Source organism: Photobacterium sp. GB-210 (assembly GCF_003026075.1).
Classification (GTDB): Bacteria; Pseudomonadota; Gammaproteobacteria; order Enterobacterales; family Vibrionaceae; genus Photobacterium.
Window position 1 is genome coordinate 1 of record NZ_PYNU01000018.1, and the last position, 57,671, is coordinate 57,671.

Below are 57,671 nucleotides of genomic sequence, written 5' to 3' on the forward strand. Positions count from 1 at the left end.
GAATTGACTGTGCCAAATAATCCTTCTCTATAAAGAGATGAGTTATTTGTATTGGTCACTAGTATCATTGATAAATCTTTCGACTTAACTTTTCAACGAGTGCCCACACAGATTGCATGGTCAAATTGTTAAAGAACAATACTGAACTCGGTAACCGCTTGCGCCGTTGTCTGTCTCAGTGGGGTCGTAGTATAGAGAGTTCGATCACATTAGCAAGGGCTAAAGTGAAATAATTCTGACATATTTAATCACTCGAACAAATAATACTCAGAGTGCTATTGATTGACTACAATTCACGCGTCTATTTAGTTACTCTTGGTTAAAAATCCGTCCCCTATACAGGTATTACTATGACTTCCTCATTACGTAGCTATAAAAATATTCATCCAACACTGGAAAATAATGTCTATGTTGATCCATCTTGTGTTTTAGTGGGGGATATTCGCTGTGATGATGACAGTAGTATTTGGCCTTTAGTCGCTGCGCGTGGCGATGTGAACTACATCACTATCGGTAAACGTACGAATATTCAAGATGGTAGCGTGCTACACGTTAGCCGTGTCAGTGATGATCACCCTGATGGCTTTCCGCTGATTATTGGTGATGATGTAACGGTGGGACATAAAGCGATGTTACATGGTTGCCAAATAGGTCATCGTGTTTTAGTGGGGATGGGCGCAATTATTTTAGATGGGGCTATTATCGAAGATGATGTCATCATTGGCGCAGGCAGTTTGGTTCCACCCAATAAACGCCTAGCATCTGGTTTTCTTTATGTTGGCAGTCCCGCCAAACAAGCCCGCCCTTTAACGGACAAAGAGAAAACCTTTTTATCACAATCAGCAGATAACTATGTGCGACTCAAAAATGAGTACCTTTGCGAAGAACTTCCGCTGTAAATAAAAAGAAGCCTTATCTAACGATAAGGCTTCTCGATAATTATTTGAGTGACTTAGCCAATAACGATATCACCATTATCGTCAAAACATTCATCTTCAATCATTTCTTCAGCCAACTCTTCAAGATCAAAACGCAATGAAGAAAACTCAGCGAGGATATCAGCTTCGTTATTTAAGGCTTTACCACTGTGCTGTTGTAGCCAGTTTAAGGTTACCCAACAGATGATCAGTGCGCCGCCTTGCTGAGCAGGGAAGTTAACGGCTTGGCGAACAGCATCCCATGATTGAATATCTGAAAATAGAATATCTTGGTTCATTACTTTTACTCTTGTAAAGTTCGGCGCAACTCACGTTGTACTTGTTTAGCTCCCGGACGAAGCCCGCGCCATAACATAAAGCTTTCAGCAGCTTGTCCAACGAGCATTCCTAACCCATCTAACACCTTTACTGCGCCATGCTCTTTCGCCCAACCATTAAAAGAGGTTATTGCTGAGCCATACACCATGTCATAGCACGTGGTATTCGTACCAATCACCGTTGGAGATATCGCTGGCACATCTCCAGATAGGCTGGCTGACGTTGAGTTGATGATCACATCAAAGGTTTGGTTTTCGAGTTCGGCGTGCTCTAGTGCAATAACATTACCGTAAGAAGAAAACAGCTCTGCCAATTGTTTTGCTTTGCTTACTGTGCGGTTGGCTATAACCAATTGTTTAGGTTGCTGTGCTAATAATGGTAAAAGCACACCACGAGCAGCACCACCGGCACCTAACAATAAGATGCGTTGATCTTTTAATTCGACCTGTTGATTGATCAGATCTTGAACAAGGCCTTCACCATCAGTGTTATCACCTAATACACCGCCGTCATCCAATTTCTTAAGTGTATTTACGGCACCAGCCAAGCGAGCACGTTCAGTTAGCTTGGTCGCATATTGATAAGCTTGCTCTTTAAATGGCACCGTAATGTTACAACCTTTACCACCATCATTAAAAAACATATCTGCCGCTTGCACAAAACCATCAATGGCAACAAGTTGACTGGTATATGTCATCTGTTGACTTGTTTGACGGGCAAATAAGGTATGAATGAATGGAGATTTACTTTGTCCGATTGGGTTACCAAATACGACGTACTTATCCATATACGAATTCTCTCTTTATATTAAGAAGGCTCTATCACTCCGTGATCTGAGCTCAATAATTGATTACCACTCTCGTGGTTTTAAATAATCTTGATACAGTCGCGCTTCTGCTGAATTGGGCTCTGGTTCATAGCAGTACTCCCAACGTGCTAATGGTGGCATCGACATTAAAATAGATTCCGTTCTTCCGCCACTCTGTAAACCAAACAAAGTGCCACGATCATAAACCAAATTAAATTCGACATAACGTCCACGACGGTATAACTGAAACTCCCGTTCACGTTCACCATAGGGTAGATAATAACGCTGTTGTACTATCGGCATGTAGGCATTGATAAAGCCATTACCTACCGCTTGCATATAAGCAAAACTCTTATCAAATCCCCATTGATTGAGATCATCAAAGAATAGACCGCCTATACCGCGGGTTTCATTACGGTGCGGTAAGAAGAAGTATTTATCACACCATGCTTTGTGCTGTTGATAAACATCATCACCAAACGGCGCACACAACTGTTTAGCTGTATCATGCCAGTGTTGGCAATCTTCTTCGAAAGGATAGAACGGGGTAAGATCAAAGCCACCACCAAACCACCAAACCGGAGCTTCACCGTCTTTTTCTGCGATAAAGAAGCGAACATTGGCATGAGAGGTTGGCACATAAGGGTTGCGAGGGTGAATAACCAATGACACGCCCATCGCTTCAAAACGACGACCTGCTAATTCTGGGCGATGTGCTGTTGCAGAAGCTGGCATTTCAGCACCATAAACATGAGAAAAATTCACACCTGCTTGCTCGAAGATTTCGCCATCACGTAATACACGACTACGACCACCGCCACCTTCTTCACGCTGCCATTGGTCTTGTTCAAACGCGACGGTTGTTTCTTGTTGCTCTAATGCTTGGCAAATACGATCTTGTAAATCCAACAAAAAGGCTTTAACTGCACTTTTATCTACTTGGCTATCCATACTCTTTATCCCTTACCCTTGACGGAAGATATTGCCATTAAGCGCATCACGTATCTCGGAAGGATTGGTACGTCCGCCTGTTTCACCTTGCAAGATTGCAGCTAAACAATGCCCTAACTGTTGTTCAACCTCTTGCGCTGTTCGACCTGGCTCTTGGCCTGTTAAATTTGCGCTGGTTGAGGTAATAGGTTTACCAAACTCCAAACATAAGCGTTGCACGAGTGGATGATCACTCACACGTACCGCAATCGTAGTAAATTGCCCCGTTAAAAACGAGGGAACATTAGGCTTAGTCGGCATTACCCAAGTCACAGGCCCTGGCCATGTTGCCATCACGGTTTGCTTTTGTTGTTCGGTCAATTGGTTTTCATCAATATATGACAGCAGCTGATCGTAATTCGCCGCGATCAAAATTAAGCCCTTTTCCACTGGGCGTTGTTTGATCGCTAATAGTTTTTCAACCGCTTCTTGATTATCCGGATCACAGCCGACACCAAACACCGCTTCGGTTGGGTACCCGATCACTTCACCTTGCTTTAAAGCTGCGACGACTTGAGCAAAATTCTCCACAGTATCCTCATTATTTGTTCAGCAAATATTGTTGTTTTACTTTCTCAATTTCATTCTACCTACTCCTTAGTCACAACTCCATGCTCGGTTATAAGACAGTCAATATTCATGACGCAAACGTTTTCCTTTGAGCTAAATCACCGTATAATGCAGCCATCAACACGATGTTAAGTTATGACCTGAAGGAGAATGAGATGAAAGTTGGAATTATCATGGGTTCAAAATCTGATTGGCCAACCATGCAACATGCGGCTGAGATGCTTGATCGTTTCAATGTTCCTTATGAGACAAAGGTCGTTTCGGCTCACCGCACGCCACATTTATTAACCGAATACGCTGAAAGTGCACAAGAGCGTGGCATTAAAGTGATCATCGCTGGTGCTGGCGGTGCAGCTCACTTACCGGGGATGACAGCGGCTTTCACTAGCGTGCCTGTATTAGGCGTACCAGTGCAATCACGTGCACTAAAAGGAATGGATTCATTGCTTTCTATCGTTCAAATGCCCAAAGGTATTGCTGTTGGTACCTTAGCAATTGGTGATGCAGGGGCTGCCAATGCAGGTCTCTTAGCCGCACAAATTATCGGCACTCAAGATGAGCAAGTACTGGCCGCTATTGATGCTTTCCGCAAAGAGCAAACAGAAACGGTATTAAGCAACCCAAATCCAGCAGAGGATGCATAATGAATAATGTGCTAGTCCTTGGTGCTGGCCAACTTGCCCGTATGATGGCACTGGCTGGCGCTCCTCTTAACATCAATGTGATCGCTTATGATGTAGAGAGTGATAAAGTGGTTCATCCTCTTACCCAACAAGCAATGTCGAACTCGCTCGTTGAAGCGATTAATGACGTTGATGCGATTACTGCCGAGTTTGAACATATTCCTCACGATATTTTAGATATTTGTGCTGCCAGCGAGAAGTTCTTCCCAACGCCAGAAGCAATCAAAGCCGGTGGCGATCGTCGTCTAGAAAAAGCGTTATTAGATAATGCTGGCGTGCGCAATGCTAAATACCATGAAATCACTGAACGTGCAGATCTTCTTACTGCAATTGAAAAAATCGGGTTACCGCTGGTGTTAAAAAGTGCATTAGGTGGCTACGACGGTAAAGGGCAGTGGCGCTTAAAAGAAAGCGCACAGATTGATGATATTTGGCCTGAAATGGCGCAATGTATTGCTGATTCTCCTAATCAGGCTATTGTTGCTGAGCAATTTATTCCTTTTCAACGCGAAGTATCATTGATTGGTGCCCGTAATCGCAGTGGTGATATTCAGGTATTTAACTTAACTGAGAATGTCCATACTGATGGCGTACTGAGTTTATCAACTGCGATTGTGGGTGATTCACCACTGCAAGCGCAAGCCGATAACATGTTCCGTGCCGTCGCTAATAGCCTTGATTATGTCGGCGTGTTAGCTATCGAGTTTTTCGATCTCGATGGCGAACTACTGGTAAACGAAATCGCACCACGGGTTCATAACTCAGGCCACTGGACACAGCAAGGTGCAGAAACATGTCAGTTTGAAAACCACTTACGCGCGGTATGTGATTTTCCTCTTGGTAGTACTCAACTCATTCGTCCAAGTGCGATGATCAATATCTTAGGTTTAGATAGCATTCCTGATGCGGTTTATGCCCAAGAAGGTTGCCATGTACACTGGTACGGTAAAGAAAAACGAGCAGGGCGTAAAATGGGGCACATTAACGTGTGTGCTGATACACCAGAGCAATTGCAGTATCGTTTGATCATGTTATCAAGCTTGCTGGATGAGAAGGATTTCCCCGCACTGCCGCGTTAATATTTACTCCAATTTAAAAAGCCTGCGTCTGAGCAGGCTTTTTTTATGCTGTTTTATCAACACTATCAGGATCTTGATAAGCATGGCACTTTCTATCTGCACATTGCAGTTTCACACCACTGGCTAATTTCTTTTCAATTAGCAAACCAAAGCCACATTGTAGGCACGTACCGACAACGGGTTTGTTATTCACAGCAAAGCGACAGCTTGGATACTGATCACAGGCGTAAAACACTTTGCCATAACGGGATTTACGCTCAGTTAAATGGCCTTTATGACATTCAGGACATCCAACATCGGTATTCTCTGCTTTCTTTTCCGTTGAGGCTAAATAGTGACAAGCAGGGTATGCTGAACACCCAATAAACATTCCATAACGACCTTGGCGTAATACCAATGAGCTCTCACATTCAGGACAAGGCATATCGAGCTCTTTCACTACATGTCCATCGTTGTGATTTAATGGCTGAATATAGTCACAACTCGGATAATGATCGCAACCAAGAAAAGGACCACGCTTACCAAATCGCATCACTAATTCGCCACCACATTGTGGGCACGGTGTATGTGATAACGCCTGCTCATGGGCAGAGAATAAAGGTGGGTTATTGGTTGTCATTACTGCTCGCTTAAAAAGGAATATCGCGTTTTACACGCTATCGCGACAAATAGCATAGATACAATAACGGGCCACTTTAAGGCCCGCTAATTTTAATGCACTGCACCGTCTTCCGCACCGTATAGCAACTCTTCCATCTGGCTATACGCTGTTTCATTACCGGGGGCATTAAACAGCACCATTAAGATAATCCACTTCAAATCATCTAATGAAAATTCATTGGTATCGAGCTCCATGATCCGATCAATCACCATTTCACGGGTATCGGCATTTAGCACATGGATTTGCTCAAGATACATCAAGAAACCGCGACAAGTGACATCCATACGGATCATCTCTTGCTCGGTATACACACGCATTGATGTTGCTGCGCAGTTATTTACATAAGGAGTATGTTCAGTTTCTTGTAACGCTGCGAGTTGTTCTAACCAATTAAGCGCTTTATAAATATCATCTTGATGGAACCCAGCACGAATTAACTCTTCGGAAAGTTCATCTTGATCAAACATCAACTCAGCATCACTTTGGATGTAAGTTTCAAACAGGTACATAAGAATGTCCATCATGACTAGCTCCTCCTCGTTCTGACATAACCACCAGGTACTGCACTGACCAGGCCCAGTAATTCCAACTCTAAAAGTTGGGTTAATACTTCATGGACAGGCTGTTCACAGCGTTCAGCAACTACATCTACGGGTGTTGCTTCGGTGCCTACGTTAGCCAACAGAGCTGGAAATGGCAATTCTTCATTTTCAGGTTGTGGAAAAGGCAAGCCTATTTGGTTATTTATTGCGCACTCAGTTAAGGTTCCGACTTCATTAAAGATATCTGCGGGGCTTTCTACCAGTTTAGCACCAGATTTTATCAATGCATTACAGCCTCGACTTTGCGCATTATAGATAGAGCCTGGAAGGGCAAACACTTCTCGTCCTTGCTCTAACGCATAACGCGCAGTAATCAATGAGCCGCTTTTTTCTGCCGCTTCAACTACCAATACGCCTGTCGACAATCCACTGATCACTCGATTGCGACGCGGAAAGTTTTGTGGACGAGGTTTTTCATCAGGCCAAAACTCTGAAACCAATGCCCCTTGCTCTACAATCTCATTCGCTAACTGACGATGGCGAGCAGGATAAATCTGATCTAAACCAGAGCCTAACACCGCAACGGTAGCGCCGCCGGACTTCAATGCCCCCAGATGAGCTTGTCCATCAATTCCTAAAGCAAGTCCGCTGGTAACCACATACTCCGCTTGCCCTAGTGCATACCCGAAATTAAATGCCGCCTCTCTACCATCAATGGAAGCGGCGCGACTACCAATAATCGCCACTTGTGGTTGAGCTAGATAAGCGACCTCACCACGGACAAATAACAGTGGCGGTGGAGATGATATTTGTTTCAGTAAATAAGGGTAAGCAGGAGAATCTAGAGTCAAAATATGTTGATCCGGATGTTGCTGCCAACGCAACGCTTGATCGATACGCTGTTGGTTGGGGGAAATAATCGCTGTGGCTTGTTGGTGAGTCAAACCTAGCTGACACAACTGATCAAATGAAGAGCCAACACATTGTTGCGCCGAAACATGACGCAAGAGTTTATTAATGCGATGACCACCTAAATACGGGGTCATCGCTAATACTAACCATGGGTAGAGTGATTCACTCATGAGATCTTAACGCGTTGGTGGAACAGCAATAACACCCGGCTTGAATGGTTCTAAGCTTTGCATCACCACAGCTAAACTAAAGTGCTCATAAGGACGAAGCACCATTAATTTACCCACTGAGACTTCACCCAACTGGGTAGAGCCTGTTAATGGGTTATCTTTGTAATGGTAACTGCCTTTTTTACCTTGAACTTTGGCGCCTTGTTTGTATAAATCAAATACAAAGCCTGATTCCACACCATCTAAATGCCCACGATCTAATACCACAACATCGAAGCTAGAGATGTAACTACGCCCTTCAAGTTGCCCAATCACATTGGCAGTCATTGACTCTGGCGGTGTTGAGGGTGAAAACGATAAGTTAGGCTCTCCGCTCACTAATAATGGTAATAAAATATCGTTTTGATTGATTTCCTGACGGTAGGTATCAACCCGTAATTGACTGGTTTTATCATCGGCTGCAGTGACGGTTAAATCAGCAATCTCCTTTAATGTCATGACCTTTACATCAACTTCAGGGCTTGTCTCCGTTGCTGAATCATTACGTGTAAACGTTTCTTCAATACGGTAAACACGCCATTGTGTTGTCGGTGCCAAAGGCTGATCTGCCCATACAATATCACCGACAGACAAGTAACCACGTTCATCGCTTGAGCCTAACACTTGCGGTTGTGTTTTGGCTGATTCTTGACTGATTAATTTATTTTCAGCCACGTACTCCAACATTAAGTATCCCGGTAGGGTCGTAATAGGATCACGAATAACTCGCGCTTTTGGCGACAGTTTTACATGCTTTTTCAAACTCAGTTTTGGCTGCCCATTAACCCAGATAAGATGGAGGCGATCACCTGGGTAAATAAGGTGTGGGTTTTTAATGTAGCTATTCTTTTCCCACAATTGTGGCCATGACCATGGGTTTTCGAGAAATACCCCAGAAATATCCCATAACGTATCACCTTTCTTAACGATGTAGACTTCTGGTATATCTTTTTTAAGTAATGGAGATGGCGCAGCAAACAGAGAGGGGATAAAAAGCATAAAGCTAAGAATAATGCCCAATTGCTTCATGAGATCGCTTCCTTGGATAACACAACCGAATCGTAAGGCTCCGCCTTACAACAAATAAAATACGTTTATCGTCTCAGACTGGCATTAGCCTATTGATATGTCGACTGTTTAACGATGAGCAAAAAGCGCTTTTCGGTTCACGTCACTATTTATAGATAACTGTTGCAACTCAATAGCGTCAAGTTTGCTTACGGCTAACACTAATCACTTTGCCAATAAAATACTGACGGACGCTTTTTCATTCTTTGTCTTTCACCTATGACAAAAAATTCGGTACTGTTATTTGATCTTTAAAATGACTAGAATTAGACCAACAGCGTTTTATTTTTTAGTTTCCGTTAACGAATTCGAGTCCTTATGTCTGTATTACACGTTCTAACCTTTCCTGATGAACGCCTACGAACTGTAGCTAAACCAGTCGAAGCGATAACACCTGAAATCCAAACAATTATCGATGATATGTTGGAGACCATGTACGACGAAGAAGGCATTGGTCTTGCGGCAACCCAAGTTGATATTCACCAACGTATTGTAGTGATTGACGTATCAGAAGAACGTAACCAACCTATGGTACTAGTGAACCCTGAAATTACTGAAGAGCACGGTGAAGATGGTATCGAAGAAGGCTGTTTATCGGTTCCTACCGCGCGAGGTTTTGTACCACGCGCAGCAGGCGTAAGTGTTACTGCGCTGGATCGTGACGGTAAAGAATACAGCTTCAAAGCTGATGGCTTATTGGCGATTTGTGTACAACATGAATTAGATCACTTAGCTGGCAAGCTATTTGTTGACTATTTATCACCTTTAAAACGTCAGCGCATTAAACAGAAACTAGATAAAATTAAACGCCATAACGCAAAAAACTAATTATTTAGAGGTTACCTTGAGCAAACCATTACGCATCGTTTTTGCAGGTACTCCTGACTTCGCCGCCCGTCATTTGGCGGCGTTGTTGTCTTCACAGCACCAAGTTGTTGCTGTTTACACTCAACCTGATCGCCCAGCGGGTCGTGGTAAAAAACTAACGGCAAGCCCAGTTAAAAATATCGCGCTTGAACATGATATTCCGGTTTATCAACCAGCTTCATTACGCAATGAAGAAGCACAACAAGAATTAGCTGCCATTGACGCAGATATCATGGTTGTGGTGGCATACGGCTTATTATTACCGCAAGAAGTATTAGATACGCCACGTTTAGGTTGTATTAATGTACACGGTTCTATTCTTCCACGTTGGCGTGGTGCAGCGCCGATCCAACGCTCTATTTGGGCGGGAGATACAGAAACTGGCGTAACTATCATGCAGATGGATATCGGCCTTGATACGGGTGATATGCTAAAAGTGGCAACCTTGCCAATTGAAGCATCAGATACTAGCGCTACCATGTACGAAAAATTAGCCGATCTTGGCCCTGATGCCTTAATTGATTGCTTATCTGATATTGCTAATGGCACAGCCGTAGCCGTTAAGCAGGACGATGAGCAAGCAAACTACGCCAAGAAGCTGAGCAAAGAAGAAGCGTTAATTGATTGGACAATGGATGCCGCTGCGATTGAGCGCTGCGTTCGTGCGTTTAACCCGTGGCCAATGAGTTACTTCACCGTTGCTGAACAAAACATCAAAGTTTGGCAAGCGGCTGTTGAAGCTGACAATCAAGGTAAAGCACCGGGTACAATTTTATCTGCTGATAAGCAAGGTATCTTAGTTGCGACAGGTAATGGCGCATTGCGCTTATTATCGCTGCAACCGCCAGGTAAGAAAGCGATGACAGCAGCAGATTTGCTTAATTCTCGTCGAGAATGGTTTGAATCTGGCGCTCAGCTATAAATATCAAGGCCAGTGTGTAGTCACTGGCTTTTCTTTTTAAGTTCCACATTGTTATCGCCAGCACTAACGGCGAGTTCAGGAAACAGCTATGAATGTAAGAGCCACAGCGGCCAAAGTTATTTATCAGGTCGTCGATCAAGGGCAGTCATTAACCGCCGCGCTTCCTGCTGCGCAACAAGATATCAGAGAGCGTGACCACGCTTTATTGCAAGAGATCTGCTATGGCGTACTTCGCTGGCTTCCTCGCTTAGAATCTATTACCCAAGCGTTAATGGATAAGCCGTTAAAAGGTAAGCAACGCGTATTCCACCACTTAATTTTAGTGGGCTTATATCAACTCGGGTACATGCGAATTCCAGCACATGCCGCAGTAGCTGAAACAGTAAATGCAACGAAAACACTTAAAAAGCCACAACTTCGCGGGCTTATTAACGCTATTTTACGTAATTATCAGCGTCAACAAGAAACCTTAGATGCGCAAGCTATCAGCCATGATGCGGGTAAATATGGTCATCCAAGCTGGCTATTAAAGTTATTAAAAGAAAGCTATCCCGAGCAATTTGCTGATATCTGTGAAGCGAATAACACCAAAGCACCGATGTGGCTACGTGTTAATCGCCAACACAATACTCGCGATGCCTACCGCGCTTTATTAGATGCCGAAGACATTGCAACCGAGTTACACCCACAGGCTGCAGATGCGCTACGTTTAGTTTCGCCATGCGATGTCACTCAGCTTCCTGGCTTTAGTGATGGCTGGGTCTCGGTACAAGACGCTGCAGCTCAGTTAGCGGTGGATTATTTACAGCCTAAAGCGGGTGAGTTAATTCTTGATTGCTGCGCAGCCCCGGGTGGTAAAACAGCCCACATCATGGAGCATGTACCATCAACCAAAGTGGTTGCGATTGACTGTGATGAAAATCGCCTTAAACGTGTACACGAAAACTTGGCACGTTTGAACCTTGATGCAACCGTATTATGCGCTGATGCCCGTTACCCAGAACAATGGTGGCAAGGTGACAAATTTGATCGTATTTTGCTAGATGCACCATGTTCAGCGACGGGGGTTATTCGTCGTCACCCTGATATTAAGTGGCTACGTCGTGGCGAAGATATTGCGGCACTGGCAACACTTCAAGCAGAGATCTTTGACGCAATGTGGCTGCAATTAAAACCGGGCGGTACGTTGGTTTACGCGACATGCTCTATTACGCCACAAGAAAACTGCGATCAGGTAAAAGCGTTTTTAGCACGAACGTCAGATGCGACATTAATTGGCAGCGATCCAGCGAAACCTGGTCGTCAAATTCTGCCAGGTGAAGAGTCGATGGATGGTTTTTACTACGCTGTTCTAACAAAAGCAGAGTAATCATTGTTTAAATAAAAGCGGAACTTGCTCTCAAGATTCCGCTTTTTCATATTTTATAACGCCGATCAGAACGTTGTACTTACAGCTGATCTCTACAGGCATTTACATCAGGCATAGACTATGAAAATTATTATTCTCGGTGCCGGACAAGTTGGCGGCACCCTTGCTGAAAACTTGGTTGGTGAGAATAACGATATCACTATCGTTGATAAGGATCCCGAGCGTCTGCGTGAACTGCAAGACAAATACGACCTTCGAGTTGTACAAGGCTTTGCCAGTCACCCTCGCACGTTACGAGAAGCAGGGGCACAAGATGCTGATATGTTGGTATCTGTTACGAACTCCGATGAAACTAACATGATCGCATGTCAAATTGCGTTCTCTCTTTTCAATACGCCTAACCGTGTTGCTCGTATTCGTTCACCTGAATACTTACGAGAGAAAGAACAACTGTTTCAATCTGATGCGGTTCCTGTTGATCACTTAATCGCACCAGAAGAATTGGTGACCGATTACATTGAAAAACTGATTGAATACCCAGGCGCATTACAGGTTGTTAGCTTTGCAGAAGATAAAGTCGGCCTTGTTGCGGTAAAAGCCTACTATGGCGGTCCGCTAGTTGGTAATGCATTATCTGCATTGCGTGAACACATGCCACACATCGATACCCGCGTAGCGGCGATTTTCCGTCAAGGTAAACCGATTCGTCCACAAGGTACCACGATCATTGAAGCTGATGATGAAGTCTTCTTTGTCGCCGCAAGTAACCATATTCGTTCCGTAATGAGTGAACTTCAGCGCCTAGAGAAGCCTTATAAGCGTTTGATGATTGTTGGTGGTGGTAACGTTGGTGCTGGTTTAGCTCGTCGTTTAGAGCAAAGCTACAGCATCAAACTGATTGAACGTAATCAAGAGCGTGCTGAGAACTTGTCTGAAATGCTACAAAATACCATCGTATTTTGTGGTGATGCCTCAGATCAGGAATTGCTCAGCGAAGAGCATATCGAGCAGATCGATGTCTTTATTGCGGTTACTAACGATGATGAAGCCAATATCATGTCAGCCATGCTTGCTAAGCGTATGGGCGCAAAGAAAGTGATGGTGCTTATCCAGCGTGGTGCTTACGTTGATTTGGTGCAAGGCGGTACGATTGATATTGCGATTTCACCGCAACAAGCGACGATTTCAGCGCTATTAACCCACGTGCGAAAAGCCGATATCGTTAATGTATCATCATTGCGTCGCGGCGCTGCAGAAGCCATTGAGGCAATCGCTCATGGTGATTCCAGTACCTCTAAAGTGGTTGGTCGTGCAATCAGCGATATTAAATTACCACCGGGTACCACCATTGGTGCTGTTGTCCGTGGAGAAGAAGTATTAATCGCCCATGACCGTACCGTCATCGAGCAAAACGATCACGTGGTGATGTTCCTTGTTGATAAGAAGTACATCCCAGATGTTGAACGTCTCTTCCAACCTAGTCCTTTCTTCTTGTAACTGATCATGGTTAATTATCGTCCCATACTGTTTGTACTAGGGTTAGTGCTGTCTAAGCTAGCCCTGTTCATGTACGTGCCGACATTAGTCGCCTTTTTTACCGGTACCGAAGGGTTTATTGATTTCGCCACTGCGGTGCTGATCACCCATTCTGTTGCCTTTTTATTTTTAACTTTAGGTAAAACCCCAGAGTTTAAGCTTAGCGTGCGAGACATGTTCTTGATCACCACCTTAGTTTGGACTGTCGCCAGTGCTTTTGCGGCCTTACCTTTTGTATTTATTAATCACATTAGTTTTACCGATGCTTACTTTGAAACTATGTCAGGGATCACCACAACGGGCTCTACCGTTTTAAGTGGTTTAGATGATATGGCACCCAGTATTTTGCTGTGGCGATCAACACTGCAATGGCTCGGTGGGGTTGGCTTTATCGTGATGGCAGTAGCGATCCTCCCGATGCTGAACGTCGGTGGTATGCGTTTATTCCAAACCGAATCATCAGATTGGTCAGATAAAAGCTCACCTCGAACCAAGAGCGTTGCAAAGAATATCGTTAATGTTTATCTCACGTTAACTCTGCTCTGCATTATCTCGTTTATGTTTGCAGGGATGAATACATTTGATGCCATTAACCATGCTTTCACAACCATTTCGACGGGCGGTTATTCCACTTCTGATGGCTCCATGAATCACTTCTCGCACAGTGCACAATGGGTTGCCACAGTCTTCATGTTTGCTGGCGGCTTGCCATTTTTACTGTTTGTCCAAGCCTTGAAAAAACGCCATCCAAAAACCTTATTTGGTGATGCTCAAGTAAAAGGTTATGCCTTGTTTGTGACCGTTGCCAGTTTAATTGTGGCTGCATGCTTGTTCTTCAATAAAGATTATTCGTTGATGGATTCGCTGCGATTATCATTTTTCAACATCATTTCTGTTGTGACAACCACAGGTTTTGGCTTGGGAGATTTCACCGCATGGGGACCATTGCCGAGTATTATTTTCGCCTTCACTTTATTGGTAGGTGCTTGCTCAGGGTCGACCAGTGGCGGAATAAAAATCTTTCGATTCCAGATCGCGTTTGCCTTACTACGTAAGCAAATTATGCAATCTATCCACCCATCGGCGCTATTTGTCCAACGCTATAATGATAGACCGGTCACTGACGATATTGTGCGCTCGGTTGTTGCATTAGTATTGACCTTTATCATGACCATTATCTTCATTGCTGCGATATTAGGTCTGCAAGGGCTTGATCCCATCACCAGCATTACAGGTGCTGTCACCGCTGTTGCTAATGTGGGGCCGGGGATGGGGAGTATTATCGGTCCAACGGGTAACTTCGCGAGTTTGCCTGATTTATCAAAATGGACCTTAAGTTTAGGTATGTTGATGGGACGTTTAGAAATTTTGACTGTGTTAGTCGTATTTTCACCTGCATTTTGGCGAGACTAATAACACTAAAAACAAAAAGGGAGCGCATTGCGCTCCCTTTTTTATCCATTTCAACGCGATGAACTACACAGGTTTGACGTAGAAATAAATCGCACAAAAGTGGCAAATAGAACCACCTAATACAAATAAATGCCAAATTGCATGGTTATACGGGATACGTTTATTGACGTAGAAAATCACCCCAAGTGAATAAATCACACCGCCTAAAGCAAGTAACACTAAACCACCCGTCGATAAAATAAGTGCTAATTGATAAATCATAATTAGCGATAACCAACCCATGGTTAAATAAGTGATCAGTGATAATTTCTCAAATCGATAAACAAATGCAATTTTGGCAATAATACCGATAATCGCCAGTCCCCAAATCACGCTCATCAAACCAATGGCTAATGGCGTCCGCAGAGAAATCAATAAAAAAGGCGTATAAGTACCAGCAATAAGAAGATAAATCGCACAATGATCGAACGTTTTTAACGCACGTTTCGCTTTAGGTGATGAAACCGAATGGTAGAGGGTAGAGGCTAAATAGAGCAATATCATGCTCACCGCATACACGGTATAACTGATAAGACTTAACGTGTCAGCATTAACAGAGAATGCTTTCTCAAGTAATAAATACAACCCAAGCAAGCCAAATAATAGCCCGATCCCATGGCTTATACTGTTCGCTACTTCCTCTGCAACAGAATACCCTTGTTCAGTTGCCACCGATTTGTTCATCACTCAACCACCTCACGCTAACATGACATTATTCTACTATAACCACACCACTCAGCTTACACTTGTAAGCTGAAAATAAGCAAGTCAGGATTCGTGATATTTATAATAATGAGATAAAAATATACGTAATAAAAACGGAGCGCTCGTGATAAATAAGCGATACTCCGTTAGTTATTATTTTTGTAGTAGTGATAAGGTGGCTTGTCGAGCAGCATCTGGATCGCGAGCAATAATGCCATCAACGATTTGTTGGTGAGCATCAAGTTTTAAAATACGTTCACGCGTAACAACACGGAAGTAGTTTTCAAATACCGCTTTAAACAAGTTACCAAACGGACTAATAAAATGATTTCCAGAGGAAAAATAAATCAGTTGATGGAAACGTGTGTCGACTTCAATCCAATGTTCTTGATCGAAGTTATCGCCCATTTCATGCATTTCAGCCAACAGCTTTTGTAGCTCTTTACGCTCCTCATCTGTTGCATGAATAGCTGCTAATGCTGCCGCTTCTGGCTCTAACATTAAACGCGCTTGTTGATATTCCTCTAATAATTCAGAATCGGCATCAAAATCTAACCAAGCCAGTAAATCTTGATCAAGATAGTTCCAATTCTTTTTCGGCATCACGCGTGTACCAATACGTGGCCGAGGCAACACCATTCCTTTGGCAGCCAACATTTTGATTGCCTCACGAACAGCTGTACGGCTTACACCATACATGTCACCTAATTCGACTTCACCCGGTAAAATATCACCAGGCGCTGTTTCTCCCGCCAAAATACGGCGGCCTATAGACTCAGCTAATCGATAAGATAAATTTCGGTTGGCAACAATGCGTTGCTGCTCTTGCTCCATACATCCTCTCCAAAGGCTTCTTTTATAATATGGTTATTCCATAAAATATGTGCAGTGTAATACACACATCGTATTACAACATAAACGGATCTGAATACGCCAAGCGAAAGCACTTTTACTATTCTTTTTTTACGGCATGCTTAATCAACCATCTTAATGCTTCAATCTTAGCATTTTAGCGGCTACTTTTTACTCGACTTTTAAAATTGCTATTGTTATTCTCAGCGCAAACTAATTAACAACCAAGCGATATACTGATGGATGGGGTAAACCCAGTAGGGAATTTTCCCTTCAGCGATCAGCTTGCTAACTTCCGGCCATGGATGAGCCTGACAACAGGTGATTTATGCGACCAGCATCTCCCGTCAGGTATGTAAGTACCCCTCGTAGCCCTTCACGCCTTCGTGCAACGGCTCATGCTCCACATTTTAAAACGAAACAGACAGCCGTTGTTGAGATTTCATTGACGAATAACGATATAAAACTAAAGCGTGATGAGTTAGAGACTCAAATACAGTCATTAATCGCCAAGCAAAATATCGCGTAATGATAATAAAACGATTGAGATAAAGCAGCTTCGGCTGCTTTTTTTACTTCGTTTTGTCATTACAACACCGCACAACAGATTGTAACCCCGTGTGCTTTGTTATAATTTACCCCTATTAAAACTATGACAATTTGCTCGTAATAACGATCACTCAGCCTCAACTACGGAGTCACTATGAAAACGCATCGCGTCAATGAGCTCATCGAACTGCTTCATCCTGAATGGCAAAAAGATCCTGATCTAAATTTAGTGGAGTTTTTATTAAAGCTGGCTGAAGAAGCAAAGTATAACGGCCCATTAGAGTCACTCACTGATGATGTACTGATTTATCATTTGAAGATGCGTAACAGTGATAAAGACGCCATGATCCCTGGGCTTGCAAAAGATTGTGAAGATGATTTCAAAACCGCTATCTTACGCGCTCGCGGTATTATTAAATAATCTCACTATTATTTAACGTTAAAAGCCAGTGAATATTCACTGGCTTTTTTGTGCCCAAACCACCAGTTTAAGCACTGATTTTAGGCTGAACCATCGCCTTGCGTTACAATTATGTTATTAACAAAGCGTGATACATATTAATGGTTAACACTCAGCGCCGACACTCGATTTATTCGACGTCTTCGCTAAACTAATGACAACACATGTTCGCTAGGGGGGGAGAGATCTACCCCTGAATTCTCGTTATCTCAAGATTAAGGTAAACTGCAGCCTTAATTTCCATCTTTAAGGCTGTTTCATGGAAAAAAACGATTTTTGTTTTTCGAATCTCACACCTGATTTGCTACTTGATGCCTTAGATAGCATTGATGTTCGTGCAGAATCAGGATTACTGGCTCTCAATAGTTATGAAAATCGGGTCTACCAGTTTAAAGCAGAAGATGGCGCACGTTATGTCACCAAGTTCTATCGCTCAGAACGTTGGAGTGATGAGCAAATTGAAGAAGAGCACCAATTTACACAAGAATTGGCTGACAATGAAATTCCTGTTGCCGCACCTCTAAATATCAATGGGAAAACACTACATACCTTTAATGGTCATCGTTTTGCTTTATTTCCAAGTGTCGGCGGTCGACAATTTGAAGTCGATAATTTTGATCAATTAGAATGGGTCGGTCGCTATTTAGGTCGCATTCATCTCGTGGGGCAACGCCAGCCTTTTCAACACCGTCCAACCATGGGTCTGGATGAATACGTCTATCAGCCTCGAAAATTATTAGAGCACAGTCAATTTATACCCGATCATCTTAAGAATGTTTTTTTTGCCGATCTTGATCTACTGATTAAGAACCTTGAACAGCATTGGTCGTCTGATTGGCAAGCGATTCGTCTTCATGGTGACTGTCACCCAGGTAATATTTTATGGCGTGATGGCCCAATGTTTGTCGATCTTGATGATGCCCGTAATGGTCCTGCTGTCCAAGATTTATGGATGCTATTAAACGGTGAGCGCGCCGATCAACTAGCCCAACTGGATACGTTACTTGAAGCTTATGGTGAATTTGCAGATTTTGATCAACGTCAATTGCAACTAATCGAGCCTTTACGCGGTCTTAGAATGGTGCATTATATGGCATGGTTAGCAAAACGATGGCAAGATCCTGCATTTCCCCGTGCATTCCCTTGGTTTGCTGATGCAAAATACTGGGAAGGGCAAGTGCTTGCATTCAAAGAACAAATTGCCTCGCTGCATGATGCACCATTACAACTCATGCCACAGTGGTAAACACAAAAACGTATTAACATAAAAATTCAGGTTATATTTATAACCGTGATAAGGATAATCAGGGAGTTATATCAATGTTCAAGAAGTTACTCACGCTAGCTAGTGCAGCGTTACTATCATTTTCAGTGCACGCCGCAAAATTTACCGAAGGTGATTACTACAAAGTTCTCGATCTACCAAAATCTGAAACCCCCATTGTGACTGAGTACTTCTCTTTATACTGCCCGCATTGCTATCAGTTTGAACCTATGATCAAACAGCTAAAAACTAAATTGCCTGAAAATGTAAAGTTCCAAAAAAGGCATGTTTCATTTATGGGCGGCCCAATGGGTAAAGTAATGAGTAAAGCCTTCGCGACTTCTGTGGTATTAGGTGTTCAAGATAAAATGGTACCGGTGTTCTTTAACCGTATCCACACCATGAACAAGCCACCACGTAATGAAGAAGAAGTGCGTCAAATCTTCATTGATGAGGGAGTTCCTGCGGCTGAATTTGATGGTGCATATAATAGCTTTGCAGTAAATTCAATGGTAAGCCGTTCTGATAAAGCCTTTGAAGATGCAGGCCTAACCGGTGTGCCTGCTGTTGTGGTTAACAACAAGTACCTTGTACAAACAGGTAAAATCAAATCAGCGAACGAATACTTTGAGTTAGTAAACTACTTACTGAAAAAGTAATCTCATCTAAAAATAAAAAAGGGCTGTAATGCCCTTTTTTATTATCCAAATAACGACACTTTTCTTATATGACTTGGCTATTAATCTGCTTAAGCAGCCTATCCATTGCGCGATAGCCTAACGCTTCCGCTAAGTGCCCTCGAGAGATATCAGGCTCTCCCGCCAAATCCGCTATCGTACGCGCCACTTTAATGATTCGATGATAAGCTCGTACCGATAAACCTAACTGATGAAGCGCATTTTCTAAAAATGCCGCATCAGCTTGCTGGAGTGGGCAATACTGCTCTAACTCTCGCGTCGATAACAGCGCATTCACCTTACCACTGCGAGTCAACATTAGCTGACGAGCATGATCGACCCGCGCTTTAATCGTTACTGTTGAATCACCTCGATCTCCCCCTTTAGTTAACGTTCCTCGGGGTAGAGCAGGGATCTCAATCGACATATCAAACCTATCAAGTAATGGGCCACTCAACCGACTTAAATAACGTAATATCGCCTGTGGGTTGGTACGTGTTTGGTTACCGTCATAATACCCAGAAGGGCTTGGGTTCAGCGCACCGATCAATTGAAATCGCGCAGGAAACGTTGTTTTACTGGTCGCACGAGAAATCACAATATGACCTGACTCTAATGGCTCGCGTAAAGAATCTAAAACTTTACGTTCAAATTCAGGCATCTCGTCTAAAAATAAAAGCCCATTGTGCGCCAACGATATTTCTCCCGGTTTAGGTACCGAACCACCGCCCACTAATGCCGCCATAGAGCTCGAATGGTGTGGCGTACGAAAAGGCCTTTTTAACCAATTTCCTTGGTGTAAGGATTGTGGTGTGAGCGAGGTGACGGCCGCAGTTTCTAACGCTTCCTCATGACTCATCGGCGGCAGTAAATCACATAACCTTGATGCCAACATAGTTTTTCCCGTCCCCGGAGGACCGAGGAACAAAACATTATGACCGCCGGCGGCGGCTATTTCTAACGCACGTTTCCCTTGTTGCTGCCCGATAATATCTTGCATATCTCGCTCTAAAGGAGCCGCTGTTTCTTTAAGCTGCTCACTAAAATTTAATGCTAATTGTTGTTGGCCGCATAAATAGCCACAAACGGCTAATAGATTGGATGCTGATTTATGAACCTCTTTACCGACGAGAGCCACTTGATCGCCATTACTGTCAGGCACCACAAAGCAACGCTTCGCCTTTAATGCAGCTAAAGCCGCAGGCAGTGCCCCCTTTACAGGTCGTAACTCTCCCGATAATGCTAATTCACCGATAAACTCATGCTCTGATAATTTATCTGTTGGGATCTGACCTGATGCCGCTAAAATACCTAACGCTATAGGTAAATCAAATCGCCCTCCTTCTTTAGGCAAATCAGCAGGGGCTAAGTTGACAGTGATACGTCGTGATGGGAACTCAAAATTCGCATTAATAATTGCACTTCGAACCCGATCTTTAGCCTCTTTTACCGTAGTTTCAGGTAGCCCTACTAATGTAAAACTTGGCAACCCATTACTTAAGTGGACTTCTACCGTTACAGGTGGAGCCTGCACTCCCACACAAGCTCGACTATGAACAATCGCAAGCGTCATGAACCATCACCTCACTGAGATAAAAAAACATTCGTTAATGAAATATTTATTTTTAGTTTCATAAGATGCCTGTAAATGCAGCTCGTTTGCTAAAAAAACCACAGTTTTTGCTTGTCATGCGATAGATGTCTGTGTTACCACTAACATATAGCAACAACTAGACAACAAAAGTTGGACAAATATACATGCGCTTAACAACATCCCTCGTACTCATTATTAAAGTCATTGTGGTGATTATGTCACCGCAGCGGGGATTTGCTGGCGCAAAGTAGCGCAAAGACGCAAACAAAAAGCCCCCGCACTGAGAAGTTCGGGGGCTTTTTTCAACAAATGGATTTGAGTAATCGTTATCATCTCAAATAGATCTCGCAAAGCAAGCAAGGAGCTGCGATGACAGGGGCAGAATTAGTCGTAAAAGCGCTGCATCAGCAGGGTATCAAAACCGTATTTGGTTACCCAGGCGGTGCCATCATGCCAATTTATGACGCGTTATATGATGGTGGAGTAGAGCATATCCTCTGCCGTCACGAACAAGGAGCAGCAATGGCTGCTATTGGTATGGCCCGATCCACCCAAGATGTCGCTGTCTGTATGGCAACATCAGGTCCAGGTGCCACAAACCTCGTCACTGGACTTGCTGACGCCTTTATGGATTCAGTCCCCCTAGTTGCGATTACTGGACAAGTTGCCAGCACCCATATTGGAACCGATGCCTTCCAAGAAATGGATGTGATTGGGATGTCTTTATCATGTACCAAACACAGCTATCTGGTCACCGATATCAATGAACTTGCACCAACCCTTGCTGAAGCATTCGTAGTCGCTAAAGCTGGTCGTCCGGGCCCTGTTATTGTCGATATAGCCAAAGATGTACAGCTTGCACAAGCGCCAACCGAATTACTCCCCCCAATTGAACCACCAGCGGTTCCAACGGTTAATAGTGAAGCTATCACTGCAGCTCAACAATTATTAGATCAAAGTCATCGTCCCGTAATGTATGTCGGTGGAGGGGTGCAAATTGCCCATGCAACCGATACGTTACGTCAATTTTTAAACCTTAATCCAATGCCTTCGGTCAGTACTTTAAAAGGCTTAGGGTCTATTGAACGCCATGATCCCCATTACCTTGGCATGCTTGGTATGCACGGCACAAAAGCAGCCAACCTAGTGGTACAGGAAGCGGATTTATTAATTGTGGTTGGCGCCCGATTTGATGATCGCGTAACCGGAAAATTGGATACCTTTGCGCCACACGCAAAAGTAATTCATATTGATATTGATGCCGCTGAATTTAGTAAATTACGTCATGCTGATGCGCCATTACGTGGCGATATTAATACTATTTTGCCTCAGTTAGAGCTGAGCCAAGATATCAGCCGTTGGCTCACTCACAGTGAACATATTCGTAAAATAGGTAAATGGCGCTATGACCATCCTGGCGAGCTGATTTACGCGCCATTACTGCTTAAGCAATTGTCAGATATGATGCCTGATAGCAGCATGGTATCGACCGATGTTGGTCAGCACCAAATGTGGGCTGCACAGCATATTCAACCTCGTGCGCCACAAAACTACATTACATCAGCCGGTCTTGGCACCATGGGTTTTGGTTTACCTGCGGCAATGGGAGCCAGTGTTGCCCGTCCTGATGATCAATCTATTCTGATCTCTGGTGATGGCTCGTTTATGATGAATGTACAAGAATTGGGAACCTTAAAGCGCCGCAGTATTCCCGTCAAAATGGTACTTATCAATAACCAGCGCTTAGGTATGGTACGTCAATGGCAATCGCTGTTTTTTGATGGTCGCCACAGTGAAACCATCCTAGATGATAACCCTGATTTTGTGATGTTAGCTAAAGCGTTTGATATTCCGGGAAAAACCATTACTCGCAAAGAAGAAGTGGCTCCTGCACTGGAAGAAATGCTCGCCAGTAAAACCGCTTACTTACTGCATGTGCTAATTGATGAAGAACAAAATGTATGGCCACTGGTTCCACCGGGTGCTGCAAACCAAGATATGCTGGAGAACACCTAATGGAAAGATATTTACTCAACATTACCGCTAATGATAAGCCAGTGTTACTTGAACGAATTTTACGTGTGATCCGCCATCGTGGCTTCATCATAAAAAAAGTCGATGCAACACAAAATCATCACAGCAAGATAGCCAGAATCGAAATTATCGTCGATAGTACTCGTCCTATATCGACGCTTATCAACCAAATTGAAAAACTGTGGGACATCATCAGTGTAGAAACTTCCCCCCTGCAGTTACTGGATTAAATTTTAGAAAGGAATTCAACATGGCAAATACAGCAGATTACATTTGGTTTAACGGTGAAATAGTGCCTTGGGCTGATGCTAATGTTCACGTTTTAACTCACGCAATGCACTATGGTACTTCAGTATTTGAAGGGATCCGTTGCTACAACACGCCAAAAGGACCAGCCGTTTTTCGTCATGAAGAACACATGGTACGGCTAAAAAATTCGGCAAAAATTTATCGCTTCCCGATCCCATACAGCTGCGATGAGCTAATGGAAATTTGCCGTGAAACGATCCGAGTCAATAAACTCGATTCTGCTTACATTCGCCCATTGGGTTATGTGGGGAATGTTGGCCTAGGGGTTTGTCCTCCCGTTGATACAAAAATGGATTTGATTGTTGCCGCTTTCCCTTGGGGCTCTTACTTAGGTGAAGAAGCACTGGAAAATGGCGTTGATGCGATGATTTCTAGCTGGAATCGTGCCGCGCCAAATACTATTCCAACGGCTGCAAAAGCAGGCGGTAACTACCTATCATCACTACTGGTTGGTAGCGAAGCACGTCGCCATGGTTACGCAGAAGGGATCGCATTAAGTGTTGATGGTTATCTATCAGAAGGCGCTGGTGAAAATATCTTTGTCATTCGTAACGGCGTTCTTTCAACACCACCAACAACTAGCGCAATTTTACCCGGCATCACCCGTGACACGATTATGATCCTAGCTAAAGAACGGGGTTACGAAGTACGTGAAGAAAACATTGCTCGTGAAGCACTTTACCTTGCCGATGAAATCTTCATGACAGGGACAGCAGCTGAAATCGTACCGGTACGCAGTGTGGATCAAATTACCGTCGGTGAAGGTAAACGAGGCCCTATCACCAAGGAGCTGCAAGCCGCTTACTTCGGTCTGTTCAATGGTGAAACAGAAGATAAATGGGGCTGGTTAGATTACGTTTATCCACAAAAGTAATTGCCCTTCACAACCCAACCAATACATATCAAAACTGTCGCTAATGCATTAGCGACAGTGCTCAAAAAGGATTTTCTGTTATGCCTAAATACCGTTCTGCAACCACAACCCATGGCCGAAATATGGCTGGTGCTCGTGCGCTTTGGCGTGCCACTGGCGTCAAAGATGAAGATTTCGGTAAGCCGATTATTGCCGTTGTGAACTCGTTTACCCAATTTGTTCCCGGTCACGTCCACTTAAAGGATCTCGGTCAATTAGTCGCAAAGCAAATAGAAGAAGCGGGCGGTATTGCCAAAGAGTTTAATACCATTGCTGTTGATGACGGTATTGCGATGGGGCATGGCGGTATGCTGTATTCACTCCCATCACGTGAGCTTATTTCAGATTCTGTTGAGTACATGGTGAATGCCCACTGTGCCGATGCGATGGTATGTATCTCAAACTGTGACAAAATCACCCCTGGAATGTTAATGGCATCACTTCGCTTAAATATTCCGGTTATTTTTGTTTCTGGCGGACCAATGGAAGCCGGTAAAACCAAGCTTTCAGAGCAAGTGATCAAGCTCGATTTGGTTGATGCAATGATCCAAGGTGCCGATCCTAAAGTATCAGATGAACAAAGTGAGCAGATCGAACGTTCCGCCTGTCCTACCTGTGGTTCGTGCTCTGGTATGTTCACGGCGAACTCAATGAACTGTTTAACCGAAGCATTAGGTTTAAGCCAGCCGGGTAACGGTTCAATGCTCGCAACACACGCAGATCGCGAGCAGCTATTTATTAACGCGGGTAAGCGTATTGTTGGTCTAACTAAGCGTTACTATGAGCAAGACGATGAAACCGCATTGCCACGTAACATTGCCAATAAAAAAGCCTTCGAAAATGCGATGGCATTAGATATTGCAATGGGGGGATCAACTAATACCGTTTTACACCTTTTAGCCGCAGCGCAAGAAGGTGAAATTGATTTCACCATGACCGATATTGATCGCATGTCTCGTATTGTTCCACACCTCTGTAAAGTTGCACCATCAACACCGAAATATCATATGGAAGATGTTCACCGAGCAGGTGGCGTTTACAGTATTTTAGGTGAACTGGATCGCGCAGGTCTCTTCCATAACGATTGTCACAATATTCTGGGTGAAACCTTTGCCGAAAGCTTCAAACACTACGATATTAAAGTAACGGATTCAGAAGAAATTAAAACGTTCTTCCGCGCAGGTCCTGCAGGTATCCGTACCACGCAAGCATTCTCGCAAGATTGCCGTTGGGAAACGCTTGACGATGATCGAGAAAATGGCTGTATTCGTAGTAAAGAGTTTGCCTTTAGCCAAGATGGCGGTCTTGCTGTACTGTCAGGCAATATGGCACTTGATGGCTGTATTGTTAAAACCGCAGGCGTTGATGAAAGTTGCTTAACCTTTACAGGTCCTGCCGTTGTGTTTGAAAGCCAAGATACCGCTGTTGAAGCAATTCTTGCAGGAAAAGTGAAAGCAGGCGATGTCGTGGTTATTCGTTATGAAGGACCTAAAGGTGGCCCTGGTATGCAAGAAATGTTGTACCCGACCACTTACCTTAAATCTATGGGTCTAGGCAAAGAATGTGCGTTGATCACTGACGGTCGATTCTCTGGCGGTACCAGTGGCCTATCTATTGGTCACGTTTCGCCTGAAGCAGCAAACGGTGGCACGATTGGCCTGATCGAAAATGGCGACATTATCGCCATTGATATTCCAAACCGTAGCATTGAGCTCAATGTCGATGATGCAACCCTCGCGGCACGTCGTGAAGCAACGAACCAACGCGGTTGGAAGCCTGTCGATCGTGAACGTCAGGTTTCTTTTGCCCTAAAAGCCTATGCCAACCTCGCCACCAGTGCAGATAAAGGCGCAGTGCGCGATAAGTCTAAACTAGAAGGATAATCATCATGAGCGAAGTGAAACAGGCCACGGATGAAGTGCTACTTAGCGGAGCCGACTATCTTCGCAATATCCTTCGAGCGCCAGTATATGAGGTGGCACAAGTCACCCCATTGCAAAATATGTCTCGTCTGAGCGCAAGGATTGCAAATCAGATCCAACTAAAACGAGAAGATCGCCAGCCGGTTCACTCATTTAAGTTACGTGGCGCTTATAACATGATGTCGCAGCTGACTGAACCGCAAAAAGCGGCAGGAGTGATTGCAGCCTCTGCCGGTAATCATGCACAAGGTCTTGCTTTATCAAGCCAGCAACTCGGGGTTAAAGCCACGATTGTGATGCCACGTACGACACCTGATATCAAGGTGGATGCGGTACGTAGTTTTGGTGGTATTGTCGTGCTGCATGGCAGTAATTTTGATGAAGCTAAGGGCTATGCCGAACAATTAGCGCAACAACACGGCTATACCTTTATTCCTCCTTTCGATCACCCATCGGTGATCGCAGGACAAGGCACAATTGGTATTGAGTTGGTGCAACAAAATGGTCATCTTGATTGTGTTTTTGTACCGGTTGGTGGCGGTGGTTTGGCGGCAGGCGTTGCCGTTTTACTCAAACAGCTACTACCTGAAATTAAAGTGGTTGGGGTTGAGGCTGAAGATTCTGCCTGTTTAAAAGCAGCGCTTGATGCAGGCCAACCAGTCACATTAGATCAAGTCGGCATGTTTGCTGATGGTGTAGCTGTGAAACGTATTGGTAGTGAAACCTTCCGTTTATGTCAGCAATACCTTGATGATGTTATCACGGTCAGCAGTGATGAAATTTGCTCGGCGGTTAAAGATATCTTTGAAGATACCCGCGCGATTGCTGAACCTTCGGGGGCACTTTCTCTTGCTGGGCTAAAAAAATACGTCGAGCTGCATCAAATCCGCGATCAGCAACTTGCTGCGATTTTATCAGGCGCAAACTTGAATTTTCATGGTCTACGCTATGTTTCAGAACGTTGTGAGTTAGGTGAAAAACGTGAAGGGTTATTAGCCGTTACGATCCCTGAACGTCCGGGGGCTTTTCTTGATTTCTGCCATTTGATTGGGGGGCGGGCGGTAACCGAATTTAACTACCGTTATAACGATGATGCGCTGGCCAATGTTTTTGTCGGTGTGCGTTTAATGCAAGGCCAAGAAGAACTTGATGGCATCATTAAAGATCTGCGAAAAGGCGGATATCCGGTGGTCGATTTATCTGATGACGAAATGGCGAAAGTCCATGTTCGTTATATGATTGGGGGTAGACCATCAAAACCGCTTAAAGAACGTTTATATAGCTTTGAGTTCCCTGAATACCCAGGTGCACTTATTCGCTTTTTAAATACCCTTGGTTGTCATTGGAATATTAGCTTATTTAATTATCGTAATCATGGGGCAGATTATGGTCGTGTTTTATGTGGCTTTGAACTTGAAGACAAAGATTTGCTGTCATTTACTAGCCACTTACGCGAATTGGGCTATCAATGGAAAGACGAAACAGAAAATCCAGCCTATAAGTTTTTTCTTGCTCAGTAATGAATAGTCCCTAACAAAAAAGCAGCGTAATCGCTGCTTTTTTTATAACAATCAACATGATTAACGACTGTTTGAAACATATTCAAGGCAACAGGAAATCAAATTAATATTTTGTTCGATCATTTTTTGGCGTAAAGGAGAAGGTACCTGCGCATACATAACCGATAATCGATTGATATCACCATATTCAGGTGTACTGTCGTCTGAAATAAACCAATGCAAAGGACGCCCTGTTATCTTTGCTATATTCATTAGCATTAATATTCGAGGCTCTGTTTTCCCCGACTCTACATCAAGGTAAGTTTGACGAGCAACACCTAGCTGCTTAGCCATACTCACTTGAGTGACCCCTTTCCATTCTCTCGCTTCTCGAATCTTTTGTGCAATATGCGCTATTTCTGTTATTGCGTTATTAATCTCACGCTCAACACTATATTCACTCATCATCGACATTTATACCGCACTAAACCCATAAACTTTGTTTAAACTATTCTTCGCTAAAATAGATGTCTATGGGTGCTAGTACAAAAATGTGATACGCCATATTCACTGTCATCAAAGATAGACAATAAAAAGATCGAAATGAACAATTAAGTAGGCACCAAGGAAGATCGTTATTCGCTACTTATTTTTATGTGTTAAAGCACGGGTGTATTCCGCCATAAAACTCGCTAAGTTGATACATTGCTGCAAAATAACGTGGCGAGCAGAATGTGGCAAGTGACTAAAAAATTGCAATAAGCGATCAATTTCTTCCTTATACTCACTTTCTAAAATTTCAATCCCTTCATCACCATAAACAAACCAAGTTAATGGCCTCTCAGTGATCTCCGAGATCTCAGACAATAATCGTACTTTAGGCTCTGTTTTTCCGGTCTCTAGATCAAGATACGTTTGGCGAGCGACTTTCAACTGCTGGGCCATATGTACTTGGGTTAATCCTTTCCATTCACGAGCCTCCTTGATCCTAGCGGCAATCTTTGTCTTTGGCTCTGTCATACACCTTCTCCAATCAGATAGTGAAGAACGCTTCACTATTTGTTGCAGTGCAGATGATGAGCCAATTTTTCATTTTTTTTAATTCTTAATATTCAATAAGATAAAATCAAAGCAGACTTTTATTCTTAATTTGAATCGCACATCGTATGGATAATCAGGCATTTTTTTATTTCGCAACACGGTAAACGTTATCAAGAGTACCGATAAAAAAGACGCAAGTTGCGCCTTTTCTCATTTGACATTACTCAACAGTCACCGCTTTGGCTAAATTACGAGGCTGATCAACATCAGTACCTTTAATTAAAGCCACGTGATACGACAACAACTGCATCGGAATGGTATAAAAAATCGGTGCGATGATTTCATCCACACTGGGCATGGTCATGATTTTCATGCCGCTGGTCTCTTCAAATCCAGCTTCACTATCGGCAAACACATACAGTAAGCCACCGCGAGCACGTACTTCTTCAATATTAGATTTGAGCTTTTCTAATAAATCATTGGTAGGTGCCACCACGATAACAGGCATCTCAGCATCAACTAACGCAAGTGGGCCATGCTTTAATTCACCAGCCGCATAAGCCTCTGCATGAATGTACGAGATCTCTTTTAATTTAAGTGAAGCTTCAACAGCAATCGGGTAGAACTCACCACGACCTAAAAATAATGCATGTTGTTTATCGCTGAATTCTTCAGCCAATAGCTCAATCGACTTATCAAGCGTTAATGCTTTCTCAATAAAGCTTGGTAATTGCTGTAGTGAATGAACGATTTTTTCTTCTTGCTCATTATCAATCGTACCTTGCTGCTTACCTAATGCAGTTACAAGCATTAATAATGCGACTAACTGCGTAGTAAACGCTTTAGTTGATGCGACCCCAATTTCAGCCCCCGCGCGGGTCATAAAAGCTAAATCAGATTCACGTACCAAAGATGAGCCTGCAACATTACAAATTGTCATCGCAGCCATATAGCCTTTTTCTTTTGCTAAACGCAGTGCCGCTAAGGTATCTGCTGTTTCACCTGATTGAGAAAGGGTGATCAGTAAGCTATTTGGACGGGTAACAAATTTGCGGTAGCGAAATTCAGAGGCAATTTCAACATCACAGCTAATTCCTGCAATAGATTCAAACCAGTAACGTGCCACCATGCCCGCGTTATAGGAGGTACCACAAGCAATAATTTGAATATGCTCAACATGATCAAAGATCGTTTTCGCTTCATTACCAAAACTTTCCAAGATCACGCGATTGTTGCGGATCCTGCCTTCCATGGTATTGATCAGAGCGCTTGGCTGCTCAAAGATCTCTTTTTGCATATAGTGACGATAATGACCTTTATCCGTATCATCATGTTGAATATGAGATTCGGTGACTTCACGTTCAACCAACTCATCTTGTTGATTATAAACTCGAATATCACGACGGGTGACTTCGGCAACATCACCTTCTTCTAAAAACATAAAGCGACGAGTCACATTCAGCAAAGCCAATTGATCAGACGCAATAAAGTTTTCACCTACACCTAATCCGATCACCAACGGGCTACCAGAGCGCGCAACAACCAAACGTTCCGGATCGCGACTATCCATCACTACGGTACCATAAGCGCCTTCTAGTTGAGCAACAGCTTGCTTCACAGCGGCTAATAAAGAATCGGCAGTTCGCAGTTCCCACTCAACTAAATGTGCAATTACTTCAGTATCGGTTTGAGAATGAAACACATAACCTCGTTGTTGTAATAGATCACGCAATGCTTGGTGATTCTCAATAATCCCATTATGAACAATCGCTATATGCTCACCAGAGACATGAGGGTGGGCGTTAGCTTCTGAGGGTTCGCCATGTGTTGCCCAACGTGTATGCGCGATCCCCGTTCCACCAATAACTTGCGTTTCATTAACCGCCTCAGCTAAGGCTTGAACTTTCCCCATACGTCGTAAGCGTTGTAATTTAAATTGTTCATCAACAACGGCAAGACCTGCTGAGTCATACCCGCGATATTCTAATCGACGTAAGCCTTCTACTAAGATCTCTGCTACATCACGTTGTGCTACCGCACCTACAATCCCACACATAACTGCTATCCTTTATAACTTGTTATTATTCACTATAGGCACGAATCACGCGCACACCCTGTTGTTCTATCGCAACAGTATCAGCATCACTCATGCCATCATCGGTAATTAAAGTATCGATCCCTTGCCACGTTAACTCTAAATTCGGAATTTTTCGTCCGACCTTACAAGACTCAATCATTACCACCACTTCGCGAGAAACTTCCGCCATCACTCGACTTAGCCCCGTCAGCTCATTAAAGGTGGTTGTGCCACGCGTGATATCAATGCCATCAGCACCAATAAATAGCTGATCAAAATCGTATGAACGCAATACGGATTCTGCAACTTTGCCTTGAAATGATTCCGAATGCGGATCCCATGTACCGCCTGTCATCAATAAGGTCGGTTCATCTTCAAGTGCATTTAGTGCATTCGCGACTTGCAAAGAATTAGTCATTACCACTAAGCCTTGTTTAGTGCTTAGTAGGTTAATTAATGCTGCTGTTGTACTACCACAATCAACGATAATGCGATTGTGATCTCGGATCAGATCAGCGGCAGCAATCGCAATCGCTGACTTTCGTTCTGAAACTTTTTCTTCTAAGCCAGTTGCAACTATTTCACTCGGCATAGCAATGGCGCCACCGTATCGGCGTAGCAATAAGCCAGAACTTTCTAATGCCGCGAGATCTTTACGAATTGTGACCTCAGAGGTCGAGAAGTGACTAGCAAGTGTATCCACACTAACTTCACCTTCAATACCAACCATAGCTGCAATAGCATGGCGACGTTGTTGCGTATTACGTTTAGACATAAGTTTTGAAATGATAGATTAAGTTTCAGTTTGAAACTTAGTATAGCGTTTTAAAAATTAATCGATCAATAACAAATATGCAGATTCGGTATAATTTTTCTCTCGAAATAACTACTGGAATGGAAAAGCTAGAGGAATATAGGGGCGGGGGTTGGAGATAGACAATAAAAAAGCAGGAGAAACTCCTGCTTTAAAAATGATAACGTAATTGAAAATTACTTCTTGGTTGGGCGTTTCCAGCCTTGAATCGTTCGTGCGGGTGCGCGAGTGATCACTAACTCACCTTCTCCAATATTACGATTAATCGTTGCACCGGCACCAATGGTTGCACCGCTTGCAACTTTAACTGGGGCGATAAGTTGAGTATCAGAGCCAACAAATACATCATCGCCAATTTCAGTTTTAAATTTGTTCGCGCCATCGTAGTTACAAGTAATAGTACCTGCACCGATATTGACGTTAGCACCAATCTCAGCATCACCAAGGTAAGTTAAATGACCCGCTTTAGAGCCTTCACCTAAACGCGTTTGCTTGATTTCAACAAAATTACCCACATGCGCTTGAGCTTGAAGCTCCGTACCTGGACGTAAACGAGCAAATGGACCGACCGTACAGGCTTCACCTACCGTCGCACCATCAATCACACTGTATGGGCTGATAATTGAGTTATCATCAATCTCACAGTCTTTAAGCACACAACCGGCGCCAATCACGACGTTATCACCAATACTAACGCTGCCTTCAATCACCACGTTAACATCAATTTCAACATCGGTACCGCATTGTAATTCGCCACGTAAATCAAAACGAGCAGGATCGAGTAACATCACACCTTGCTCTAATAAACGCTCAGCTTGTTGAGCTTGGAAAGCTCGCTCAAGGCGCGCAAGTTGAATACGGTTATTTACACCTTCAACCTCAATAGGGCTTACAGGGTGTACCGCTTCGACGGCACGACCTTCATCATGGGCAATCTCAATAATATCGGTTAGGTAATATTCACCTTGCGCATTATCATTTTTAAGCGCCGCTAACCAACGCTTAAGATCACCGCCATTAGCCACCATGACACCAGTATTGATTTCTTTTATGAGCTTTTGCTCTTCAGTGGCATCTTTTTGCTCTACGATCGCAACTACGGGACCATTACGACGCACAATACGACCGTAACCACTTGGATCATCAAGAACAACGGTTAGTAAGGCAATGCCACCATCAGGCTGAGCATCCAGCAGGTTTTCTAACGTTTGTGCACTAATTAGTGGCACATCACCGTATAAAATCAATGCTTTTTCATCATCAGCAAGGTTCGGGGTCGCTTGATTAACCGCGTGTCCTGTTCCTAATTGCTCAGCTTGTAGTACCCAATTAACTGATTCTTGAGCCAATACTTGTTGCATGGTGTCACCACCATGGCCATAAACTAAATTAATATTTTTCGCACCAAGATCATTACATGTATCAATTACATGTTTGACCATCGGCTTTCCTGCTAAAGTATGAAGTACTTTTGGCAAGTTAGAATACATACGGGTGCCTTTTCCCGCAGCTAAAATCACAGCACTAAAGCGCATGATGGGATGTCCCTCTTGATGCATAAATTTGTTATTTAATTGGTATTGTACCGTCAAGTTTCACTAGATTTAAGCGTAATTGTTTAATTCTCACTAAGAAATAACAGCTATACCTCGCAAAAGTCTTAATAGAAAATCATTTTTGTAATAATAAATATCCCCAAACAACATCAATCAATAAGATTTTTAGCAATAAAAAAAGCGACCTTAATGGTCGCTTTTTATATTACTTTAGCGTCAGACTAGCGTGCGCGTTTAGTTAGTTCAATTACTCGAAGCTGAGCAATGGCTTTCGCTAAATCACTGGCTGCCTGTGCGAAGTCAATATCGCCATGCTGATTATGGATGCGCTCCTCAGCTTGACGCTTAGCTTCTTCTGCTTTCGCGGCGTCTAAATCAATACCACGAATAGCTGTATCAGCTAATACCGTCACTGCAGAAGGCTGAACTTCAAGCATACCGCCAGAAAGATAGATTACATCTTCCTCACCACCTTGCTTGGTAATACGTACCATGCCAGGGGTAATAGCTGTAAGTAGTGGCGTGTGACCGGCATGAATACCTAGCTCACCTTCACTACCCGTTACTTGAATATTTTCAGCACGACCAGAGAACAGACGTTTCTCAGCACTGACTACTTCCAACTGGAAAGTTATCGCTGCCATGTCGCCTCCTAATTAGCTTACAGCTTCTTCGCGTTTTCTAATACGTCTTCAATCGCACCACAGTACATAAATGCCTGCTCTGGGATATCGTCGTATTCACCCGCTAATAAGCCTTTGAAGCTACGTAGTGTGTCTTTCAACGTTACGTAGATACCTGGGTCACCAGTAAAGACTTCTGCTACGTGGTAAGGCTGAGTTAGGAAACGTTCAATCTTACGTGCACGTGATACAGCTTGCTTATCTTCTTCAGATAGCTCGTCCATACCAAGAATAGCGATGATGTCTTTTAGCTCTTTATAACGTTGAAGTAGGCTCTGAACGCCACGAGCAATGTCGTAGTGCTCTTGACCTACAACCAATGGATCAAGCATACGTGATGTTGAATCCAATGGGTCGATCGCAGGGTATAGACCTAGCGATGCGATCTGACGCGAAAGTACAACTGTTGCATCTAAGTGAGCAAAGGTTGTTGCTGGTGATGGGTCAGTCAAGTCATCGGCAGGTACGTATACCGCCTGAACTGACGTGATAGAACCAGACTTCGTTGACGTGATACGCTCCTGAAGTACACCCATCTCTTCTGCTAGTGTAGGCTGGTAACCTACAGCAGATGGCATACGACCTAGTAGTGCTGATACTTCAGTACCTGCAAGGGTGTAACGGTAGATGTTATCGATAAATAACAGTACGTCACGACCTTCGTCACGGAAACGCTCAGCCATAGTAAGGCCAGTCAATGCAACACGTAGACGGTTACCTGGTGGCTCGTTCATCTGACCGTAAACCATTGCTACTTTTGATTCTTCAGGCTTTTCGATGTTAACAACACCTGCTTCCTGCATTTCAAAGTAGAAATCGTTACCTTCACGTGTACGCTCACCAACACCTGCAAACACAGATAAACCTGAGTGTTTTAGGGCGATGTTGTTGATAAGTTCCATCATGTTAACGGTCTTACCAACACCCGCACCACCAAACAGACCGATCTTACCACCCTTAGCGAATGGACAGATTAAGTCGATAACTTTAACACCTGTTTCTAGGAGTTCAGTTACGTTTGACTGATCTTCATAGCTTGGTGCTTCACGGTGAATAGCGTAACGCTCTTGCTCACCGATCTCACCACACTCATCAATAGGTTGACCAAGAACGTTCATGATACGTCCTAAAGTCGCTGTACCTACTGGCACTTCAATTGGGCGGCCTGTGTTTTCAACAGACAAACCACGACGTAAGCCATCAGAAGTACCCATAGCGATACCACGAACAACACCACCACCAAGTTGCTGCTGAACTTCCAGTACTAGTGTACCGTTCTCTTTCGCATCAACATGAAGGGCATCGTATACCTGTGGTACAGAGTCCTGTGGAAACTCTACGTCGACTACCGCACCGATGATCTGTACGATCTTACCTGTAGCCATCGTTAATCCTCTAAACTTATTAATTCTTTGCCTTAAACAGCAGATGCGCCAGAAACGATTTCTGACAGTTCTTGTGTGATCGCAGCCTGACGGGCTTTGTTGTACACAAGTTGCAGTTCATCAATCAGATCCCCTGCATTATCTGTTGCAGCTTTCATCGCTACCATTCGTGCCGCTTGCTCACTGGCAAGGTTCTCAACCACACCTTGGTACACTTGTGATTCGGCATAGCGAACCAATAGGGTATCTAGTAGCGGTTTAGGCTCGGGCTCATAAATATAATCCCAAGAATGGTTGCGCTGCATTTCTTCGTCTTCTGACTTAGGCAAAGGCAACAATTGATCAATCACTGGTTGCTGTACCATGGTATTTACAAACTGGTTGTAAACCACATACAGACGATCCAGTTGGCCTTCATCATATTTCTTCAGCATTACGCCAACAGTACCGATCAACTCATCAACACTTGGCGTGTCACCAAGGCCTGATACTTGAGCTGCTACGTTACCGCCGTAGCTATTAAAGAATGCTGTTGCTTTAGCTCCAATTAGCGCTAAATCAACATCGGCACCTTTATCTGACCATGTTTTAATATCGGTGATCGCTTTTTTGAACAAGTTAATGTTCAAGCCACCACACAAACCACGGTCAGTTGAAACAATGATGTAACCAACGCGCTTGGCTTCACGCTCTTCAAGATAAGGATGCTTATACTCGAGGCTACCAAGGGCGATATGACCGATCACTTTGCGCATAGTTTGTGCGTATGGACGTGATGACTCCATTGCTTCCTGCGTTTTACGCATTTTAGAAGCAGCCACCATTTCCATCGCTTTAGTGATCTTTTGCGTGTTTTTAACACTACCGATCTTGTTACGAATCTCTTTTGCGCCGGCCATCGTTACTCTCCGTTAGAAGGTGATCGCAAGCGATCACCAACCAATTACCAAGTCTGGGTCGCTTTGAAATCTTCTAGCAGTTTTGCAAACTGCGCAGCGATTTCATCGTTGTAAGCACCCGTTTCATCTATCTGAGCTACAAGCTCAGCAAACTGACCTTTCGCGTAAGAAAGTAACGCTGCTTCGAAATCAGCAAGCTTAGTTAGCTCAACATCATTCAAGTAGCCTTTTTCAGCTGCAAAGATAACAACCGCTTGCTCAAATACAGACATTGGCGCGTATTGTTTTTGCTTCATCAGTTCAGTTACTTTCTGACCATGATCTAGCTGTTTCTTAGTGGCGTCATCAAGGTCAGACGAGAACTGTGCAAACGCTGCAAGTTCACGGTACTGTGCAAGTGCGGTACGAATACCACCCGACAGTTTCTTGATGATCTTGGTTTGGGCAGCACCACCTACACGCGATACAGAGATACCTGGGTCAACAGCAGGACGAATACCAGCGTTGAATAGCTCTGTTTGTAGGAAGATCTGACCATCGGTGATAGAGATAACGTTAGTCGGTACGAATGCCGATACGTCACCCGCTTGGGTTTCGATAATCGGTAGTGCCGTTAGCGATCCGGTTTGACCTTTCACTTCACCGTTAGTGAATTTCTCAACGTAGTGCTCGCTTACACGAGAAGCACGCTCTAGAAGACGCGAGTGAAGGTAGAAAACATCACCAGGGAATGCTTCACGACCAGGTGGACGCTTAAGCAATAGTGAGATTTGACGGTAAGCAACAGCCTGCTTAGACAGGTCATCGTATACGATCAGTGCATCTTCGCCGCGGTCACGGAAGTATTCACCCATCGCACAACCAGAGTATGGTGCTAGGTATTGTAGCGCAGCAGCTTCTGATGCTGATGCTACAACTACGATAGTGTTTTCCAGTGCGCCGTGCTCTTCCAGCTTACGAACTACGTTAGCGATAGTTGAAGCTTTCTGGCCAATAGCCACATACACAGAGTAGATACCAGAATTTTTCTGGTTGATGATGGCATCGATAGCCATCGCTGTTTTACCAGTCTGACGGTCACCGATGATAAGCTCACGCTGACCACGGCCGATTGGGATCATTGAGTCAACTGCTTTGTAACCAGTCTGTACTGGTTGATCAACAGATTTACGATCGATTACACCCGGTGCAATTACTTCAACAGGAGAGAATGTCTCTGTTTCAATTGGACCTTTACCATCGATAGGCTGACCTAGTGTGTTTACAACACGACCAAGTAGCGCAGGACCTACAGGTACTTCAAGAATACGACCAGTACCGGTTACCTTCATGCCTTCCTGTAGAGAAGCATAAGGGCCCATTACAACTGCACCTACCGAGTCACGCTCAAGGTTAAGTGCTAGTGCGAATAGTCCGCCTGGTAGTTCAATCATTTCACCTTGCATTACGTCAGCAAGGCCATGGATACGAATAATACCGTCGCTTACAGAAACGATAGTACCTTCGTTACGCGCTTCACTTACAACGTTGAAGTTTTCAATACGTTGTTTGATCAGTGCGCTAATTTCCGTGGAATTAAGTTGCATGCTCCAATTCCCCAAATCAAGACTGCAAAGTATCGCTCAGACGGTTCAATTTGCCCCGTACAGAGTTATCGATAACAAGGTCTCCAGCTCTAATTACAACCCCGGCAATCAGGGTCTCGTCTACACTGCAAGTCAGCATAACTTTACGCGCTAAACGCTGCTCAAGTTTCACGCTAATGGCATCTAGTTGATTATCATCTAAAGCAATAGCAGAAATTACTGTCGCTTCGATGGTGTGCTCATGCTCATGTTTCATCAGCATGAATTCATCACAGACATCAGGTAGCGCCTTAAGGCGTCCATTTTCAGCCATCACCTTTAGAAGGTTTTGACCGAATTCATCGAGTTGCTCACCGCATACTGAAACAAAAATTTCAGTTAGCTTATCCGCAGCAAATCCGCTATCCAGTACATCCTGCATAGTGTCATTTTTTGCTACTTCACTGGCAAAGTTCAGCATTTCTGCCCACTGAGCTAGTTGGTTCGTCTCGACCGCAAAGTCAAAAGCTGCTTTAGCGTAGGGGCGTGCGATTGTAGTCATTTGTGACATATGCTTGCCCCTTTAATTACAGTTCTGCAGTGACTTTGTTAAGAATATCGGCTTGAGCATCCACATCAATGGAGCGCTCAATGATCTTCTCAGCACCAATCACAGCTAGAGTTGCAACTTGTTTTCTTAACTCATCACGAGCACGATTACGTTCCGCTTCAATTTCAGCCATACCTTGCGCAAGGATTTTCTCGCGCTCAGTTTGTGCTTCCGTTTTCGCTTCATCGATAATTTGAGCTTTACGCTTGTTTGCTTGCTCGATCAACTCGCTCGCAGCGCGTTTCGCTTCTTTTAGTTGATCAGAAGCATTCGCTTGTGCAAGGTCAAGGTCTTTAGCTGCGCGATCTGCGGCAGCCAAGCCGTCAGCAATTTTTTTCTGACGTTCTTCAATCGCTTCCATAATCGGTGGCCATACATATTTCATGCAGAACACCACGAAGAGGAAGAAAGCGATAGCTTGACCCAGCAAAGTTGCATTCATATTCACAACGCATCTCCTTTAAAAGGGTTGCTAGAGTCCATTTGCTACTTAATGTCAGCTTGAAACAAGCTGACATTACGATTTATTAACCAGCTAGCTGACCAACAAATGGGTTTGCGAATGTGAATAGCAGCGCGATTACGATACCGATCATTGGTACCGCATCAAGTAGACCAGCGATGATGAACATCTTAACTTGAAGCATTGGAGCCATTTCAGGTTGACGTGCAGCACCCTCAAGGAATTTACCACCTAGAAGTGCGAAGCCGATCGCTGTACCAAGGGAAGCAAGACCTACAATGATGCCCACGGCAATTGCAGAAAAGCTTAGTAAAGTTTCCATCACTATCTCCAGTTTATAGTTGTCGGCAAAACGCCAATATAATAAAAAATGTTACAAAAAATCGTTAATGATTGTCTTCATGTGCCTGAGACAGGTACACGATAGTTAACATCATGAATACGAAAGCTTGAATTGTAATGACCAGAATGTGGAAAATAGCCCACGGTACCGAGCCTAGCCATTGAGCCCACCACGGCATTAGTGCCGCGATTAGGATAAACACCACCTCACCTGCAAACATGTTACCGAATAAACGCATACCTAGTGAAATAGGCTTCGCTAATAGCGATACCACTTCAAGAAGAAGGTTAAACGGGATCATGATAGGGTGATTGAACGGGTGAAGAGCCAGTTCTTTAGCAAAACCGACAAGACCTTTCACTTTGATGCTGTAGTAAATCATCAATGCGAACACGCCTAGCGCCATTGCCATGGTGATGTTAACGTCAGCACTTGGAACCACTTTCATATAAGGGATCCCGATACTTTGTGCGGCATACGGAATGAAATCAATAGGCACAAGGTCCATGATATTCATCAGTAAAATCCAGCAGAAAATAGTTAGTGCTAACGGAGCTACAAGTGGATTGCGGCCATGGAAAGTATCTTTGACGTTGGTATCAACGAATTCAACAACCATTTCGACAAAACATTGTACTTTACTTGGAACTCCTGATGATGCCTTCTTCGCTACTGAACGAAATAGCCATAGAAAAGCTAAACCGGTCAAAACAGAGAAGATAAGGCTATCTATGTTTACCGCCCAAAAGCTACCTTCACTCACTAAGCCCAATTTATCGGTTGATAAGTTGGTCAAGTGGTGAGTGATATAACTTGCAGACGTTAGCGCTTCACCTTGCGCAGCCATAACTCATCCTATTTGTTGTTGTTAATGAATAAAACCGGTCCAAAAATATTAATACCAAGGGCCAGCAAATAGGTTAGTTTGAGAGGAACAAGTTCCACTCCCATATACAGGTAAGCAATGGCAAAAAGGATGACTGTGATAAGAATTTTAAGCACTTCTCCGCCATAAAATGACGCCATGACTAGCCGTGCATTCCTAGCACCACTAAACATGAAGGCACACATCGCGAAGACAGTATTGGCAATAACAAAGATGCCACCGCCAATCAATGCAGAGATTCCCCAGTCAACATTGACAGCAAAAACTGCCGTTAATGCCGTTGCTATCACGACGCCAGATTGTAGTAACAACAACCGTTTTGCCAGTTGGCGTCCCGGTTTAGCTAGCGTCGATACCATGTATTCGTTCCTCGAGTCCATTCCTTTACACAATCCGTGCTTGGGAAAACAGCGAAAATTATACGGCTCATTAGATTGATTGCAATCAAATAGCAGCAAAAAAAACAGTTAGATTTTACAACACTCTAACTTGATCACGATGATGTTATTTTTTTAACAAAAATTGCAGCTCTAACATCACATTTTATTATCGAGAATTGCAAGAATTTGCTCTAACTTGTCTTGCTGTTCAAAGTTAATAACGATTTTTCCTTTGCCACTTTTAGTTTGATTAATCGCCACCTTAGTGCCTAATTGCTCAGTTAGCCTGTTTTGTAATAAAACAACATGTTCACTTTGTGATGCAGGCACTTTAGGTATTGATGGATTTAAAAGTGTTTTAACCAGTTTTTCAGTTTCACGCACAGTTAACAAATTATTGACAATTTTTTGTGCTACAGCTAACTGTTGTGTTTCATCTAAGGATAATAAAGCCCTTGCATGACCCATTTCGAGTTTTTTCTGCTCCACTAATTGTTTAACAGGCTCGCTTAACTGGTTTAAACGCAATAAGTTAGAGACGGCAGCACGTGATTTTCCGACCGCTTCAGCAATTTGCTGGTGAGTCAGTGAAAACTCTTGCTGTAGTCGTGCTAAAGCCACCGCTTCTTCTATTACATTGAGATCTTCACGTTGAATATTTTCAATCAACGCAATAGCAATTGTCGCGCGATCATCAACGCTTTTAACCAAACAAGGCACCGTCGTTAATCCTGCGATTTTAGCCGCTTGCCAACGACGCTCACCGGCAATAATTTCAAAACGTTGATCAGCTAAACGTCGAACAACAATAGGTTGAATGATCCCTTGGGCTTGAATCGATTCAGCAAGCTCCGCAAGCGTATCATCAGCCATCGATTTACGCGGCTGGAACTGACCTGATTGCAGCAGTTCAATCGCAAGGTCCCGTAATTCACTGTCATTGTTTGAAGTCGAAAGTGCTGTTTGTTGATGGGTTTGTTGCTTAGCTTGTGCGACTGCACTGGTAGAAAGCAAGGCATCAAGGCCTTTGCCTAAACCACGTTTATTAAAATTCATGAAAAGCCTTATGCGTCCTCAGAAGTCACCGTTTGTAATGCTAATTCATCACGACGAATCATTTCACCCGCGAGCGCTAAATAGGCTTTAGCGCCACTAGAATACTTATCGTAATACATCGCAGGACGACCATGGCTTGGCGCTTCTGCTAAACGGACATTGCGTGGAATAACGGTACGATACACTTTGTCACCAAAGTGTTTTTTCAGCTGTTGAGAGACTTCGTTAGCTAATCTATTCCGAGGATCAAACATGGTGCGCAGTAAACCTTCTATTTTAAGTTCACTATTCACCACCGCTGTTAACTTGCTAATGGTATCCATTAATGCTGTTAAGCCTTCAAGAGCAAAATACTCACATTGCATCGGCACTAATACGGAATCCGCCGCTGTCATAGCATTAATGGTGAGTAAGTTTAGCGAAGGGGGACAGTCAATAAAAATATAGTCGTAGTCATCACGAACCTTGGCAAGTGCAGTACGTAGACGCACTTCACGGGCAAACACTTCCATCAACTTTATTTCAGCAGCAGTGACATCACCATTAGCGGCTATCAAATGATAGCCCCCCGTCGTTTCTTTTATAACAACGTCATTAAATGGCGTTTCCTCGACCAAAAGATCATAAGCGGTGGCATCAACTTGGTATTTATCAACCCCACTGGCCATGGTTGCATTACCTTGTGGATCAAGATCAACCACTAATACTTTACGTTGGGTTGCAGCCAAGGATGCTGCTAAATTTACACAGGTGGTGGTTTTACCCACACCACCTTTTTGATTTGCTACCGCTATGATTCTTCCCACAAGAAAACCTCAACAATTAATCCTTTGCCGTCAAGACTACTAGATGACGCTCACCTTCTAAATCAGGAACCTGTAAAGATTTCACTTCTATAACTGAGCACCATTCAGGCAGTTCTGCCGCTTCTTGCTCGTTATATTGGCCTTTCAATGCGAGGAAATGACCACCTGATTTTGGTAGATGATGGCACCAGTTAACCATATCGGCCATTGAAGCAAACGCACGACTTAACACTGCATCAAAGCCATCACCGGCTTCAAACTCTTCAACGCGACTTTGTACTGGCGTCACATTGGTAATTTTTAGCTCATGGATCACTTGGCGAATAAAACGGATGCGTTTACCTAAGCTATCTAACAAGGTAAATGATTTATCAGGACACATAATCGCCAACGGAATACCTGGCAGTCCCGGTCCTGTTCCAACATCAATGTAACTAGCGCCATCTAAATACTGGCTGACGACAATACTATCCATAATATGTTTAACTAACATTTCGTTAGGATCACGGACTGACGTCAGATTATACGCTTTATTCCATTTGTGCAGCAGTTCTACATAACCGATCAGCTGGTCAAGTTGCTGTTCTGTGACCTGCAGTTCAGTTTGGGCGATAAGTTGTACTAATCGTTGTTTCATTGTTTAGCCCTTATTCGCCTTTTTTTAATAAGCCGTGTTTTTTCAAATAAACCAATAACAGCGAAATCGCAGCAGGGGTAATACCTGAAATACGTGATGCCATACCAATTGATTCAGGTTTTGCATCATTAAGTTTTACCACTACTTCATTCGATAGGCCTTTAACATTGCTGTAATCAATATCAAATGGCAGCTTAGTAGTTTCATGACGCAGGGATTTTTCAACTTCATCACGCTGACGATCAATATAACCTTGGTATTTCACCTGGATCTCAACTTGCTCACGCGCTTCAATATCGTCAAGCGCTGGTGCAAATGTTTCGATACTTGTCAGTTGTTCGTAAGTCACTTCAGGACGACGAAGAAGATCTTCACCACTCGCTTCACGAGCGATCGGCGCTTTAAGAATTTTGTTTAATTCATCAACATGATCCGATTTTGGATTGATCCAAATATCTTTCAGACGTTGACGTTCAAGTTCCATATTTTCAATTTTTTGATTGAAACGAGACCAGCGAGCATCATCAACTAAACCAAACTCACGACCCATTGGGGTTAAGCGTAAATCAGCATTGTCTTCACGAAGCAATAAGCGGTATTCGGCACGAGAAGTAAACATACGGTATGGTTCTTTAGTACCAATCGTTGATAGATCATCAATCAATACGCCCATGTATGCTTGATCACGACGAGGACTCCAGCCTTCTTTATCTTGAACTTGAAGCGCGGCGTTCATACCCGCCATTAAGCCTTGTGCTGCCGCTTCTTCGTAACCTGTCGTACCGTTAATTTGTCCTGCAAAGAACAGACCATCGATATATTTGTTTTCGAAGGTTTGTTTTAGATCGCGAGGGTCAAAGAAATCATATTCAATCGCATAACCTGGACGCATAATGGTTGCGTTCTCAAAGCCTTTCATTGAACGAACAATTTGCATTTGTACATCAAACGGTAAGCTGGTGGAGATCCCGTTTGGATATAATTCATTTGTCGTTAAGCCTTCCGGCTCAATGAAGATCTGGTGACTATTTTTATCTGCAAAACGCATCACTTTATCTTCAATCGAAGGACAGTAACGTGGACCAATTCCTTCAATAACACCGGCATACATTGGGCTACGATCCAAATTATTGCGGATCACTTCATGTGTGCGTTCATTGGTGTAAGTAATAAAACATGGGATTTGACGTGGATGATCCGACGACTTACCCATAAATGAAAATGTTGGTGTCGGGTTATCACCGTGCTGCTCTTCAAGCACACTGAAATCAACACTGCGCGCATCAATACGTGGAGGAGTACCTGTTTTTAAGCGATCAACACGTAATGGTAATTCGCGTAGACGATCCGCGAGGGCATTCGATGCAGGATCACCAGTACGTCCGCCACTGTAGTTTTCCATACCAATGTGGATCTTACCACCAAGGAAAGTACCAACAGTTAACACAACGGCTTTGGCGTGAAACTTTAAGCCCATTTCCGTTACAACACCAACAGCACGGTGATTTTCAACAATTAAATCAGTGACGGCTTGTTGGAAAATCATTAGATTTTCTTGGTTTTCTAATACGTTACGAACAGCTGCTTTGTATAATGCGCGGTCTGCTTGAGCACGAGTCGCACGTACTGCAGGACCTTTCGATGAGTTCAGTGTACGAAATTGAATACCACCTTTATCAATGGCTTGCGCCATTAATCCACCAAGGGCATCAACTTCTTTAACCAGGTGTCCTTTCCCGATCCCGCCAATAGCTGGGTTGCACGACATTTGGCCCAACGTATCGATATTATGGGTCAACAGTAAGGTTTTTTGTCCCATTCGGGCTGCTGCCAATGCGGCTTCTGTGCCTGCATGACCACCACCCACAACGATGACATCAAATTTTTCCTGGTAAAACATGGAACTTCCTCAGGTATTTAAATAGCCAGTGAGTTAACTCGAGCAAAGGGCGGACATTCTATCCTTTTTCTGTGCAAGAGAGAATATTTCATCAAGATCATTTGATCAGTTTAATTACGCTCTTTAAATATATATAAGATCTTTTTAAAGAGATCTTCTATTAGATCTACTATTAGGATCGTACGATCGTGTGGATAACCGACAAATGATCCTAATGATCATGTATTTAAGAAGGATCATTTCTTGTGCAGGAGCTTGGATCTGATCGTGTATAGGCTGGGATCAAAAAAGCCACTTATGCACAGGGGGAGGAAGTCATATAAGTTATTAAATGGATAACTATGGGTTGATCACCGTTTAGATCTATAGTTATCCACAGAAAAAAGATCGAAATAAGCTGGAAACTGAGTAACTATTGATGGTTTTTTAATCAGTAATTAAGTTTTTCCAGTTATTAAACCATGCTTCAGCAGGCTCTTCAGGCACTGGTGTCTCTGAAACATCAATATCAAGACGTTCACCGATCTGGTTTGCACCTAAAGAAAGTAATAATCCTTCTATTTTCTTACCTGCCGCACAGAAGGTATCGTAATTACTATCACCAAGCCCAATGACAGCAAATTTAACACCGCTCAGTGTGGGTTGTTGTTGAGTGAGTTGCTCTACAAATGGCAAAAAGTTATCAGGATAGTCGCCAGCACCGTGAGTTGAGCAAATGATTAGCCAGATAGTGTCTTGATCGAGCTCTGAAAACTCTGCTTGATTGATGACTTCAGCTTGGTGGCCATTATCTTCGAGCAATTCTGCTAAATGATCGGCGACATATTCAGCGCCACCTAAAGTACTACCGGTAATAAGGCTAAGTGAGCTCATAGTTATCCTTTATATAGATAGAAAAAGCTAGAGCCTTTGAATTAGCAAAGATCTAGCTCGTGTTGATTGTTAATTTCGATGATTTTTATCATCAATTAGATATTCTTTGCTGTAGGTTATCGCCATTTTATTCACTTATCTATGGCTAACTGATATCCACCAGCAAATTAAGTCTTAATTAAGAGGAAAATATGTGGGTATTTTATAAGAAAAGGTCGAGTTATAAAGTAGATAGATGATCTTAGATTGGAGATCATACTGTTGTGGATAATATATCACTAATGATCTTACCCACACGATCTTGATATTTTAATCACAGGCTTATGATCATAACAAACAGGTCGATCCTATCGTTTTATGATGTAAAGAAAGGATCTATTTTCTTCGTGGCGTCAGATAAAGTTTATCGGATGTTGGGTGGCGACAAATCGTGATGTTATCTTGGTATAACTGATGTAATCGAGAAGGAGTTAATACGTTATCTGGCGTATTAAAGGCAATTAATTCACCCTGCTGTAAAAGTAATAACTGATCGCAGAACTCAAGTGCAGTATTGAGGTTGTGAATGGCCACCAGCGCCGTTTTGCCTTGTTGGCATTGCGCTGCGAGGATATTCATTAACTCAGATTCATGGCCGATATCTAGGCTGGCTGTGGGCTCGTCCAGTAACATACAATCAGCGTTTTGAAGTAATAGACGAGCAAAGTGTACGCGTTGTTGTTCTCCTCCCGATAGTTGATTAAGTGGTTGATTTAATAGTTTTTCAATGTTTAATTGATGGATGATTCTATTAAACTCTTTGTCACTTATTGGGTCGTTGTGGCTATAGCGGCCGTAACCAATTACATCTTTGACTAAAAAAGCGAACGCTGGCTCTGTATGTTGGGGGAGATAACTCATGTGCTGTGCACGTTGTTGGTGACGATAACTGGAAAGTGGTTTTTCTTTGAGAAATATCTCGCCAGATGACGGCGTCAAATAGCCCGCTAAACACTTTAATAATGTACTTTTTCCTGCACCATTTGGACCAATAATCCCAACCAGTTCACCTGCGCCAATTGTGAAATTGATATCGGTTAATAACGGCTTGTTTCCTTGCTGAAAAGAAAGGTGTTTGGCTTGAATGATCGTATTCATTGGGCTATCCCTTGGTACTGACTACGGATCAATAGGGCAATAAAATAAATGCCACCAATCACGGCGGTAATGATCCCTGTTTTCAATTCATTGGGAGCGATCACGGTTCGCGCTAGAAGATCGCACAGTAATAAAAATAAAGCGCCGAAAATAGCTGAAAATGGCAGTAACCGTCGATTATCTGGTCCTAAAAGAAGGCGAACCAAATGCGGTACGATTAAGCCGATAAAGCCAATCGGGCCTGCTACCGCAATAGCCATTGCGGTGAGTACGGTGGTTAATACCAGTAATGTGAATCGGCTGCGCCTGACATTAACGCCCATACCATGGGCATTTTGTTCACCTAAAGCCAGCAAGTTTAAAACTTGGCCATGGCGTAACAGCACGATTGCTGCAATAACAATGATCGGTGTGGGCCATAGCAACTGTTGCCAGATGCGAGAGTCTAATCCTCCCATTGTCCAGAAGACAAACTCGCTGATCTCATATTGTTGTGCGGTCAGTAATACGCCCATGGTTAAGCCTCCTAGCAAGCTTGATACTGCGAGACCTGCCAAGATGATAAAGAGTCCTTGTTGGTGAGATTTAGCCGCGAGCATATACACCAATAAAGCGCTAGTAAGTGCACCAATAGTCGTGAAAAGAGGTAGCCAACCTATAGCTGTGGCACTGATCCCTGTGACGATGGCGATAACAGCAGCAAAGCTGCTACCGGCACTGATCCCTAAAATATCAGGGCTGGCCAAGGGGTTTTTAAATAATCCTTGGCTACAAGCACCAGCAAGGGCTAATGCACCACCCGCTAATATGGCGGCACAAGCACGGGGGAGGCGAATATGGAGCACGATAGCATTGGCGAGTGGATATTGCTCCGCTGCTGCGTGGCTACCTTGGACGAGATAAGTATGTAGCAGACCTGTGATATCTGTTATTGGGATAGAGACAGAGCCTAAGCTGAGATACGCTATAACAGTAATAATAAAGATGACGCTCGTCAGTAACCACTGATAGGAAGTTGCTAATTTAGGCATGAGGTTTGCCATAAACGCGATGGTTTAAATAGATAATGGCATCAACAATATACTGGCTATCTGTTGAACGTAGTGCTTGAGGCAAACAGATCACTTTGTGGTGTTTTATGGCGTTTAATTGTTGCAGTGAGGGATCGTTTAATAACTCCTGACGAAAGGTGTTACTGCTATCATTGGTATCTTTACCACAGGTTCCAGGAACAATAATGACATCAGGATTGATAAGTAATAACTGCTCTTTTGCCAGTGGTACTTGACCGTATTTATCCCCTTGGGTTGCAGCAATGACATTGATTAAGCCTGCTTGCTCAAAAATGGTATTAATGGTTGATTGGCGGTTGCTTGATGCGCCCCATGGGGTGTATTCAACGGCGGTAAGTCGGTGCTTGGGAATGATGACGTGTTGTTTTAATTTACGATCCATCGTCTCGACTAACTGCTGAGCGCGTTGGTTTTGATTAACTAATTTACCTAACATGAGAATGTTTTTTTCAATATCAGCTAATGTATATACGGTATTAAATACAAAAACATTGATACCTGCTTGACGCAGGATATTCACTTTTTGTTGGTCGCTCCAATTGGCTGCAATCAGTAAATCAGGTTGGTTAGCGATAGTGCGTTCAATATTCAGATCCAATAGTGGGATTGTTGTCGGTAATTTATTAGCGATCAAAGAGTAAGTCGGATCGTTACTTAATCGACTTAAGCTTGTGATTTGATGAGCTGGTAGTAATTCAATTAATACCTGATCACTGAACATACTTTTTGATGATACACGCAATGGTGGGTTGTTGAGAGAGACCATTTTTTGGGTCGCATCCATTACTGTAAGCGGGTAGGTTGTTGCTTGTTCAGCATAACTTGGGCTGTTGAGTAGTAAAGCGGTGCACAGAGAAAAAGCATGAAAAAATTGGCGCATAATAGTCATCGAAAAGCATGATAAAGGCTGCTTGTCGCTCTTCCTTGGGCGAACAAAAGATGGCGCTCATAGTTAGCGATTTTGATTATGCTGTCAATTACAGTCGTGTATCACTCTGTTAATATCGCAGGATTCGTTATCTTAAGGTGGTACCAATGACATTAAAGTTCTCAGGTGATATTGATGAGCTGGCTTATCCCTTTATATTTGAAGACTCCCCCCTGTGTGATTTTGAAATTCTAACCGATGAATTATGCACCTATACAGGGCTGGCATTATCTCAACTTGAAGAGGGGGAGATCCGCCAATCATTAGCATGGTTACAGCCACATCTGTTCCATCTCAATGGTTCTATTCGGGGAAAATGTGGGATTTTTGAAACTGATATCGAGAAACTCAAATCGGATTACCACCATTTCCGAGATCAGGTGACGGATAACAATAAACGCTTTGTTTTGCCTCGTGGTGTTGGTTCGGTTGTGCTGTTGCATCAATGTCGAAGTTTAGCGAAGAAAGTGGTTCGTCAATTAGTGTTAGTGGACGCTTCGGGTAAAAATGTACCAGAGACCTTACCGCGCTTTACTAACTTGTTAGTGAACTACTATTTTGCATTGACCCGAGTATTAAACCAACAAGCGGGTATTGAAGAGCCAGAATATATCAGTATTAATTATCCTAAAGCGCCGAAAAGTGAAGATAAAAAATAATAAAAAACGTCATATATCAAAGATATATGACGTTTTCTTGTTTCTGTTATCAATGGTTAGTATTTACTTACCAATACAGAACGAGGTAAAGATACGACCGAGTAAATCATCCGATGTAAATTCACCGGTGATCTCACTTAAGTGTTGTTGAGCAAGACGTAACTCTTCAGCAAGAATTTCACCTGCCATAAAGCCTTCAAGCTGCTCTTTACCAATATCGAGGTGCTCAGCGGCACGCTCTAGGGCATCTAAGTGACGACGGCGAGCCATAAAGCCGCCTTCAGTGGTGCCAGAGAAACCCATACATTGTTTTAGGTGTTCACGTAGGGCATCTACGCCATCGCCTGTACGTGCTGATAATCGAATTAAGGTTGGATTATTGGCATGACAGATACCCGCTTGTTCACCGGTAAGCTCTGCTTTGTTACGAATCACAGTTAAACCCATATCAGCCGGCAGACGTTCAATGAAATCAGGCCAGATCTCTTTGGGATCGGTCGCATCTGTCGTGGTGCTATCAACCATAAACAGAACGCGATCAGCATGCTCAATTTCATCCCACGCACGTTCAATACCAATGCGCTCTACTTCATCAGAGGCTTCACGCAAACCTGCGGTATCAATAATGTGCAGTGGCATGCCATCAATGTGGATATGCTCACGCAATACGTCACGAGTCGTACCTGCAATATCTGTCACAATCGCGCTATCTTTACCAGATAGAGCATTCAACAGGCTAGATTTACCTGCATTAGGGCGACCCGCAATGACGACTTTCATGCCTTCACGCATAATTGCGCCTTGGTTGGCTTCTTTACGTACTGCATTTAAGCGCTCGATAATGCCATTTAAATCACCACCGACTTTACCATCAGAAAGAAAATCAATTTCTTCTTCTGGGAAATCAATTGCTGCTTCTACAAAAATACGTAAATGGATCAAGGCTTCAACCAGTTCATTTACTTTGGTTGAGAATGCCCCTTGCAGTGATTTAAACGCACTCTTTGCCGCTTCTTCAGAGCTTGCATCAATTAAGTCGGCAATCGCTTCTGCTTGCGCTAAATCGAGCTTATCGTTCATAAAGGCGCGCTCTGAGAACTCACCAGGACGTGCAGCACGGATCCCGTCAATTTTTAAGATACGACGGATCATCATATCCATCAGTACAGGGCCACCATGACCTTGGAGTTCCAACACATCTTCGCCAGTAAATGAGTTAGGGCCTTTAAAAAAGAGGGCGATGCCTTGATCCAGTGCGGTGCCATCTTCATTTTTAAAAGGAAGGTATTCAGCGTAACGCGTTTTCAGTTCGCGACCTGCAACAGCAAGCGCAACCTCTTTGGCTTTAGGACCTGAAACGCGGATGATGCCGACGCCACCACGACCCGGCGGTGTCGCTTGAGCGACGATAGTATCGATGTGTTGATTCATAATCTTGGCTTTGCTTGATAAAAACAGGGGAATTGTAAACTAGTGTTGCGTGTAACACCTAATTAGGCAAATAAAAAAGGTGGCTAAAAAGCCACCTCAGTGCAAATATTCTCTTACTTCGTCTTTTTTCGACTATGTAAGCCCTGCTGTTCTAATTTACGGAAAATAATGGTTTGTTGGATCAAGGTGACAATATTGGAGGTTAACCAGTACAGCACAAGTCCAGCAGGGAAGTACAAGAAGAAAACCGTGAATATTACCGGCATAAACGTCATGATTTTCTGTTGCATGGGATCAGTGACGGTAGAGGGGTTATTCTTTTGGATAAAGAACATAGTGATACCCATTAAAATCGGCAGTACATAGTATGGGTCTTGCGCTGATAAGTTTTGGATCCACCCAAAAAAGGGCGCGTTACGCAGCTCTGTAGATAGATTCAATACGGTATAAAGCGCAATAAAAATGGGCATTTGTATTAGCAAAGGTAAGCAGCCACCCAATGGGTTAACTTTCTCTTTCTTGTACAGCGCCATCATCTCTTGGCTTTGACGTTGGCGGTCGTCGCCGAAACGCTCACGCATCGCTTGGATTTTCGGTTGCAGCATACGCATCTTAGCCATTGATGTGTATTGCGCTTTAGTTAGTGGATACATTAAGCCACGGACAATCAACGTTAGAATAATGATGGCGACGCCCCAGTTACCCACGATGCCATGAATGAAGGCAAGAAGCTCATGTAAGGGAGTGGCGATAAATGATGACCAACCGTAATCAGGGAGTGCTGCTGTATTTAAATCTGGATTCATAATGTCGTGCCGGGCTCTGCCATAGAAAGATTAAATTTTAACCAATAATATTCGTACTAAAGTCCGAGTAATGCAAATAAAAAAGGCGACCCGAGGGTCGCCTTTTTAGTGCTAGAGAAGATTACTTCGCTTTTTTACTGCTGTGTAAGCCTTTTTTCTCAAGGGCACGGAAAATAATCGTTTGCTGGATCAGTGTAACGATGTTTGACACTAACCAGTAAAGTACTAGACCTGAAGGGAAGAACAGGAAGAAGAAAGTAAACATAACCGGCATAAAGGTCATGATCTTCTGCTGCATAGGGTCTGTCACTGTTGACGGACTCATCTTCTGGATAAAGAACATAGTGATACCCATTAAGATAGGTAGCACGTAGTACGGGTCTTGTGCTGACAAGTCATGGATCCAACCGAAGAATGGCGCGTGACGCAATTCAACCGATTCCATTAATGCCCAGTACAGTGCAATGAAGATTGGCATCTGTAGTAAGATAGGAAGACAGCCACCCAGTGGGTTAACTTTCTCTTTCTTGTACAGTTCCATCATCTCTTGGCTTTGACGTTGACGGTCATCACCTAGACGTTCGCGCATTGCTTGGATCTTAGGCTGAAGCATACGCATTTTAGCCATCGACGTGTATTGCGCTTTTGTTAGTGGATACATCGCACCACGAACGATAAACGTTAGGATGATGATTGCAATACCCCAGTTACCCACAAGGCTATGGATAAATGATAATAGCTTGTGTAGCGGGCTAGCAATGAACCATAACCAACCGTAATCAACTGTTAGGTTAAGGTTCTTCGCCGTTGCAGCCATTTCGTTTTGTAGCTTAGGGCCGACCCAAAGTGTTGCTTTGATTTCTTTACTCTTACCAGGTGCAATTGTTTCGATTGGCATGCGTACACCAATATAGCCGTTACCGTTGCTAGTTGTAGAGTAAACTTGAGACGTTTGATCTGCGCCATCGCGTGGGATCCAAGCAGAAACAAAGTAGTGTTGCATGATAGCAACCCAACCTTCGTTCGCAGCAACATCAAGGTTCTTCTCCTTCATGTCGTCGAAACTGTATTTCTTGTACTTAGTATCGTTTGCAGAATATGCGCCACCAAGGTAAGTAGGCATAGTTAGGCTACCGCCTGAATCACTTAGCTTATGACGAAGCTGTGCATACATCTGCACGCTTGCTGCTTTATCAGTGTTGTTCGCAACGGTGTAATCAACGTTAACAGCGTAATCATTACGCTTAAGAACAAATGTTTTAGTGTAATTGATGCCATCTTTAGTAAATGTCATCGGTACACGTAATTCATTTTGATCAGGACCCATTACAAAGTCTTTTGCTGTTACGCTGTATTGCGCACGGCCACCTTGTTGAGAATCAGCACCATTCGGGCCGATTAAACCTGATTGTGCAATGTATTCATGACCATCTGTATCATTAAGCAGTACAAACGGGTCTTTTGAATCGAGTGTGTTGTTGTATTTTAGCAGCTTAGCATCAACTACATCACCACCAAGCGTATCGACTGTTAATTCCAGTACATTCGTTTTTATGGTAATTAAGTTTTGTGAGCTAGTTTGATCAGTTAGAGGCTGACCTTCAGCAGAATGTGACGGGATATCACTGTTTTGTGTCGATTGTTGCGCTACACCTTGGCTTTGAGGCTTAGGGGTTTTGTCAGCATTCCATTGTTGAAATAATAAGAATGAGACAAAAAGTAGGGCAATTAACAGAATATTACGTTGGGAACCCATAGTTAATGTTCTCTGTCGTTATGCTTAGTAGGCGGAACGGGGTCGTAACCACCGTCATTTAAAGGATGACATTTTAATAGACGTTTCGCCGCTAACCAACAACCTTTTAGCGCTCCATGCGTTTTTACAGCTTCGATCGCATATTGAGAGCAGGTCGGAGTGAAACGACATCGTGGCCCAAGGAGAGGACTGATTGCCATTTGGTAAAAGCGGACTAGTCCAACGACTAGCCACGCGAAGGGCGAGACAGGCGATGCCATAACTTATCTAACAACTTGAAGAGTTCTTCGTTGCTCAACTCGTTAGCTGATTTCTTTGCAATCACTACGAAGTCTTTTGCTGGAAGCTGATGTTGTTTCAGACGAAAACTTTCACGCACAATGCGTTTAAAGCGATTTCTATCTACAGCAGTTTTAATCTGTTTTTTTGGAACAGCCAGACCAAGACGGGGGCAGTTTAGTTCGTTAGAACGGGCAAGAATAGTTAAGTGAGGAGAGCCAGCACGATGAGCTTGCTGGAAGACAGTTTTATAATGTTCGGGAGTTAACAAGCGTAACTCCCGAGAAAAAGCGTAGTTCTTCAAAATAATCGTCGATGATTACTTAGAAAGACGCTTACGGCCTTTAGCGCGACGTGCATTGATTGTTGCACGACCGTTCTTAGTAGCCATGCGAGCACGGAAACCGTGAGTACGCTTACGCTTAAGAACAGTTGGTTGGAAAGTACGTTTAGACATTTTGTTACCTTAAATTAACTGATCAGTTTTTAAGTGTGTTACCAGTCTTTGACTTAAATTAGTCAAACACCTCTAACAAAGAGGCGGAATTGTAATCACTGACTAACAAAGAGTCAATAAATATACGTGTAACTGGCAACGGGCGCTGCATTATACTTTTTATTAGCCGAAGTTCAAGGATCCTTGTTGGATCTCAATTTGTGTTCAGAACGCTTGTGGCCGTAGATCCTTAGGTTGACTGAAGATCTGGTGTGGTGGTCCTTGCTCGACAAATTCGCCGTCAGCGATGACGATCACGCTATCGGCGACTTCACGGGAAAACTGTAATTTATGAGTAACGATCAACATGGTTTGCTGTTGTTGCGCTAATTGATTGATCAAGCTTAATACTTCATTTACCCATAGGGGGATCCAACACTGATGTTGGCTCATCAAGTAACAATCATTCAGCGTCTAATACCATTGCTTGACCAATGCTAATACGTTGTTGTTAACCGCCTAAGAGCTCTGCTGGATAAGCGTTGGTTTCGATCACCCCCTATTATAATTGCAGCACGAATACTTTCAGACATGTAAGCGGCATAATGCAGGCTAAGACTCATCACGGCTGCGCTAAATGCATCTAGCCCGACCAAGCTTGGTATGATCTGAGGTAAGCCGTAACCAAGTAAAAATTAAAATCAAAACCCATAATGATGATCCGTTGTGCTGATGGAATGAAAGATAAGAGAGAGCCACTATTGGGCTAAACTATCAATGGTGGGGTCGTGATTATTATTGGGTTGGTATTGTTATCAAGCCCTTTGGTTGAAATAGTATCAATACGCCCTGTTTATCATTGTCCAAACAATCCAGAGAAACTCGCGATAACAAATTTAACCTTATAGTCATTACGTTGACTTATCTCATTCCATAGGTTGACTTCAAATCCCTGTAATTTGTCGTTACTAACAAATGTAAAAGGGAAATAACGTCCTGACATACCGACTTTTACCATAGTTTCTGCCATAACGCTGGTGGTAGAACATGCAACCCGTGTAGTGGCAACCATGGTCGGTGTAATCCCATTTTTTATTCGATATTTACCTTTTATTCGTCGTGTTTTATGTGCGTAATCAATTCTGTCTTGGCACTAAATAATAATTAACAGCTATCTGAAATAACTATTTGTTTAATTGCTAGCATATTACCGTGTGTCATCATGTCTTTTTTGTCTGTCTGAGCGAGGAAATTGATAGAAAAGGTTACCCACAATGAAAACTTTTCCCTGTGGATGATAATTGGCGATGATAAAATGGTCATTCTTAAGTAAAAATAGCATTAAACGGGGAATGAAAGACTTATCTTTGTGCTAGCTGTGTTAATATAGCTGTGGGTAATGGTGGGTTAATTTGTGCTGATCTTACATCTTGTTGTGCGATCTATGTGCATAAGTTCGATCTTATTCACTGGATCTGCGATCTCTTTACTGGTGATCCTTGTTCAGCGAGTATAAAATTATCTTCCTTTTATGTTTTGTTTATTCAGTGTGGAGTCTACCTTGTCATCTTCGCTATGGTTGCAGTGCCTTCAACGCCTTCAAGAAGAACTCCCTGCGACAGAATTCAGTATGTGGCTACGTCCGCTTCAGGCTGAATTAAATGATCATACTTTGACATTATTTGCTCCTAATCGATTTGTATTAGATTGGGTTCGCGATAAATATCTTAATAACATCAATCGTCTACTTAATGAGTTTTGTGGTGCAGATGCACCGAGCCTGCATTTTGAAGTTGGGAGCAAACCTGTTGCAGCACCGCCGCAGCCAGTTGCGCCTCCTGTTTTTACTTTGCCAAAATCAAAACCTGAAGTAGAACCTCAACCAGCCGTCCACCATGAGCCAGCGTCTGCGCCTTCTCCGGTGCAAAATGAATCGCCTGGTGGATACCGTTCTAACGTCAACCCAAAACATAATTTTAATAATTTTGTTGAAGGTAAATCTAACCAGTTAGGTTTAGCGGCGTGTCGTCAGGTATCTGATAATCCGGGAGCGGCGTATAATCCATTGTTTTTATATGGCGGTACCGGGTTAGGTAAAACGCACCTATTGCATGCGGTCGGTAATGCGATTGCTAACCGTAAACCGAACGCCAAAGTGGTTTACATGCATTCAGAACGTTTTGTGCAGGATATGGTCAAAGCTTTACAAAATAATGCGATTGAAGAGTTTAAACGTTATTACCGTAGCGTTGATGCATTATTGATTGATGATATTCAATTCTTTGCTAATAAAGAGCGTTCTCAAGAAGAGTTCTTCCATACCTTTAATGCGTTATTAGAAGGTAATCAGCAAATCATTCTGACTTCAGATCGTTACCCGCGTGAAATTAACGGGGTTGAGGATCGATTAAAATCACGTTTTGGTTGGGGCTTAACGGTGGCAATTGAGCCGCCAGAGCTTGAAACACGCGTTGCTATTTTAATGAAGAAGGCGGAAGATCATAATATTCGTCTGGCTGATGAAGTGGCGTTCTTTATTGCTAAGCGTCTTCGTTCAAATGTCCGCGAATTAGAAGGGGCATTGAACCGTGTTATTGCCAATGCAAACTTCACAGGTCGTGCGATCACGATTGATTTTGTTCGTGAAGCATTGCGTGACTTACTAGCACTGCAAGAAAAGCTGGTCACGATAGATAATATTCAGAAGACTGTTGCTGAATACTATAAAATAAAGATGGCAGATATGTTGTCTAAGCGTCGTTCTCGCAGTGTTGCACGTCCTCGTCAGATGGCAATGGCACTGGCAAAAGAATTGACCAACCACAGTCTTCCTGAGATCGGTGATGCTTTTGGTGGTCGCGATCATACTACCGTGCTTCATGCTTGCCGTAAGATCGAGCAACTGCGTGAAGAGAGCCACGATATTAAAGAAGATTATTCAAACCTAATTAGAACATTGTCGTCTTGATATGAAATTTACCGTCGAACGCGAATATTTATTAAAGCCTTTACAACAAGTTGCTGCGGCACTTGGTGGTCGTCCATCATTGCCGATTTTAGGTAATATCTTGTTGAAAGTAGAAGATGGTTGCTTGTCGATGACGGGTACCGATCTTGAAGTTGAACTTATCGCCAAGGTTGCCCTTGAAGGGGATTATGAATCCGGTACGGTTACTGTACCTTCTCGTAAGTTCCTCGATATTTGTCGTGGTTTACCAAGTAATGCCACTATCTCGGTGAGTTACGAAGGTGATCGCGTACTTATTCGTTCAAGCCGTAGCCGTTATACATTAACCACACTGCCTGCTGCTGATTTCCCAAATATTGAAGATTGGCAAAGCGAAGTTGAATTTACGCTTGAACAAGGCCGTATGCGTCAGCTGATTGATAGCACGCAGTTTTCAATGGCTAACCAAGATGTTCGTTACTACTTAAATGGTATGTTGTTTGAAACTGATGGTCAGCATTTACGATCAGTCGCAACTGACGG

The 57,671-nt window shown here is 43.3% G+C and carries 59 protein-coding genes and 3 pseudogenes (1 of these 62 running past the window's edge); 20 read left to right on the forward strand and 42 right to left on the reverse strand.

The annotated features are described in order from the left end of the window. Positions 1-350: 350 nt before the first annotated feature. Positions 351-899: a gamma carbonic anhydrase family protein gene (locus tag C9J38_RS16525; protein ID WP_107208055.1), complete on the forward strand. Its 549-nt coding sequence runs from the start codon at positions 351-353 to the stop codon at positions 897-899. A gap of 53 nt (positions 900-952) precedes the next feature. Here C9J38_RS16525 and C9J38_RS16530 read toward each other — a convergent pair whose 3' ends face one another. From C9J38_RS16530 to C9J38_RS16545, 4 genes are all read right to left on the reverse strand, one after another. Further along, positions 953-1,216 (reverse strand): DUF1488 domain-containing protein, encoded by a 264-nt coding sequence (locus C9J38_RS16530; protein ID WP_107208056.1) that lies wholly within the window; start codon positions 1,214-1,216, stop codon positions 953-955. Between the two features lie 5 nt (positions 1,217-1,221). Next, on the reverse strand, positions 1,222-2,043 hold the full coding sequence (gene aroE / locus C9J38_RS16535; RefSeq protein WP_107208057.1) for a shikimate dehydrogenase: 822 nt from the start codon (positions 2,041-2,043) through the stop codon (positions 1,222-1,224). Positions 2,044-2,106: 63 nt separating this feature from the next. Beyond that, positions 2,107-3,015: an oxygen-dependent coproporphyrinogen oxidase gene (hemF, locus tag C9J38_RS16540; RefSeq protein WP_107208058.1), complete on the reverse strand. Its 909-nt coding sequence runs from the start codon at positions 3,013-3,015 to the stop codon at positions 2,107-2,109. Positions 3,016-3,027: 12 nt separating this feature from the next. Then, positions 3,028-3,585, reverse strand: coding sequence for an L-threonylcarbamoyladenylate synthase (locus C9J38_RS16545; protein WP_107208059.1), 558 nt, complete (start codon positions 3,583-3,585; stop codon positions 3,028-3,030). Positions 3,586-3,779: 194 nt separating this feature from the next. Between C9J38_RS16545 and purE the strand changes: the two genes are divergently transcribed. After that, a complete protein-coding gene (gene purE, locus C9J38_RS16550; RefSeq protein ID WP_008988361.1) occupies positions 3,780-4,268 on the forward strand; it encodes a 5-(carboxyamino)imidazole ribonucleotide mutase in 489 nt (162 codons plus the stop codon). After that, positions 4,268-5,386, forward strand: a complete 1,119-nt coding sequence (locus tag C9J38_RS16555; RefSeq protein WP_107208060.1) for a 5-(carboxyamino)imidazole ribonucleotide synthase — start codon at positions 4,268-4,270, stop codon at positions 5,384-5,386. Before purE ends, C9J38_RS16555 begins: the two co-directional genes overlap by 1 nt. A gap of 43 nt (positions 5,387-5,429) precedes the next feature. Here C9J38_RS16555 and C9J38_RS16560 read toward each other — a convergent pair whose 3' ends face one another. From C9J38_RS16560 to C9J38_RS16575, 4 genes are all read right to left on the reverse strand, one after another. Continuing rightward, complete coding sequence (locus C9J38_RS16560) at positions 5,430-6,005, reverse strand: topoisomerase DNA-binding C4 zinc finger domain-containing protein (protein WP_107208061.1); 576 nt, start codon at positions 6,003-6,005, stop codon at positions 5,430-5,432. 92 nt (positions 6,006-6,097) lie between these two features. Next, positions 6,098-6,571, reverse strand: coding sequence for a DUF494 family protein (locus C9J38_RS16565; RefSeq protein ID WP_005372379.1), 474 nt, complete (start codon positions 6,569-6,571; stop codon positions 6,098-6,100). A 2-nt stretch (positions 6,572-6,573) separates the two neighbouring features. Then, complete coding sequence (gene dprA / locus C9J38_RS16570) at positions 6,574-7,671, reverse strand: DNA-processing protein DprA (RefSeq protein ID WP_107208062.1); 1,098 nt, start codon at positions 7,669-7,671, stop codon at positions 6,574-6,576. A gap of 6 nt (positions 7,672-7,677) precedes the next feature. Then, positions 7,678-8,739 (reverse strand): LysM peptidoglycan-binding domain-containing protein, encoded by a 1,062-nt coding sequence (locus C9J38_RS16575; RefSeq protein ID WP_107208063.1) that lies wholly within the window; start codon positions 8,737-8,739, stop codon positions 7,678-7,680. A 357-nt stretch (positions 8,740-9,096) separates the two neighbouring features. Here C9J38_RS16575 and def point away from each other — a divergent pair, with 357 nt between their 5' ends. The 5 genes from def (at position 9,097) to C9J38_RS16600 (ending at position 14,885) form a co-directional block, all read left to right on the forward strand. After that, a complete protein-coding gene (gene def, locus C9J38_RS16580) occupies positions 9,097-9,606 on the forward strand; it encodes a peptide deformylase (protein ID WP_107208064.1) in 510 nt (169 codons plus the stop codon). A 16-nt stretch (positions 9,607-9,622) separates the two neighbouring features. Next, positions 9,623-10,567, forward strand: a complete 945-nt coding sequence (fmt, locus tag C9J38_RS16585; RefSeq protein WP_107208065.1) for a methionyl-tRNA formyltransferase — start codon at positions 9,623-9,625, stop codon at positions 10,565-10,567. Between the two features lie 88 nt (positions 10,568-10,655). Continuing rightward, positions 10,656-11,936, forward strand: a complete 1,281-nt coding sequence (rsmB, locus tag C9J38_RS16590) for a 16S rRNA (cytosine(967)-C(5))-methyltransferase RsmB (RefSeq protein WP_107208066.1) — start codon at positions 10,656-10,658, stop codon at positions 11,934-11,936. Positions 11,937-12,056: 120 nt separating this feature from the next. Continuing rightward, complete coding sequence (gene trkA / locus C9J38_RS16595) at positions 12,057-13,433, forward strand: Trk system potassium transporter TrkA (protein ID WP_107208067.1); 1,377 nt, start codon at positions 12,057-12,059, stop codon at positions 13,431-13,433. Between the two features lie 6 nt (positions 13,434-13,439). Further along, complete coding sequence (locus tag C9J38_RS16600; protein ID WP_107208068.1) at positions 13,440-14,885, forward strand: TrkH family potassium uptake protein; 1,446 nt, start codon at positions 13,440-13,442, stop codon at positions 14,883-14,885. Between the two features lie 63 nt (positions 14,886-14,948). Here the strand turns inward: C9J38_RS16600 and C9J38_RS16605 are convergent, their stop codons facing one another. Both C9J38_RS16605 and C9J38_RS16610 read right to left on the reverse strand, forming a co-directional pair. Then, on the reverse strand, positions 14,949-15,608 hold the full coding sequence (locus tag C9J38_RS16605) for a hemolysin III family protein (RefSeq protein ID WP_107208069.1): 660 nt from the start codon (positions 15,606-15,608) through the stop codon (positions 14,949-14,951). Positions 15,609-15,782: 174 nt separating this feature from the next. Further along, positions 15,783-16,463 carry a FadR/GntR family transcriptional regulator gene (locus C9J38_RS16610; protein WP_107208070.1) on the reverse strand — a complete coding sequence of 227 codons (681 nt, stop codon included), beginning with the start codon at positions 16,461-16,463 and terminating at the stop codon, positions 15,783-15,785. Between the two features lie 346 nt (positions 16,464-16,809). Between C9J38_RS16610 and C9J38_RS16615 the strand changes: the two genes are divergently transcribed. From C9J38_RS16615 to C9J38_RS16630, 4 genes are all read left to right on the forward strand, one after another. Beyond that, the gene (locus C9J38_RS16615) at positions 16,810-17,010 is read left to right on the forward strand and encodes a hypothetical protein (RefSeq protein WP_107208071.1); all 201 of its coding nucleotides are present in this window, start codon (positions 16,810-16,812) and stop codon (positions 17,008-17,010) included. Between the two features lie 174 nt (positions 17,011-17,184). Next, positions 17,185-17,451 (forward strand): YihD family protein, encoded by a 267-nt coding sequence (locus C9J38_RS16620; protein WP_005372361.1) that lies wholly within the window; start codon positions 17,185-17,187, stop codon positions 17,449-17,451. A 298-nt stretch (positions 17,452-17,749) separates the two neighbouring features. After that, entirely contained in the window at positions 17,750-18,736 is a 987-nt protein-coding gene (locus tag C9J38_RS16625; RefSeq protein ID WP_107208072.1) for a serine/threonine protein kinase, read from the forward strand. A gap of 74 nt (positions 18,737-18,810) precedes the next feature. Beyond that, positions 18,811-19,413, forward strand: a complete 603-nt coding sequence (locus tag C9J38_RS16630) for a thiol:disulfide interchange protein DsbA/DsbL (RefSeq protein WP_107208073.1) — start codon at positions 18,811-18,813, stop codon at positions 19,411-19,413. Positions 19,414-19,477: 64 nt separating this feature from the next. On the opposite strand, the gene C9J38_RS16635 is transcribed toward C9J38_RS16630, so the two are convergent. Then, positions 19,478-21,004, reverse strand: a complete 1,527-nt coding sequence (locus C9J38_RS16635; RefSeq protein WP_107208074.1) for a YifB family Mg chelatase-like AAA ATPase — start codon at positions 21,002-21,004, stop codon at positions 19,478-19,480. A gap of 390 nt (positions 21,005-21,394) precedes the next feature. Here C9J38_RS16635 and ilvG point away from each other — a divergent pair, with 390 nt between their 5' ends. The 5 genes from ilvG (at position 21,395) to ilvA (ending at position 27,723) form a co-directional block, all read left to right on the forward strand. Continuing rightward, the gene (gene ilvG / locus C9J38_RS16640) at positions 21,395-23,041 is read left to right on the forward strand and encodes an acetolactate synthase 2 catalytic subunit (RefSeq protein ID WP_107208075.1); all 1,647 of its coding nucleotides are present in this window, start codon (positions 21,395-21,397) and stop codon (positions 23,039-23,041) included. Further along, entirely contained in the window at positions 23,041-23,289 is a 249-nt protein-coding gene (gene ilvM / locus C9J38_RS16645) for an acetolactate synthase 2 small subunit (RefSeq protein ID WP_005372349.1), read from the forward strand. Before ilvG ends, ilvM begins: the two co-directional genes overlap by 1 nt. Before the next feature lie 20 nt (positions 23,290-23,309). Then, complete coding sequence (gene ilvE, locus C9J38_RS16650) at positions 23,310-24,242, forward strand: branched-chain-amino-acid transaminase (RefSeq protein ID WP_005372347.1); 933 nt, start codon at positions 23,310-23,312, stop codon at positions 24,240-24,242. An 80-nt stretch (positions 24,243-24,322) separates the two neighbouring features. After that, a complete protein-coding gene (ilvD, locus tag C9J38_RS16655) occupies positions 24,323-26,164 on the forward strand; it encodes a dihydroxy-acid dehydratase (RefSeq protein WP_107208076.1) in 1,842 nt (613 codons plus the stop codon). 5 nt (positions 26,165-26,169) lie between these two features. Continuing rightward, positions 26,170-27,723 (forward strand): threonine ammonia-lyase, biosynthetic, encoded by a 1,554-nt coding sequence (gene ilvA / locus C9J38_RS16660; protein ID WP_107208077.1) that lies wholly within the window; start codon positions 26,170-26,172, stop codon positions 27,721-27,723. Positions 27,724-27,783: 60 nt separating this feature from the next. Here the strand turns inward: ilvA and C9J38_RS16665 are convergent, their stop codons facing one another. The 22 genes from C9J38_RS16665 to C9J38_RS16770 all read right to left on the reverse strand — a co-directional run bounded on the left by C9J38_RS16665 (position 27,784) and on the right by C9J38_RS16770 (position 48,766). After that, the gene (locus C9J38_RS16665; RefSeq protein WP_107208078.1) at positions 27,784-28,176 is read right to left on the reverse strand and encodes a helix-turn-helix transcriptional regulator; all 393 of its coding nucleotides are present in this window, start codon (positions 28,174-28,176) and stop codon (positions 27,784-27,786) included. 168 nt (positions 28,177-28,344) lie between these two features. Further along, positions 28,345-28,722 carry a helix-turn-helix transcriptional regulator gene (locus C9J38_RS16670; RefSeq protein ID WP_107208079.1) on the reverse strand — a complete coding sequence of 126 codons (378 nt, stop codon included), beginning with the start codon at positions 28,720-28,722 and terminating at the stop codon, positions 28,345-28,347. 241 nt (positions 28,723-28,963) lie between these two features. Beyond that, positions 28,964-30,799 (reverse strand): glutamine--fructose-6-phosphate transaminase (isomerizing), encoded by a 1,836-nt coding sequence (gene glmS / locus C9J38_RS16675; protein ID WP_107208080.1) that lies wholly within the window; start codon positions 30,797-30,799, stop codon positions 28,964-28,966. A 25-nt stretch (positions 30,800-30,824) separates the two neighbouring features. After that, entirely contained in the window at positions 30,825-31,595 is a 771-nt protein-coding gene (locus C9J38_RS16680; RefSeq protein ID WP_107208081.1) for a DeoR family transcriptional regulator, read from the reverse strand. 215 nt (positions 31,596-31,810) lie between these two features. Next, entirely contained in the window at positions 31,811-33,169 is a 1,359-nt protein-coding gene (gene glmU, locus C9J38_RS16685; RefSeq protein WP_107208082.1) for a bifunctional UDP-N-acetylglucosamine diphosphorylase/glucosamine-1-phosphate N-acetyltransferase GlmU, read from the reverse strand. A 242-nt stretch (positions 33,170-33,411) separates the two neighbouring features. Beyond that, positions 33,412-33,834, reverse strand: a complete 423-nt coding sequence (locus C9J38_RS16690; RefSeq protein WP_107208083.1) for a F0F1 ATP synthase subunit epsilon — start codon at positions 33,832-33,834, stop codon at positions 33,412-33,414. Positions 33,835-33,851: 17 nt separating this feature from the next. Continuing rightward, a complete protein-coding gene (gene atpD, locus C9J38_RS16695) occupies positions 33,852-35,258 on the reverse strand; it encodes a F0F1 ATP synthase subunit beta (protein ID WP_107208084.1) in 1,407 nt (468 codons plus the stop codon). A gap of 32 nt (positions 35,259-35,290) precedes the next feature. Beyond that, complete coding sequence (gene atpG / locus C9J38_RS16700; protein WP_005372328.1) at positions 35,291-36,157, reverse strand: F0F1 ATP synthase subunit gamma; 867 nt, start codon at positions 36,155-36,157, stop codon at positions 35,291-35,293. Between the two features lie 44 nt (positions 36,158-36,201). Continuing rightward, positions 36,202-37,743: a F0F1 ATP synthase subunit alpha gene (gene atpA / locus C9J38_RS16705; RefSeq protein WP_005372324.1), complete on the reverse strand. Its 1,542-nt coding sequence runs from the start codon at positions 37,741-37,743 to the stop codon at positions 36,202-36,204. A gap of 16 nt (positions 37,744-37,759) precedes the next feature. Continuing rightward, positions 37,760-38,293 carry a F0F1 ATP synthase subunit delta gene (atpH, locus tag C9J38_RS16710; protein ID WP_045130846.1) on the reverse strand — a complete coding sequence of 178 codons (534 nt, stop codon included), beginning with the start codon at positions 38,291-38,293 and terminating at the stop codon, positions 37,760-37,762. Positions 38,294-38,309: 16 nt separating this feature from the next. Continuing rightward, a complete protein-coding gene (atpF, locus tag C9J38_RS16715; protein ID WP_005372318.1) occupies positions 38,310-38,780 on the reverse strand; it encodes a F0F1 ATP synthase subunit B in 471 nt (156 codons plus the stop codon). A gap of 79 nt (positions 38,781-38,859) precedes the next feature. After that, positions 38,860-39,117, reverse strand: coding sequence for a F0F1 ATP synthase subunit C (atpE, locus tag C9J38_RS16720; RefSeq protein WP_005372317.1), 258 nt, complete (start codon positions 39,115-39,117; stop codon positions 38,860-38,862). Positions 39,118-39,181: 64 nt separating this feature from the next. After that, positions 39,182-39,985: a F0F1 ATP synthase subunit A gene (gene atpB / locus C9J38_RS16725; protein ID WP_107208085.1), complete on the reverse strand. Its 804-nt coding sequence runs from the start codon at positions 39,983-39,985 to the stop codon at positions 39,182-39,184. An 8-nt stretch (positions 39,986-39,993) separates the two neighbouring features. Beyond that, positions 39,994-40,383, reverse strand: a complete 390-nt coding sequence (locus tag C9J38_RS16730; RefSeq protein WP_107208086.1) for a F0F1 ATP synthase subunit I — start codon at positions 40,381-40,383, stop codon at positions 39,994-39,996. A 177-nt stretch (positions 40,384-40,560) separates the two neighbouring features. Further along, the gene (locus C9J38_RS16735) at positions 40,561-41,460 is read right to left on the reverse strand and encodes a ParB/RepB/Spo0J family partition protein (RefSeq protein WP_107208087.1); all 900 of its coding nucleotides are present in this window, start codon (positions 41,458-41,460) and stop codon (positions 40,561-40,563) included. A gap of 8 nt (positions 41,461-41,468) precedes the next feature. Next, positions 41,469-42,266 (reverse strand): ParA family protein, encoded by a 798-nt coding sequence (locus C9J38_RS16740; protein WP_105061258.1) that lies wholly within the window; start codon positions 42,264-42,266, stop codon positions 41,469-41,471. A gap of 16 nt (positions 42,267-42,282) precedes the next feature. Beyond that, positions 42,283-42,903, reverse strand: a complete 621-nt coding sequence (gene rsmG / locus C9J38_RS16745) for a 16S rRNA (guanine(527)-N(7))-methyltransferase RsmG (protein WP_107208088.1) — start codon at positions 42,901-42,903, stop codon at positions 42,283-42,285. 10 nt (positions 42,904-42,913) lie between these two features. Then, positions 42,914-44,803 (reverse strand): tRNA uridine-5-carboxymethylaminomethyl(34) synthesis enzyme MnmG, encoded by a 1,890-nt coding sequence (gene mnmG / locus C9J38_RS16750; RefSeq protein WP_107208089.1) that lies wholly within the window; start codon positions 44,801-44,803, stop codon positions 42,914-42,916. A 426-nt stretch (positions 44,804-45,229) separates the two neighbouring features. Further along, complete coding sequence (gene mioC, locus C9J38_RS16755; RefSeq protein WP_107208090.1) at positions 45,230-45,676, reverse strand: FMN-binding protein MioC; 447 nt, start codon at positions 45,674-45,676, stop codon at positions 45,230-45,232. 375 nt (positions 45,677-46,051) lie between these two features. Beyond that, the gene (locus C9J38_RS16760; protein ID WP_107208091.1) at positions 46,052-46,813 is read right to left on the reverse strand and encodes an ABC transporter ATP-binding protein; all 762 of its coding nucleotides are present in this window, start codon (positions 46,811-46,813) and stop codon (positions 46,052-46,054) included. Then, the gene (locus C9J38_RS16765) at positions 46,810-47,844 is read right to left on the reverse strand and encodes an iron ABC transporter permease (RefSeq protein WP_107208092.1); all 1,035 of its coding nucleotides are present in this window, start codon (positions 47,842-47,844) and stop codon (positions 46,810-46,812) included. The genes C9J38_RS16760 and C9J38_RS16765 overlap by 4 nt, the downstream gene beginning before the upstream one ends. Continuing rightward, positions 47,837-48,766 (reverse strand): ABC transporter substrate-binding protein, encoded by a 930-nt coding sequence (locus tag C9J38_RS16770; RefSeq protein WP_233218518.1) that lies wholly within the window; start codon positions 48,764-48,766, stop codon positions 47,837-47,839. Before C9J38_RS16770 ends, C9J38_RS16765 begins: the two co-directional genes overlap by 8 nt. A gap of 155 nt (positions 48,767-48,921) precedes the next feature. Between C9J38_RS16770 and C9J38_RS16775 the strand changes: the two genes are divergently transcribed. Further along, on the forward strand, positions 48,922-49,473 hold the full coding sequence (locus C9J38_RS16775) for a cobalamin adenosyltransferase (protein WP_107208094.1): 552 nt from the start codon (positions 48,922-48,924) through the stop codon (positions 49,471-49,473). Positions 49,474-49,536: 63 nt separating this feature from the next. On the opposite strand, the gene mnmE is transcribed toward C9J38_RS16775, so the two are convergent. From mnmE to C9J38_RS16820, 9 genes and pseudogenes are all read right to left on the reverse strand, one after another. Further along, positions 49,537-50,904: a tRNA uridine-5-carboxymethylaminomethyl(34) synthesis GTPase MnmE gene (gene mnmE, locus C9J38_RS16780; protein WP_107208095.1), complete on the reverse strand. Its 1,368-nt coding sequence runs from the start codon at positions 50,902-50,904 to the stop codon at positions 49,537-49,539. 113 nt (positions 50,905-51,017) lie between these two features. Continuing rightward, positions 51,018-51,680, reverse strand: a pseudogene (yidC, locus tag C9J38_RS16785) (membrane protein insertase YidC); the annotation flags it as partial. 151 nt (positions 51,681-51,831) lie between these two features. Beyond that, positions 51,832-53,466 carry a membrane protein insertase YidC gene (yidC, locus tag C9J38_RS16790; RefSeq protein WP_107208097.1) on the reverse strand — a complete coding sequence of 545 codons (1,635 nt, stop codon included), beginning with the start codon at positions 53,464-53,466 and terminating at the stop codon, positions 51,832-51,834. Positions 53,467-53,468: 2 nt separating this feature from the next. After that, positions 53,469-53,726, reverse strand: coding sequence for a membrane protein insertion efficiency factor YidD (gene yidD, locus C9J38_RS16795; RefSeq protein WP_083784444.1), 258 nt, complete (start codon positions 53,724-53,726; stop codon positions 53,469-53,471). After that, on the reverse strand, positions 53,693-54,049 hold the full coding sequence (gene rnpA / locus C9J38_RS16800) for a ribonuclease P protein component (RefSeq protein ID WP_005372259.1): 357 nt from the start codon (positions 54,047-54,049) through the stop codon (positions 53,693-53,695). The genes yidD and rnpA overlap by 34 nt, the downstream gene beginning before the upstream one ends. A 15-nt stretch (positions 54,050-54,064) precedes the next feature. Further along, positions 54,065-54,202: a 50S ribosomal protein L34 gene (gene rpmH, locus C9J38_RS16805; RefSeq protein WP_005372258.1), complete on the reverse strand. Its 138-nt coding sequence runs from the start codon at positions 54,200-54,202 to the stop codon at positions 54,065-54,067. Between the two features lie 204 nt (positions 54,203-54,406). Beyond that, positions 54,407-54,634: a hypothetical protein gene (locus C9J38_RS16810; RefSeq protein WP_233217798.1), complete on the reverse strand. Its 228-nt coding sequence runs from the start codon at positions 54,632-54,634 to the stop codon at positions 54,407-54,409. Between the two features lie 53 nt (positions 54,635-54,687). Continuing rightward, positions 54,688-54,876, reverse strand: a pseudogene (locus C9J38_RS22075) (amino acid ABC transporter permease); the annotation flags it as partial. A gap of 167 nt (positions 54,877-55,043) precedes the next feature. Further along, positions 55,044-55,253, reverse strand: a pseudogene (locus tag C9J38_RS16820) (transporter substrate-binding domain-containing protein); the annotation flags it as partial. Positions 55,254-55,742: 489 nt separating this feature from the next. On the opposite strand from C9J38_RS16820, the gene dnaA reads away from it, so the two are divergent. Both dnaA and dnaN read left to right on the forward strand, forming a co-directional pair. Next, positions 55,743-57,149: a chromosomal replication initiator protein DnaA gene (dnaA, locus tag C9J38_RS16825; RefSeq protein ID WP_107208098.1), complete on the forward strand. Its 1,407-nt coding sequence runs from the start codon at positions 55,743-55,745 to the stop codon at positions 57,147-57,149. A gap of 1 nt (position 57,150) precedes the next feature. Next, a protein-coding gene (gene dnaN / locus C9J38_RS16830) for a DNA polymerase III subunit beta (RefSeq protein ID WP_005372253.1) crosses the window boundary here: on the forward strand, positions 57,151-57,671 show its 5' end (the start). It continues 580 nt past the right edge of the window; 521 of the gene's 1,101 nt are visible here — the first part of the coding sequence; the start codon lies at positions 57,151-57,153; its stop codon lies beyond the right edge, outside the window.

Bases quoted from the DNA above. Each gene is read 5' to 3' on its own strand.
- atpD (WP_107208084.1), bottom strand. From the start codon at position 35,258: ATGGCTACAGGTAAGATCGTACAGATCATCGGTGCGGTAGTCGACGTA.
- C9J38_RS16680 (WP_107208081.1), bottom strand. From the start codon at position 31,595: ATGTCTAAACGTAATACGCAACAACGTCGCCATGCTATTGCAGCTATG.
- C9J38_RS16730 (WP_107208086.1), bottom strand. From the start codon at position 40,383: ATGGTATCGACGCTAGCTAAACCGGGACGCCAACTGGCAAAACGGTTG.
- def (WP_107208064.1), top strand. From the start codon at position 9,097: ATGTCTGTATTACACGTTCTAACCTTTCCTGATGAACGCCTACGAACT.
- C9J38_RS16615 (WP_107208071.1), top strand. From the start codon at position 16,810: ATGCGACCAGCATCTCCCGTCAGGTATGTAAGTACCCCTCGTAGCCCT.
- aroE (WP_107208057.1), bottom strand. From the start codon at position 2,043: ATGGATAAGTACGTCGTATTTGGTAACCCAATCGGACAAAGTAAATCT.
- mnmE (WP_107208095.1), bottom strand. From the start codon at position 50,904: ATGAATCAACACATCGATACTATCGTCGCTCAAGCGACACCGCCGGGT.
- rpmH (WP_005372258.1), bottom strand. From the start codon at position 54,202: ATGTCTAAACGTACTTTCCAACCAACTGTTCTTAAGCGTAAGCGTACT.
- C9J38_RS16600 (WP_107208068.1), top strand. From the start codon at position 13,440: ATGGTTAATTATCGTCCCATACTGTTTGTACTAGGGTTAGTGCTGTCT.
- atpB (WP_107208085.1), bottom strand. From the start codon at position 39,985: ATGGCTGCGCAAGGTGAAGCGCTAACGTCTGCAAGTTATATCACTCAC.
- C9J38_RS16625 (WP_107208072.1), top strand. From the start codon at position 17,750: ATGGAAAAAAACGATTTTTGTTTTTCGAATCTCACACCTGATTTGCTA.
- mioC (WP_107208090.1), bottom strand. From the start codon at position 45,676: ATGAGCTCACTTAGCCTTATTACCGGTAGTACTTTAGGTGGCGCTGAA.
- C9J38_RS16525 (WP_107208055.1), top strand. From the start codon at position 351: ATGACTTCCTCATTACGTAGCTATAAAAATATTCATCCAACACTGGAA.
- ilvG (WP_107208075.1), top strand. From the start codon at position 21,395: ATGACAGGGGCAGAATTAGTCGTAAAAGCGCTGCATCAGCAGGGTATC.
- C9J38_RS16620 (WP_005372361.1), top strand. From the start codon at position 17,185: ATGAAAACGCATCGCGTCAATGAGCTCATCGAACTGCTTCATCCTGAA.
- mnmG (WP_107208089.1), bottom strand. From the start codon at position 44,803: ATGTTTTACCAGGAAAAATTTGATGTCATCGTTGTGGGTGGTGGTCAT.
- C9J38_RS16670 (WP_107208079.1), bottom strand. From the start codon at position 28,722: ATGACAGAGCCAAAGACAAAGATTGCCGCTAGGATCAAGGAGGCTCGT.
- C9J38_RS16565 (WP_005372379.1), bottom strand. From the start codon at position 6,571: ATGATGGACATTCTTATGTACCTGTTTGAAACTTACATCCAAAGTGAT.
- atpG (WP_005372328.1), bottom strand. From the start codon at position 36,157: ATGGCCGGCGCAAAAGAGATTCGTAACAAGATCGGTAGTGTTAAAAAC.
- ilvA (WP_107208077.1), top strand. From the start codon at position 26,170: ATGAGCGAAGTGAAACAGGCCACGGATGAAGTGCTACTTAGCGGAGCC.
- atpA (WP_005372324.1), bottom strand. From the start codon at position 37,743: ATGCAACTTAATTCCACGGAAATTAGCGCACTGATCAAACAACGTATT.
- ilvE (WP_005372347.1), top strand. From the start codon at position 23,310: ATGGCAAATACAGCAGATTACATTTGGTTTAACGGTGAAATAGTGCCT.
- rsmG (WP_107208088.1), bottom strand. From the start codon at position 42,903: ATGAAACAACGATTAGTACAACTTATCGCCCAAACTGAACTGCAGGTC.
- purE (WP_008988361.1), top strand. From the start codon at position 3,780: ATGAAAGTTGGAATTATCATGGGTTCAAAATCTGATTGGCCAACCATG.
- yidC (WP_107208097.1), bottom strand. From the start codon at position 53,466: ATGGGTTCCCAACGTAATATTCTGTTAATTGCCCTACTTTTTGTCTCA.
- C9J38_RS16575 (WP_107208063.1), bottom strand. From the start codon at position 8,739: ATGAAGCAATTGGGCATTATTCTTAGCTTTATGCTTTTTATCCCCTCT.
- C9J38_RS16690 (WP_107208083.1), bottom strand. From the start codon at position 33,834: ATGGCAGCGATAACTTTCCAGTTGGAAGTAGTCAGTGCTGAGAAACGT.
- ilvM (WP_005372349.1), top strand. From the start codon at position 23,041: ATGGAAAGATATTTACTCAACATTACCGCTAATGATAAGCCAGTGTTA.
- yidD (WP_083784444.1), bottom strand. From the start codon at position 53,726: ATGGCATCGCCTGTCTCGCCCTTCGCGTGGCTAGTCGTTGGACTAGTC.
- atpE (WP_005372317.1), bottom strand. From the start codon at position 39,117: ATGGAAACTTTACTAAGCTTTTCTGCAATTGCCGTGGGCATCATTGTA.
- C9J38_RS16560 (WP_107208061.1), bottom strand. From the start codon at position 6,005: ATGACAACCAATAACCCACCTTTATTCTCTGCCCATGAGCAGGCGTTA.
- glmS (WP_107208080.1), bottom strand. From the start codon at position 30,799: ATGTGTGGGATTGTAGGTGCGGTAGCACAACGTGATGTAGCAGAGATC.
- C9J38_RS16630 (WP_107208073.1), top strand. From the start codon at position 18,811: ATGTTCAAGAAGTTACTCACGCTAGCTAGTGCAGCGTTACTATCATTT.
- trkA (WP_107208067.1), top strand. From the start codon at position 12,057: ATGAAAATTATTATTCTCGGTGCCGGACAAGTTGGCGGCACCCTTGCT.
- C9J38_RS16635 (WP_107208074.1), bottom strand. From the start codon at position 21,004: ATGACGCTTGCGATTGTTCATAGTCGAGCTTGTGTGGGAGTGCAGGCT.
- C9J38_RS16760 (WP_107208091.1), bottom strand. From the start codon at position 46,813: ATGAATACGATCATTCAAGCCAAACACCTTTCTTTTCAGCAAGGAAAC.
- C9J38_RS16810 (WP_233217798.1), bottom strand. From the start codon at position 54,634: ATGAGCCAACATCAGTGTTGGATCCCCCTATGGGTAAATGAAGTATTA.
- dprA (WP_107208062.1), bottom strand. From the start codon at position 7,671: ATGAGTGAATCACTCTACCCATGGTTAGTATTAGCGATGACCCCGTAT.
- hemF (WP_107208058.1), bottom strand. From the start codon at position 3,015: ATGGATAGCCAAGTAGATAAAAGTGCAGTTAAAGCCTTTTTGTTGGAT.
- C9J38_RS16735 (WP_107208087.1), bottom strand. From the start codon at position 41,460: ATGAATTTTAATAAACGTGGTTTAGGCAAAGGCCTTGATGCCTTGCTT.
- C9J38_RS16605 (WP_107208069.1), bottom strand. From the start codon at position 15,608: ATGAACAAATCGGTGGCAACTGAACAAGGGTATTCTGTTGCAGAGGAA.
- ilvD (WP_107208076.1), top strand. From the start codon at position 24,323: ATGCCTAAATACCGTTCTGCAACCACAACCCATGGCCGAAATATGGCT.
- C9J38_RS16530 (WP_107208056.1), bottom strand. From the start codon at position 1,216: ATGAACCAAGATATTCTATTTTCAGATATTCAATCATGGGATGCTGTT.
- C9J38_RS16770 (WP_233218518.1), bottom strand. From the start codon at position 48,766: ATGCGCCAATTTTTTCATGCTTTTTCTCTGTGCACCGCTTTACTACTC.
- C9J38_RS16775 (WP_107208094.1), top strand. From the start codon at position 48,922: ATGACATTAAAGTTCTCAGGTGATATTGATGAGCTGGCTTATCCCTTT.
- C9J38_RS16555 (WP_107208060.1), top strand. From the start codon at position 4,268: ATGAATAATGTGCTAGTCCTTGGTGCTGGCCAACTTGCCCGTATGATG.
- atpH (WP_045130846.1), bottom strand. From the start codon at position 38,293: ATGTCACAAATGACTACAATCGCACGCCCCTACGCTAAAGCAGCTTTT.
- C9J38_RS16610 (WP_107208070.1), bottom strand. From the start codon at position 16,463: ATGGAGCAAGAGCAGCAACGCATTGTTGCCAACCGAAATTTATCTTAT.
- rsmB (WP_107208066.1), top strand. From the start codon at position 10,656: ATGAATGTAAGAGCCACAGCGGCCAAAGTTATTTATCAGGTCGTCGAT.
- C9J38_RS16765 (WP_107208092.1), bottom strand. From the start codon at position 47,844: ATGCCTAAATTAGCAACTTCCTATCAGTGGTTACTGACGAGCGTCATC.
- glmU (WP_107208082.1), bottom strand. From the start codon at position 33,169: ATGCGCTTTAGTGCTGTGATTTTAGCTGCGGGAAAAGGCACCCGTATG.
- C9J38_RS16665 (WP_107208078.1), bottom strand. From the start codon at position 28,176: ATGTCGATGATGAGTGAATATAGTGTTGAGCGTGAGATTAATAACGCA.